At 51.6% G+C, this 57,671-nt stretch carries 56 protein-coding genes (2 of these 56 cut by a window edge); 22 read left to right on the top strand and 34 right to left on the bottom strand.

Annotated elements, in window-relative coordinates; translation table 11 throughout:
• The 5 genes from ybdG to D9742_RS17240 form a co-directional block, all read right to left on the bottom strand.
• Positions 1-175: the 5' portion of a mechanosensitive ion channel YbdG gene (ybdG, locus tag D9742_RS17260; protein WP_130237687.1), read on the bottom strand. It extends 1,073 nt beyond the left edge of the window; only the first 175 of its 1,248 coding nucleotides appear in the window; it begins with the start codon at positions 173-175; its stop codon lies beyond the left edge, outside the window.
• Between the two features lie 107 nt (positions 176-282).
• Positions 283-936: an oxygen-insensitive NAD(P)H nitroreductase gene (gene nfsB, locus D9742_RS17255; protein WP_130223095.1), complete on the bottom strand. Its 654-nt coding sequence runs from the start codon at positions 934-936 to the stop codon at positions 283-285.
• Between the two features lie 93 nt (positions 937-1,029).
• Positions 1,030-1,398, bottom strand: coding sequence for an MmcQ/YjbR family DNA-binding protein (locus D9742_RS17250; protein ID WP_096959959.1), 369 nt, complete (start codon positions 1,396-1,398; stop codon positions 1,030-1,032).
• Positions 1,399-1,462: 64 nt separating this feature from the next.
• Positions 1,463-1,711 carry a DUF1158 domain-containing protein gene (locus D9742_RS17245; RefSeq protein ID WP_032280459.1) on the bottom strand — a complete coding sequence of 83 codons (249 nt, stop codon included), beginning with the start codon at positions 1,709-1,711 and terminating at the stop codon, positions 1,463-1,465.
• A 65-nt stretch (positions 1,712-1,776) separates the two neighbouring features.
• Entirely contained in the window at positions 1,777-2,895 is a 1,119-nt protein-coding gene (locus D9742_RS17240) for a YbdK family carboxylate-amine ligase (protein WP_085453563.1), read from the bottom strand.
• A 449-nt stretch (positions 2,896-3,344) separates the two neighbouring features.
• On the opposite strand from D9742_RS17240, the gene hokE reads away from it, so the two are divergent.
• Entirely contained in the window at positions 3,345-3,497 is a 153-nt protein-coding gene (gene hokE, locus D9742_RS17230) for a type I toxin-antitoxin system toxin HokE (RefSeq protein ID WP_000956465.1), read from the top strand.
• Between the two features lie 121 nt (positions 3,498-3,618).
• Here hokE and entD read toward each other — a convergent pair whose 3' ends face one another.
• Positions 3,619-4,239: an enterobactin synthase subunit EntD gene (gene entD, locus D9742_RS17225; RefSeq protein WP_130237686.1), complete on the bottom strand. Its 621-nt coding sequence runs from the start codon at positions 4,237-4,239 to the stop codon at positions 3,619-3,621.
• A 173-nt stretch (positions 4,240-4,412) separates the two neighbouring features.
• Entirely contained in the window at positions 4,413-6,653 is a 2,241-nt protein-coding gene (gene fepA / locus D9742_RS17220; protein WP_130237685.1) for a siderophore enterobactin receptor FepA, read from the bottom strand.
• A gap of 242 nt (positions 6,654-6,895) precedes the next feature.
• Between fepA and fes the strand changes: the two genes are divergently transcribed.
• From fes to wzz(fepE), 4 genes are all read left to right on the top strand, one after another.
• On the top strand, positions 6,896-8,098 hold the full coding sequence (gene fes / locus D9742_RS17215) for an enterochelin esterase (protein ID WP_112844366.1): 1,203 nt from the start codon (positions 6,896-6,898) through the stop codon (positions 8,096-8,098).
• 2 nt (positions 8,099-8,100) lie between these two features.
• On the top strand, positions 8,101-8,319 hold the full coding sequence (gene ybdZ, locus D9742_RS17210) for an enterobactin biosynthesis protein YbdZ (RefSeq protein ID WP_130237684.1): 219 nt from the start codon (positions 8,101-8,103) through the stop codon (positions 8,317-8,319).
• A complete protein-coding gene (entF, locus tag D9742_RS17205) occupies positions 8,316-12,197 on the top strand; it encodes an enterobactin non-ribosomal peptide synthetase EntF (protein WP_130237683.1) in 3,882 nt (1,293 codons plus the stop codon). Before ybdZ ends, entF begins: the two co-directional genes overlap by 4 nt.
• A gap of 216 nt (positions 12,198-12,413) precedes the next feature.
• A complete protein-coding gene (gene wzz(fepE) / locus D9742_RS17200; RefSeq protein ID WP_130237682.1) occupies positions 12,414-13,553 on the top strand; it encodes an LPS O-antigen length regulator Wzz(fepE) in 1,140 nt (379 codons plus the stop codon).
• On the opposite strand, the gene fepC is transcribed toward wzz(fepE), so the two are convergent.
• Genes fepC through fepD form a run of 3 tightly spaced genes read right to left on the bottom strand, consistent with a single transcriptional unit; the run spans position 13,550 to position 16,355 of the window.
• Positions 13,550-14,365 (bottom strand): iron-enterobactin ABC transporter ATP-binding protein, encoded by an 816-nt coding sequence (gene fepC / locus D9742_RS17195; protein WP_130237681.1) that lies wholly within the window; start codon positions 14,363-14,365, stop codon positions 13,550-13,552. The two genes, wzz(fepE) and fepC, sit on opposite strands and share 4 nt — an antisense overlap.
• Entirely contained in the window at positions 14,362-15,354 is a 993-nt protein-coding gene (gene fepG / locus D9742_RS17190; protein ID WP_000640988.1) for an iron-enterobactin ABC transporter permease, read from the bottom strand. Before fepG ends, fepC begins: the two co-directional genes overlap by 4 nt.
• Positions 15,351-16,355: a Fe(3+)-siderophore ABC transporter permease gene (gene fepD, locus D9742_RS17185; protein ID WP_001298899.1), complete on the bottom strand. Its 1,005-nt coding sequence runs from the start codon at positions 16,353-16,355 to the stop codon at positions 15,351-15,353. Before fepD ends, fepG begins: the two co-directional genes overlap by 4 nt.
• 110 nt (positions 16,356-16,465) lie before the next feature.
• Here fepD and entS point away from each other — a divergent pair, with 110 nt between their 5' ends.
• A complete protein-coding gene (gene entS / locus D9742_RS17180) occupies positions 16,466-17,716 on the top strand; it encodes an enterobactin transporter EntS (RefSeq protein WP_130237680.1) in 1,251 nt (416 codons plus the stop codon).
• A 3-nt stretch (positions 17,717-17,719) separates the two neighbouring features.
• Here the strand turns inward: entS and fepB are convergent, their stop codons facing one another.
• Positions 17,720-18,676 carry a Fe2+-enterobactin ABC transporter substrate-binding protein gene (gene fepB / locus D9742_RS17175; protein ID WP_130237679.1) on the bottom strand — a complete coding sequence of 319 codons (957 nt, stop codon included), beginning with the start codon at positions 18,674-18,676 and terminating at the stop codon, positions 17,720-17,722.
• Positions 18,677-18,975: 299 nt separating this feature from the next.
• On the opposite strand from fepB, the gene entC reads away from it, so the two are divergent.
• From entC to D9742_RS17140, 7 genes are all read left to right on the top strand, one after another.
• A complete protein-coding gene (gene entC / locus D9742_RS17170) occupies positions 18,976-20,151 on the top strand; it encodes an isochorismate synthase EntC (protein ID WP_001382923.1) in 1,176 nt (391 codons plus the stop codon).
• Between the two features lie 9 nt (positions 20,152-20,160).
• A complete protein-coding gene (entE, locus tag D9742_RS17165; protein ID WP_130237678.1) occupies positions 20,161-21,771 on the top strand; it encodes a (2,3-dihydroxybenzoyl)adenylate synthase EntE in 1,611 nt (536 codons plus the stop codon).
• 13 nt (positions 21,772-21,784) lie between these two features.
• Positions 21,785-22,642: an enterobactin biosynthesis bifunctional isochorismatase/aryl carrier protein EntB gene (gene entB / locus D9742_RS17160; RefSeq protein WP_130237677.1), complete on the top strand. Its 858-nt coding sequence runs from the start codon at positions 21,785-21,787 to the stop codon at positions 22,640-22,642.
• On the top strand, positions 22,642-23,388 hold the full coding sequence (gene entA / locus D9742_RS17155) for a 2,3-dihydro-2,3-dihydroxybenzoate dehydrogenase EntA (RefSeq protein WP_130237676.1): 747 nt from the start codon (positions 22,642-22,644) through the stop codon (positions 23,386-23,388). The genes entB and entA overlap by 1 nt, the downstream gene beginning before the upstream one ends.
• Positions 23,389-23,390: 2 nt before the next feature.
• Positions 23,391-23,804 (top strand): proofreading thioesterase EntH, encoded by a 414-nt coding sequence (gene entH / locus D9742_RS17150; protein WP_000637953.1) that lies wholly within the window; start codon positions 23,391-23,393, stop codon positions 23,802-23,804.
• Positions 23,805-23,984: 180 nt separating this feature from the next.
• A complete protein-coding gene (cstA, locus tag D9742_RS17145; RefSeq protein ID WP_130237675.1) occupies positions 23,985-26,090 on the top strand; it encodes a pyruvate/proton symporter CstA in 2,106 nt (701 codons plus the stop codon).
• A 176-nt stretch (positions 26,091-26,266) separates the two neighbouring features.
• Complete coding sequence (locus D9742_RS17140; RefSeq protein WP_000460431.1) at positions 26,267-26,464, top strand: YbdD/YjiX family protein; 198 nt, start codon at positions 26,267-26,269, stop codon at positions 26,462-26,464.
• A 9-nt stretch (positions 26,465-26,473) separates the two neighbouring features.
• On the opposite strand, the gene hcxA is transcribed toward D9742_RS17140, so the two are convergent.
• Positions 26,474-27,562: a hydroxycarboxylate dehydrogenase HcxA gene (hcxA, locus tag D9742_RS17135; RefSeq protein ID WP_130237674.1), complete on the bottom strand. Its 1,089-nt coding sequence runs from the start codon at positions 27,560-27,562 to the stop codon at positions 26,474-26,476.
• 108 nt (positions 27,563-27,670) lie between these two features.
• Here hcxA and ybdL point away from each other — a divergent pair, with 108 nt between their 5' ends.
• A complete protein-coding gene (gene ybdL, locus D9742_RS17130; RefSeq protein WP_130237673.1) occupies positions 27,671-28,831 on the top strand; it encodes a methionine-oxo-acid transaminase in 1,161 nt (386 codons plus the stop codon).
• Here the strand turns inward: ybdL and D9742_RS17125 are convergent, their stop codons facing one another.
• The 4 genes from D9742_RS17125 to dsbG all read right to left on the bottom strand — a co-directional run bounded on the left by D9742_RS17125 (position 28,832) and on the right by dsbG (position 32,659).
• A complete protein-coding gene (locus tag D9742_RS17125) occupies positions 28,832-29,461 on the bottom strand; it encodes a ParB/RepB/Spo0J family partition protein (protein ID WP_130237672.1) in 630 nt (209 codons plus the stop codon).
• Positions 29,434-30,654 carry a phosphoadenosine phosphosulfate reductase gene (locus D9742_RS17120; RefSeq protein WP_130237671.1) on the bottom strand — a complete coding sequence of 407 codons (1,221 nt, stop codon included), beginning with the start codon at positions 30,652-30,654 and terminating at the stop codon, positions 29,434-29,436. The genes D9742_RS17125 and D9742_RS17120 overlap by 28 nt, the downstream gene beginning before the upstream one ends.
• Before the next feature lie 146 nt (positions 30,655-30,800).
• Positions 30,801-31,703, bottom strand: coding sequence for a LysR family transcriptional regulator (locus D9742_RS17115; RefSeq protein ID WP_130237670.1), 903 nt, complete (start codon positions 31,701-31,703; stop codon positions 30,801-30,803).
• A gap of 209 nt (positions 31,704-31,912) precedes the next feature.
• Positions 31,913-32,659: a thiol:disulfide interchange protein DsbG gene (dsbG, locus tag D9742_RS17110; RefSeq protein ID WP_130237669.1), complete on the bottom strand. Its 747-nt coding sequence runs from the start codon at positions 32,657-32,659 to the stop codon at positions 31,913-31,915.
• A 373-nt stretch (positions 32,660-33,032) separates the two neighbouring features.
• Here dsbG and ahpC point away from each other — a divergent pair, with 373 nt between their 5' ends.
• Positions 33,033-33,596 (top strand): alkyl hydroperoxide reductase subunit C, encoded by a 564-nt coding sequence (gene ahpC, locus D9742_RS17105; RefSeq protein WP_130222584.1) that lies wholly within the window; start codon positions 33,033-33,035, stop codon positions 33,594-33,596.
• Positions 33,597-33,766: 170 nt separating this feature from the next.
• Positions 33,767-35,332 (top strand): alkyl hydroperoxide reductase subunit F, encoded by a 1,566-nt coding sequence (gene ahpF, locus D9742_RS17100; RefSeq protein WP_110924490.1) that lies wholly within the window; start codon positions 33,767-33,769, stop codon positions 35,330-35,332.
• A 120-nt stretch (positions 35,333-35,452) separates the two neighbouring features.
• Here the strand turns inward: ahpF and uspG are convergent, their stop codons facing one another.
• The 10 genes from uspG to citC form a co-directional block, all read right to left on the bottom strand.
• Positions 35,453-35,881: a universal stress protein UspG gene (gene uspG / locus D9742_RS17095; RefSeq protein WP_130206453.1), complete on the bottom strand. Its 429-nt coding sequence runs from the start codon at positions 35,879-35,881 to the stop codon at positions 35,453-35,455.
• Positions 35,882-36,235: 354 nt separating this feature from the next.
• A complete protein-coding gene (rnk, locus tag D9742_RS17090; protein WP_064528985.1) occupies positions 36,236-36,646 on the bottom strand; it encodes a nucleoside diphosphate kinase regulator in 411 nt (136 codons plus the stop codon).
• 229 nt (positions 36,647-36,875) lie between these two features.
• Positions 36,876-37,682, bottom strand: coding sequence for a ribonuclease I (rna, locus tag D9742_RS17085; RefSeq protein ID WP_130237781.1), 807 nt, complete (start codon positions 37,680-37,682; stop codon positions 36,876-36,878).
• 112 nt (positions 37,683-37,794) lie between these two features.
• On the bottom strand, positions 37,795-39,258 hold the full coding sequence (gene citT / locus D9742_RS17080; RefSeq protein WP_130237668.1) for a citrate/succinate antiporter CitT: 1,464 nt from the start codon (positions 39,256-39,258) through the stop codon (positions 37,795-37,797).
• A gap of 49 nt (positions 39,259-39,307) precedes the next feature.
• The gene (citG, locus tag D9742_RS17075; protein WP_130237667.1) at positions 39,308-40,186 is read right to left on the bottom strand and encodes a triphosphoribosyl-dephospho-CoA synthase CitG; all 879 of its coding nucleotides are present in this window, start codon (positions 40,184-40,186) and stop codon (positions 39,308-39,310) included.
• Positions 40,161-40,712 carry a citrate lyase holo-[acyl-carrier protein] synthase gene (citX, locus tag D9742_RS17070; protein ID WP_130237666.1) on the bottom strand — a complete coding sequence of 184 codons (552 nt, stop codon included), beginning with the start codon at positions 40,710-40,712 and terminating at the stop codon, positions 40,161-40,163. Before citX ends, citG begins: the two co-directional genes overlap by 26 nt.
• 3 nt (positions 40,713-40,715) lie before the next feature.
• Complete coding sequence (gene citF / locus D9742_RS17065) at positions 40,716-42,248, bottom strand: citrate lyase subunit alpha (protein WP_000192245.1); 1,533 nt, start codon at positions 42,246-42,248, stop codon at positions 40,716-40,718.
• Between the two features lie 10 nt (positions 42,249-42,258).
• Complete coding sequence (citE, locus tag D9742_RS17060) at positions 42,259-43,167, bottom strand: citrate (pro-3S)-lyase subunit beta (RefSeq protein WP_000622357.1); 909 nt, start codon at positions 43,165-43,167, stop codon at positions 42,259-42,261.
• Complete coding sequence (gene citD / locus D9742_RS17055) at positions 43,164-43,460, bottom strand: citrate lyase acyl carrier protein (protein ID WP_130237665.1); 297 nt, start codon at positions 43,458-43,460, stop codon at positions 43,164-43,166. The genes citE and citD overlap by 4 nt, the downstream gene beginning before the upstream one ends.
• Positions 43,461-43,474: 14 nt before the next feature.
• Positions 43,475-44,533 carry a [citrate (pro-3S)-lyase] ligase gene (citC, locus tag D9742_RS17050; RefSeq protein ID WP_130237664.1) on the bottom strand — a complete coding sequence of 353 codons (1,059 nt, stop codon included), beginning with the start codon at positions 44,531-44,533 and terminating at the stop codon, positions 43,475-43,477.
• A 378-nt stretch (positions 44,534-44,911) separates the two neighbouring features.
• Between citC and dpiB the strand changes: the two genes are divergently transcribed.
• Together dpiB and dpiA are read left to right on the top strand one after the other, a co-directional pair.
• A complete protein-coding gene (gene dpiB, locus D9742_RS17045) occupies positions 44,912-46,570 on the top strand; it encodes a sensor histidine kinase DpiB (RefSeq protein ID WP_130237663.1) in 1,659 nt (552 codons plus the stop codon).
• Positions 46,539-47,219: a two-component response regulator DpiA gene (dpiA, locus tag D9742_RS17040; protein WP_064528978.1), complete on the top strand. Its 681-nt coding sequence runs from the start codon at positions 46,539-46,541 to the stop codon at positions 47,217-47,219. Before dpiB ends, dpiA begins: the two co-directional genes overlap by 32 nt.
• A gap of 38 nt (positions 47,220-47,257) precedes the next feature.
• On the opposite strand, the gene dcuC is transcribed toward dpiA, so the two are convergent.
• Positions 47,258-48,643, bottom strand: coding sequence for an anaerobic C4-dicarboxylate transporter DcuC (dcuC, locus tag D9742_RS17035; RefSeq protein WP_130237662.1), 1,386 nt, complete (start codon positions 48,641-48,643; stop codon positions 47,258-47,260).
• 574 nt (positions 48,644-49,217) lie between these two features.
• Here dcuC and pagP point away from each other — a divergent pair.
• Both pagP and cspE read left to right on the top strand, forming a co-directional pair.
• On the top strand, positions 49,218-49,778 hold the full coding sequence (gene pagP / locus D9742_RS17030; RefSeq protein WP_130237661.1) for a lipid IV(A) palmitoyltransferase PagP: 561 nt from the start codon (positions 49,218-49,220) through the stop codon (positions 49,776-49,778).
• Positions 49,779-49,952: 174 nt separating this feature from the next.
• A complete protein-coding gene (gene cspE, locus D9742_RS17025) occupies positions 49,953-50,162 on the top strand; it encodes a transcription antiterminator/RNA stability regulator CspE (protein ID WP_000034825.1) in 210 nt (69 codons plus the stop codon).
• Between the two features lie 53 nt (positions 50,163-50,215).
• On the opposite strand, the gene crcB is transcribed toward cspE, so the two are convergent.
• Entirely contained in the window at positions 50,216-50,599 is a 384-nt protein-coding gene (gene crcB / locus D9742_RS17020; protein WP_130206475.1) for a fluoride efflux transporter CrcB, read from the bottom strand.
• Positions 50,600-50,691: 92 nt separating this feature from the next.
• Between crcB and D9742_RS17015 the strand changes: the two genes are divergently transcribed.
• Together D9742_RS17015 and tatE are read left to right on the top strand one after the other, a co-directional pair.
• On the top strand, positions 50,692-51,480 hold the full coding sequence (locus tag D9742_RS17015) for a deaminated glutathione amidase (RefSeq protein WP_130237660.1): 789 nt from the start codon (positions 50,692-50,694) through the stop codon (positions 51,478-51,480).
• A gap of 128 nt (positions 51,481-51,608) precedes the next feature.
• Positions 51,609-51,812, top strand: a complete 204-nt coding sequence (tatE, locus tag D9742_RS17010; protein ID WP_064528973.1) for a twin-arginine translocase subunit TatE — start codon at positions 51,609-51,611, stop codon at positions 51,810-51,812.
• A 99-nt stretch (positions 51,813-51,911) separates the two neighbouring features.
• On the opposite strand, the gene lipA is transcribed toward tatE, so the two are convergent.
• The 6 genes from lipA to mrdB form a co-directional block, all read right to left on the bottom strand.
• Positions 51,912-52,877 (bottom strand): lipoyl synthase, encoded by a 966-nt coding sequence (lipA, locus tag D9742_RS17005; protein WP_000042625.1) that lies wholly within the window; start codon positions 52,875-52,877, stop codon positions 51,912-51,914.
• Positions 52,878-53,170: 293 nt separating this feature from the next.
• Positions 53,171-53,812, bottom strand: a complete 642-nt coding sequence (gene lipB / locus D9742_RS17000; RefSeq protein ID WP_130237659.1) for a lipoyl(octanoyl) transferase LipB — start codon at positions 53,810-53,812, stop codon at positions 53,171-53,173.
• A gap of 99 nt (positions 53,813-53,911) precedes the next feature.
• Positions 53,912-54,175, bottom strand: a complete 264-nt coding sequence (ybeD, locus tag D9742_RS16995) for a DUF493 family protein YbeD (protein ID WP_000850550.1) — start codon at positions 54,173-54,175, stop codon at positions 53,912-53,914.
• A gap of 109 nt (positions 54,176-54,284) precedes the next feature.
• On the bottom strand, positions 54,285-55,496 hold the full coding sequence (gene dacA, locus D9742_RS16990) for a D-alanyl-D-alanine carboxypeptidase DacA (RefSeq protein WP_064528971.1): 1,212 nt from the start codon (positions 55,494-55,496) through the stop codon (positions 54,285-54,287).
• Between the two features lie 140 nt (positions 55,497-55,636).
• The gene (rlpA, locus tag D9742_RS16985) at positions 55,637-56,713 is read right to left on the bottom strand and encodes an endolytic peptidoglycan transglycosylase RlpA (protein WP_130237658.1); all 1,077 of its coding nucleotides are present in this window, start codon (positions 56,711-56,713) and stop codon (positions 55,637-55,639) included.
• Positions 56,714-56,723: 10 nt separating this feature from the next.
• On the bottom strand, positions 56,724-57,671 hold the 3' portion of the coding sequence (mrdB, locus tag D9742_RS16980) for a peptidoglycan glycosyltransferase MrdB (protein WP_130237657.1). The gene runs 165 nt beyond the window's last position; 948 of the gene's 1,113 nt are visible here — the last part of the coding sequence; its start codon lies off the right edge, out of view — the gene reads right to left on this strand; it ends in the stop codon at positions 56,724-56,726.

The raw sequence follows: 57,671 nt of genomic DNA, 5'->3' as shown, positions 1-57,671 counted from the left end.
ATAGCCGTGAACTGGCGATGGCGCGTTTTTCGAAGGTACGTAGTACTACCCAGTGCAAAATAATATGCACTACAACGGCGGTCAGAAAAATAATACCGAAAATCATCACCATCGAGGTGGTGTGATCAAACTCAATACCCGCTAAATCTTCAACCTGGGATATTAAATCCTGCATAACATCTCCTATATACAACAGCGGCCTATGATGACGGCTGAAAGGGGGTTATGCAAATAAGTAAAATCTGATGAGAAATAGCCGGGCGGATGCCCGGCAAGGGGGAATTACACTTCTGTTAAAGTGATACTTTGTGGCAGACGCGATTTTGGCAGAGTCGCGTTAAAATCTTCGACGCTGTGATGACCTACCGGCACAACCACCAGACTGGTGTAGCCTTTCTCTTTAAGACCAAATTCAGCATCGAGGATTGCGGCATCAAAACCTTCGATTGGCACTGCGTCCAGACCCAGCGCCGCAACGCCCAGCAGGAAGTTACCGACGTTGAGATAAACCTGTTTTGCCATCCACTCTGCATCATCATGCAGATCTTTACGGTGCATATCGGCGAAGAACTTGCGACCTTTATCGTTCGCGGCTTTCGCTTCCGGCGTGGCAAAGCGGCCATCGGCATCTTCCTGGTCAACAACCAGCTTCAGCCAGGCATCGTCCATCGCGGTTTTTGCACAGAACACCACGACGTGCGAGGCATCAAGCATTTTGCGCTCGTTGAACACGTAATTACCGGCGGCGGATTTGGCAACACGCGCTTTGCCTTCTTCAGTGCTGGCAACAATAAAGTGCCACGGCTGGGAGTTGGTGCTGGACGGGCTGTACTGCAGCAGAGTTTTGATCTGCTCTGCCTGTTCTGGGGTAAGTTTTTTGCTGGCATCAAATGCTTTAGTGGAATGACGCTTTAAGGCGACAGAAATGATATCCATAAAGACTCCATGTGAAAGTAATTTTGCGTGCCAGCAGATTACAAGGTTCAACGAGAAATGGTAAGCGAGAAAAATGCGCTATAGATTTCCACTTTAGCCCGGACGCACTCTTTTTTGATCGCGTTTAGCCAGACCATCAACCACCAGATTCCACGAATCGTTGATCAGATCGCAAAGTAACGCTTCGGAGATTTCCTCGCCGGGATAAACCGAAATCCAGTGCTTTTTATTCATGTGATACCCTGGCTTAATGCTCGGGTATATCTGCTGATTTAACAGGGATTTTTGTGGATCGGACTTCAAATTGATAAACGGAATACCGCGCATCTCCGACGACAACATAAAAATCTTGCCGCCAATTTTAAAAACATCGAACTCCGGGCCAAACGGCCAGCAAAGCTCAACAAAAGGTAGCTCAAGGGCCAGGCGTTTCGCCGTTTCGTGCAGTGATTGCTTATCCATAAACTTTCCTTTAGGCGAAGGAGAATAAGCAAAGTATGCCGCGAAGTTCGGCGATAATCGACGTTTAATCCGCCAGCGAGAACCAGCGTCGCCATATAAAGCGCAGAATAAAATACTCGATAGCGCCCAGCGCTAAAAACCACAGGCAAAACAATAAAGTGTAAAGCTGGCTAAGATCCATCAGATGGAACGTGGTCACCAGTTTTTGTGCCAGCGTCAGCCCCAATGCGGGGGCGGGAAGCAGCAGGCAAGAGAGGAAAGCCATCAGCAAAATGCCTGCTGCGGTGGTCAAGGTTTCTAAAGGGTGTTTCATAACATTGTTAAATGTAAGTTAAAACACCATTGTCAGGGATATTCTTCTGTAAGGCAATTCCCGACTTAGTCACCGGCCCAGATCTCACAATGCTTTTTCACCAGCCCAATCAGCGAGCCGCCATCGGCGACGAAATCGCGCATCAGCTGCGCTTCATTCAGACCGCTGACGACCTGGCGATGCAGTGCTTCAATTGCGCTCGATGCACCAATTTTATGTGCGGAAGGGGCGATTTTTTCCAGCAATCGCAAGGTGTCTTCCGTTAGCGGTCGACGATCGCCAGTATGCGGATCGGTAATGACGCCTTCCAGCCCATAGCGGCAGGCCTGGAAACGGTTGAATTTATACAGCAGGTAATCTTTCTCCTGATGTTTAAACGGGCGTTCCGTCAGTAACCAGTGGGCGGTGGCCTGAATTAATCCCGCCATATTTACCGCGTGGCTAAGGGTTAACGGGGTATCCATCACCCGAACCTCCACCGTGCCAAAATGAGGACTGGGGCGAATATCCCAGTGCAGATCTTTAATGCTGTCGATCATCGTGGTGTAACTCAGACAGCGAAACAGGGCTTCAAATTGTTGCCAGTTACTGACCCATGGCATCGGGCCATTATCAGGAAAGGCGGAAAAAATATTCGGTCGTGAGGAGGCAAAACGCGTATCCGTTCCCTGCATATATGGCGACGCGGCGGAAAGGGCGATAAAGTGCGGCACAAACCGTGACAAGCCGTGCAGCAAATAAATGGCGTCATCGCCACTGGCACAGCCAACATGGACATGCTGACCAAAAACGGTCGCCTGCTGGATGAGATAGCCAAAGTTTTCCAGCGTTCGTTGATAGCGTTCGTTGTCGCATACCTCCTGACGCTGCCATTTCTGAAACGGGTGCGTGCCACCGCCGCAAATTTCCAGATGATAGTCTGCGGCTGCCTGCAATACGACTTTCTGCATTGCTGAAAATTGCCCGGCAGCCTGGTTGATATCACGGCAAACATCCGTCGCCAGCTCCAGCATACTTTCGGTGATATCGTGCTTTACCTCTCCGGCCGTGATCTTATTTTTAACCGCGTCAATCAGCATTGAAGAGTCCTGGCTTAAGTCATAGCCCGGCGGATTAACCACCTGCATTTCCAGTTCAATACCGAGGGTAAAAGGTTCAGAAACATGAAAATCGGGTAATGGCATAGGTTTCTCTTATGTTGGTGTTTTCTATTCAGTATAGAAGTGGGAGCTGCCAGGCGAGATGCGGAAGTTCTGGAATGTTTCTTTTTTGGTGATGGTGAACTGATTGTGACTGAAGCAATTTGGCTACTTTTTCAATGTGACAAGTTATGGCAGAGCTGGCTGGTGGCGAAGAATTTTGATGATTGAGGCATGCAGAAAAAACGGGTTCAGCTTCAGTTGATCAAATGAGGAGTGAGAAGTCCGAAACAGGATTCGCTGTATAAATAAACAGCTATTTTGCTAAGGAAGGGTAAGATAACTGCGGGTGCCTGAAGCTTTCCGGTTTCAGGTTAACTCTGAGGTCTGGAAAGATGAAGCCCCAGGAGATATTTCTATCAATCCTGGGGCTGCCACTCCGAACCTCAACAACTCGGATGGTAGTCCCTTCTTCGCATGGAGGCAATATAAACATGCTGACGAAATATGCCCTTGTGGCAGTCATAGTACTGTGTTTAACGGTGCTGGGATTTACGCTTCTGGTCGGAGACTCGCTGTGTGAGTTCACCGTAAAGGAACGTAATATTGAGTTTAAGGCTGTTCTCGCTTACGAACCGAAGAAGTAGCCGTTGTGCGGGGAGCAATCCCCGCATATCCGGTTGTCAGGTCAGAGTGGTAAGGCACCTGCTTTACACTTTCGCCCGCAGTCAGTGATGGCTGCGGGCGAATCGTACCAGATGTTGTCAATTAATCGTGTTGGCACAGAGTTATGACTATTTTTTCTTTTATCTGCCAGTGCACAGCAAACATCTCATTCTCACGATGAATGATGACCTGCTGTTTATTCCAGCTAATTATCTGATAGTCCAGAAAACCTGCATCAGTTTGGATCTCACTTGCCTTAAATGCGCTCTCTTTGGCGGAAAATGCCAGTGTCAGCGCCAGAGAAAAGGCTAAACCGCAGTCTGCGAGTCGCTCGTGTTCTGCTGGTGTAATAATGTTGTCTGTCAATTCGGTCGCTGTTTGCGCAGAAAAAATTTCTTCGATATCAACGCCAATCGGTTGACGGGAAACCACGGCCAATGCCGTAGCCCCGCAGTGGCTAATACTGCCGTATACCTCCGCAGGCCACACCGGTTGGCGTAGCTCGCCGATTGCGGGCACACATTTATAGCCATATTCCCGCAAGGCATAAACAGCAGCGATCCGTCCGGCTAGATGCTCGGTTTTACGTTTACGTCCAGCATGTTGCAGTTGTGCGTAGTGCGGCAGCCAGAGTAAATCCTGCTCGTGAAAACTCGCCGGATCAAACTCAACAAAATGCAGCGTATGTCCGGCAAAGGGGAGGGCGGTATGCGTAGTTTTCATATCGACCATATTAGAGACTGATGACAAACGCAAAACTGCCTGATGCGCTACGCTTATCAGGCCTACGTGGCCCTGCAATATATTGAATTGGCAAGATTTTGTAGGCCGGATAAGGCGTTCACGCCGCATCCGGCATGAACGACGCGCACTTTGTCAACAATCTGACGTTAGCATCAGAAGTGAGTATTAATGCTCATATACCACGTACGTCCCGGCTCGTTATAGGTATACGCCCCGGCACCCGCGATATAGTTGGCTCCTGCCAGATCGCCCGTGGTCTGGGCATTACCCGCACGCCACAAACGTTTGTCGAACAGGTTGTCCACGCCGCCAGTCAGACTTACGTTCCTGGTCACATCCCAGGTCGCGCTCAGACCCACAATGCTGTACGGACTGATTTCTTTGGTTTCCGGGCCAACCGCTGGCTGACCTTTATAGTTGTATTTCTTCGGCTGCTGTTTGCCGTACCAGGTGAAGGTCGTTTGCATCGACAAATCTTCCCGTGCCTGCCAGCTCAGCGTTGAGTTCAACGTATACTCCGGGATGATCGACAAACGGTCTCCCGTGGTTTTGTTTTCACTCTTCAGCATATAAGTGATGTTATTGGTCCACATCACCGTTTCACTAACCGGTACGTTTAACGATCCTTCCAGACCTTCAACCACCGCTTTCGGCACGTTATCCCACTGATAGAGATCGGTGCCGGCTGCGTTTTGTCCTACAGCCACATAGCCCGCTTCAATCTTATTGCGATAATCGTTGCGGAACCAGGTCACACCCGCCAGCCAGCCATCGCGTTTGAACTCCAGACCAATTTCTTTGTTGATGCTGGTTTCCGCTTTCAGGTCATCATTACCCTGCAGATAGCAGCCGCCCGCGCTGGCATAGCAGCCCTGACCTTTACTGTAGAGAATGTAGTTCGGGTTAGTCTGGTACAGGCTCGGCGCTTTATAGGCGCGGGCAATGCCCATTTTCAGCGTGAAGTCATCGCCTAAACCTTGCGATATGTTCAGCGCCGGGCTCCAGTTATTGCCGACAATACTGTGATGATCGAAACGCAGCCCCGGCGTTACGATGGTGCTGTCAGTCAGCTCCATATTGTTTTCGGCAAACAGCGAGAAAATTTCTGCTTTTGAATACGGGCTACGGTCGGTGGCACTCACACCATCAATAGCACCGCCAGTGTTCGTCCCGGTCAGCGCCTGGGTGTTGGAACTTAAGTCCTTCATCCGCTGCTGATTCCACTCAGTCCCCAGCGTCAGCGTTTGGTTAACGAGGAAATCAATCGGCAGGTTAACTTCGCTGTGCAGCATCACGTCATCAAGATCGATATCGACGAAATCCTGTGTCGCTTTTTCGTTAAATTTCCCTTCGGTACCGCCCGCCAGACCTTCCGGAATACGCGAGTTACGGGTGTGTTCGTACTGCACCCAGTTGCTGGTGGTCACGCCGTTATCCCAGCCACCGTTCCAGGTCAGCGAGTAGTTCTGGCGATACAGGCGGTTGGTTTCATCGCCATATTTCGAGCGAGTATAGGAGTCAGAGTTGGTGTTCTGGGTATCGCCCGCATACAGGTTACCCTGGCGGCTGTAGCCCGCTTCCAGTTCAAGTGATTGCAGAGGAGCGAAATCCCAGCGAACTACGCCATTAATATCCTTGTTGATTACCCCCTCGCGCCCGGCTGGCAGCGTATCCGCATATGTACCGGCACGTGCAGACTGATGCCCCTGGTTAATATCCCACGCGTCAGCCTGGGTTTTGTCGAGGTTGCCATACAAGCGGAAGCTGAATTCGTCGCCCAGCGGACCGGTCAGGCTGAAGTTGGTGCGTTTGGTAGCACCTTCCTCTTTATGTTCTGGCGCATTGAAATAAGCGTCCCAGGAGCCGTGCCATTCGCCGCTGCCTTTTTTGGTGATGATGTTAACCACGCCGCCCGCCGCGCCATTGCCATAACGCGCAGCTGCCGGACCTCGCAGAACTTCAATACGTTCAATCATTTCAGGTGGCACCCAAGAAGTATCACCACGGGTATCGCGCTCGCCACGCCAGCCCTGACGCACCGAGTTACGGCTGCTGACCGGCTTGCCGTCAATTAAAATCAGCGTGTTTTCCGGCCCCATGCCGCGAATATCAATCTGGCGGTTATTCCCTCGCTGACCACTGGTGGAGTTGCCGGTCAGGTTAACGCCTGGCATGGTACGGATAATCTCCGACACATCGCGGGCAACGGGGTTTTTGCGGATTTCATCTGCGGTGATGGTCGAAACGCCAGGCGCCTGCAAGTTCTGCTCGGCGGCGGTAACGACAATAGTATCGTCATGTGAAACAGGAGTATCGGTCGGCTCTTGTGCCTGCGCTACCCCATAAATCCCCAGATTGACCAACAAGGCCAGGGAATGAATCTTCTTGTTCATTGTTTTATTCCTGCATTTTTGCCACGAATTGCAACTGTCGGGCGTAGTCGTCATCAGCATGACGTTGCCCGCTACCGCGAAAGCCTTTGATCCTGAAAGACACGCAGTGCAGTTGGTTAATAAATGTCCGCGCTTCCCACGGCGCGCCATTACGCTATTGCAAATGCAAATAGTTATCAATAATATTATCAATATATTTCTGCAATCAATGAAAAATTGCACAGTAAACATGGGGTTATGGTGTGACGGCGTTAAAAGTAGGAAGTGAGAGCTGGTGGCAGTCGAAACATGGCCCGGAATGGCAGCGTCTGAATGACAAAATGTTTGAGGTCACTTTCTGGTGGCGTGATCCACAAGGTTCTGAAGAATACTCGACGATAAAGCGCGTATGGGTCTACATCACTGGCGTGACCGATCACCATCAGAACAGCCAGCCCCAGTCGATGCAGCGAATTGCAGGTACCAACGTCTGGCAGTGGACGACACAACTCAATGCCAACTGGCGCGGCAGCTACTGTTTTATTCCCACCGAACGCGATGACATTTTTTCTGCACCATCCCCCGATCGCCTCGAATTACGTGAAGGCTGGCGAAAACTATTACCCCAGGCAATAGCCGATCCGCTGAATCCACAAAGCTGGAAAGGCGGGCGAGGGCACGCTGTTTCTGCACTCGAAATGCCGCAAGCGCCTCTGCAACCGGGATGGGATTGTCCGCAAGCGCCAGAAATACCAGCCAAAGAAATTATCTGGAAAAGTGAACGGTTGAAAAATTCACGTCGTGTATGGATTTTTACCACCGGCGATGTAACAGCAGAAGAACGCCCGCTGGCAGTTTTGCTCGATGGCGAATTTTGGGCGCAAAGTATGCCCGTCTGGCCTGTGCTGACTTCGCTGACCCATCGTCAGCAACTTCCTCCCGCCGTGTATGTGTTGATCGACGCTATCGACACCACGCACCGCGCCCACGAACTGCCGTGTAATGCGGATTTCTGGCTGGCCGTACAGCAAGAGTTATTACCCCTGGTAAAAGCTATTGCCCCTTTTAGCGATCGCGCCGATCGCACCGTGGTTGCCGGGCAGAGTTTTGGTGGGCTTTCCGCGCTGTATGCCGGACTGCACTGGCCTGAACGCTTTGGCTGTGTATTAAGCCAGTCAGGGTCGTATTGGTGGCCGCATCGGGGCGGGCAGCAAGAGGGCGTGTTACTTGAAAAGCTAAAAGCTGGTGAAGTTAGCGCCGAAGGTCTGCGCATTGTGCTGGAAGCGGGTATTCGCGAGCCGATGATCATGCGGGCCAATCAGGCGCTGTATGCGCAATTACACCCCATAAAAGAATCCATTTTCTGGCGTCAGGTTGACGGCGGACATGATGCGCTTTGTTGGCGCGGTGGCTTGATGCAGGGGCTAATCGACCTCTGGCAACCACTTTTCCATGACAGGAGTTGAATATGGCATTCAGTAATCCCTTCGATGATCCACAGGGAGCGTTTTACATTTTGCGCAATGCGCAGGGGCAATTCAGTCTGTGGCCGCAACAATGCCTCTTACCGGCAGGCTGGGACATTGTATGTCAGCCGCAGTCACAAGAGTCCTGCCAGCAGTGGCTGGAAGCCCACTGGCGTACTCTGACACCGACGAATTTCACCCAGTTGCAGGAGGTGCAATGAGCCAGCATTTACCTTTGGTCGCTGCACAGCCCGGCATCTGGATGGCAGAAAAACTGTCAGATTTGCCCTCCGCCTGGAGCGTGGCGCATTACGTTGAGTTAACTGGAGAGGTTGATGCGCCATTACTGGCCCGCGCGGTGGTTGCCGGATTAGCGCAAGCAGATACGCTGCGGATGCGTTTTACGGAAGATAACGGCGAAGTCTGGCAGTGGGTCGATGATGCGCTGACGTTCGAACTGCCAGAAATTATCGACCTGCGAACCAACATTGATCCGCACGGTACTGCGCGGGCATTAATGCAGGCGGATTTGCAACAAGATCTGCGCGTCGATAGTGGTAAACCACTGGTCTTTCACCAGCTGATACAGGTGGCAGATAACCGCTGGTACTGGTATCAGCGTTATCACCATTTGCTGGTCGATGGCTTCAGTTTCCCGGCCATTACCCGCCAGATCGCCAACATTTACTGCGCATTGCTGCGTGGTGAGCCAACGCCTGCTTCGCCGTTTACTCCTTTCGCTGATGTGGTAGAAGAGTACCAGCAATACCGCGAAAGCGAAGCCCGGCAGCGTGATGCAGCATTCTGGGCGGAACAGCGTCGTCAACTGCCACCGCCCGTGTCACTTTCTCCGGCACCTTTACCGGGGCGCAGCGCTTCGGCAGATATTCTGCGCCTGAAACTGGAATTTACCGACGGGGAATTCCGCCAGCTGGCTACGCAACTTTCAGGTATGCAGCGTACCGATTTAGCCCTTGCGCTGGCAGCCTTGTGGCTGGGGCGATTGTGCAATCGCATGGACTACGCCGCCGGATTTATCTTTATGCGTCGACTGGGCTCGGCGGCGCTGACGGCTACCGGACCCGTGCTCAACGTTTTGCCGTTGGGTATTCACATTGCGGCACAGGAAACGCTGCCGGAACTGGCAACCCGACTGGCAGCACAACTGAAAAAAATTCGTCGTCATCAACGTTACGATGCCGAACAAATTGTCCGTGACAGCGGGCGAGCGGCAGGTGATGAACCGCTGTTTGGTCCGGTACTCAATATCAAGGTATTTGATTACCAACTGGATATTCCTGGTGTTCAGGCGCAAACCCATACCCTGGCAACCGGTCCGGTTAATGACCTTGAACTGGCCCTGTTCCCGGATGAACATGGTGATTTGAGTATTGAGATCCTCGCCAATAAACAGCGTTACGATGAGCCAACGTTAATCCAGCATGCTGAACGCCTGAAAATGCTGATCGCCCAATTCGCCACGGATCCGGCGCTGTTGTGTGGCGATGTCGATATTATGCTGCCAGGTGAATATGCGCAGCTGGCGCAGATCAACGCCACTCAGGTTGAGATTCCAGAAACCACGCTTAGCGCGCTGGTGGTAGAACAAGCGGCAAAAACACCGGATGCTCCGGCGCTGGCAGATGCGCGTTACCAGTTCAGCTATCGGGAAATGCGCGAGCAGGTGGTGGCGCTGGCGAATCTGCTGCGTGAGCGCGGCGTTAAACCTGGCGACAGCGTGGCGGTGGCGCTACCGCGCTCGGTCTTTTTGACTCTGGCGCTACATGCGATAGTTGAAGCTGGTGCGGCCTGGTTACCGCTGGATACCGGCTATCCGGACGATCGCCTGAAAATGATGCTGGAAGATGCGCGTCCGTCGCTGTTAATCACCACCGACGATCAACTGCCGCGCTTTGCCGATGTTCCAGATTTAACCAGCCTTTGCTATAACACCCCGCTTACACCGCAGGGCAGTGCGCCGCTGCAACTTTCACAACCGCACCACACGGCTTATATCATCTTTACCTCCGGTTCCACCGGCAGGCCGAAAGGGGTAATGGTCGGGCAGACGGCTATCGTCAACCGCCTGTTATGGATGCAAAATCACTACCCGCTTACAGGCGAAGATGTCGTTGCCCAAAAAACGCCGTGCAGTTTTGACGTCTCGGTGTGGGAGTTTTTCTGGCCGTTTATCGCAGGGGCAAAACTGGTGATGGCTGAACCGGAAGCGCACCGTGACCCGCTCGCTATGCAGCAATTCTTTGCCGAATATGGCGTAACGACCACGCACTTTGTGCCGTCGATGCTGGCGGCATTTGTTGCATCGCTGACTCCGGAAACCGCTCGCCAGAGTTGCGCGACCTTGAAACAGGTTTTCTGTAGTGGTGAAGCCTTACCGGCTGATTTATGCCGCGAATGGCAACAGTTAACCGGCGCGCCGTTACATAATCTGTATGGCCCAACGGAAGCGGCGGTGGATGTGAGCTGGTATCCGGCTTTTGGCGAGGAACTGTCAGAGGTGCGCGGCAGCAGCGTGCCGATTGGTTATCCGGTGTGGAATACGGGCCTGCGTATTCTTGATGCGATGATGCATCCGGTGCCGCCGGGTGTGGCGGGAGATCTCTATCTCACTGGCATTCAACTGGCACAGGGCTATCTTGGACGCCCCGATCTGACCGCCAGCCGCTTTATTGCCGATCCTTTTGTCCCAGGTGAACGGATGTACCGTACCGGAGACGTTGCCCGCTGGCTGGATAACGGCGCGGTGGAGTACCTCGGGCGCAGTGACGATCAGCTAAAAATTCGCGGGCAGCGTATCGAACTGGGCGAAATCGATCGCGTGATGCAGGCGCTGCCGGATGTCGAACAAGCCGTTACCCACGCCTGTGTGATTAACCAGGCGGCAGCCACCGGTGGTGATGCGCGTCAGTTGGTGGGCTATCTGGTGTCGCAATCAGGTCTGCCGTTGGATACCAGCGCATTACAGGCACAGCTTCGCGAAACATTGCCGCCGCATATGGTGCCGGTCGTTCTGCTGCAACTTCCACAGTTACCTCTTAGCGCCAACGGCAAGCTGGATCGCAAAGCCTTACCGTTGCCTGAACTTAAGGCACAAACGCCGGGGCGTGCGCCGAAAGCGGGCAGTGAAACGATTATCGCTGCGGCATTCGCGTCGTTGCTGGGTTGTGACGTGCAGGATGCCGATGCTGATTTCTTCGCGCTTGGCGGTCATTCGCTACTGGCAATGAAACTGGCAGCGCAGTTAAGTCGGCAGTTTGCCCGTCAGGTGACGCCGGGGCAGGTGATGGTCGCGTCAACCGTCGCCAAACTGGCAACGATTATTGATGGTGAAGAGGACAGCTCCCGGCGCATGGGATTCGAAACCCTTCTGCCGTTGCGTGAAGGTAATGGCCCGACGCTGTTTTGTTTCCATCCGGCATCCGGTTTTGCCTGGCAGTTTAGCGTGCTCTCGCGTTATCTCGATCCACAATGGTCGATTATCGGCATTCAGTCGCCGCGCCCTCATGGCCCCATGCAGACAGCGACGAACCTGGATGAAGTCTGCGAAGCGCATCTGGCAACGTTACTTGAGCAACAACCGCACGGCCCTTATTACCTGCTGGGTTATTCGCTGGGCGGTACGCTGGCGCAGGGCATTGCGGCGCGGCTGCGTGCCCGTGGCGAACAGGTGGCATTTCTTGGCTTGCTGGATACCTGGCCGCCAGAAACGCAAAACTGGCAGGAGATAGAGGCCAATGGCCTGGATCCGGAAGTGCTGGCGGAGATTAACCGCGAGCGCGAAGCCTTCCTGGCGGCCCAGCAGGGAAGTACTTCAACGGAGCTATTTACCACCATTGAAGGCAATTATGCCGATGCAGTGCGGCTATTGACCACCGCCCATAGTGAAACGTTTGATGGTAAAGCCACGCTGTTTGTTGCAGAACGTACACTTCAGGAAGGTATGAGTCCCGAACGCGCCTGGTCGCCGTGGATTGCCGAGCTGGATATTTATCGTCAGGATTGTGCGCATGTGGATATTATTTCTCCAATAGCATTTGAAAAAATTGGACCAATTATTCAAGCAGCACTAAATAAATAACTTTATCTTAAATACAAATCCATAATTACTATAAATAATTATGGATTTTGTTATTTACCGTATTAATATTTCCTGAGAGGTTTGTCTGAAAATGTGCCAAACATTGCGTTTGCTGCGTGGAATTTACAAAGTTCAGCTTCGGATAATTCTCACCAACTGGTAAAGTGTGCGTCGTGGAGATTTACCCTCATTGGACTCATTTTCAGGTTATACCGTATGTCAACACTGAATATTAAGCAGGAAAGCGACTCGCATTTTCCCGATTATCATCTGCCGCCAGTTGGTAATAATGAAATTGATTTACTTAATCTTATCGAGGTTTTATGGCACGCAAAAAAACAGATTATGGCTGTTGTTTTTGCCTTTGCCTGCATCGGGTTGCTGGCGTCATTCCTCTTACCGCAAAAATGGACCAGCGCGGCGGTTGTCACGCCGGCAGAACCAGTGCAATGGCAAGACCTGGAGAAAACATTCACTAACCTTCGTATACTCGATCTGGATATCAAAATTGATCGTACAGAAGCATTTAACCTGTTTATCAAGAAGTTTCAGTCCATCAGTTTGTTGGAAGATTATCTTCGTTCAACACCGTATGTCATGGACCAATTAAAAGAGGCGAAAATTGATGAACAGGAGTTGCATCGGGCTATTGTCACATTGAGCGAGAAGATGAAAGCGGTTGATGACAACGCCAGTAAGAAAAATGAGCAGTCCGCGTTATATACATCCTGGACGTTAAGTTTCACCGCACCAACCCGTGAAGAGGCGCAGACAGTATTGGCAGGATATATCAATTACATCTCTGCTCTGGTGGTGAACGAGTTGATAGAAAATGTGCGCAATAAACTGGAACTTAAAACCCAGTTTGAAAAAGAAAAACTGGCTCAGGACCGCATTAAAATGAAAAATCAACTTGATGCAAACATTCAGCGCCTCAATTATTCACTCGACATTGCCAACGCGGCAGGAATTAAAAAGCCCGTTTACAGTAATGGTCAGGCCGTTAAAGATGACCCTGATTTTTCTATTTCGCTCGGTGCTGACGGTATAGCACGTAAGCTGGAGATTGAAAAGTCAGTCACGGATGTTGCGGAATTGAATGGTGAGTTACGTAATCGTCAATATCTTGTTGAGCAATTAACAAAAGCAAATATCGATGACATTAAATTTACTCCGTTTAAATATCAATTAAGCCCGTCATTACCGGTTAAAAAGGATGGTCCGGGTAAGGCGATTATCGTGATTCTTTCAGCCTTAATGGGTGGCATAGTTGCTTGCGGTGGCGTGCTTTTACATTATGCGATGGCATCCAGAAAACGGGATGCCATGATCGAGATGGACGGTCGATTAGTTTAAATTTTCGCGGTTGAAGGTGCCGTTCGTCCGAGCGGCACCACGAGCGGCGTTCCGGCCACCGGATCGTCAATAATCATGCAGCGCAGACCATAAATGCGCTCGATCAGTTCAGCCGTGACAATCTCTTTCGGCGCTCCCTGAGCAACAATTTTCCCTTCCCGCAAAGCAATCAAATGGCTGGCGTAACGGCAGGCCTGGTTAAGATCGTGCAGCACCGCCGCCAGGGTATAGCCTTTCTCTCGGTTCAGCTCGCTTAACAACTCCAGTAAATCAATCTGATAACTGATATCCAGCCAGGTCGTTGGTTCGTCGAGCAGCATAATTGCCGTTTCCTGGGCCAGCACCATCGCGATCCACGCTCGCTGGCGTTGCCCACCGGAAAGGGTATCCACGCTTTGATCTGCCAGATGAGTTATTCCCGTGGCCTGCATCGCTTTCGTTACCGCTTCTTCATCCTCTTTGCGCCAGCGGGTAAACAGCGGTTGATGCGGGTAACGTCCACGCGCCACCAGCTCCTGCACGGTGATATCTCCCGGCGTGGTGGCATTTTGCGCCAACAGACCAATCCGCCGGGCAACTTCTTTACTGGCGTAATGTTGAATGTGCTCGCCATCCAGCCAGACATGCCCATGAGCAGGCGTCATCAGGCGGCTTAAGGTACGCAGTAACGTGGATTTACCGCAGCCATTTGGCCCGATAATTGCCGTGAAGTGACCATCAGGTATTTCTACAGTCAGATTTTCCGCAACGGTATATTTGCCATATCCCAGGGTTAACTGTTCGCCGCGCAAACGGGCTACTGATTCGGTCATTTTTTGCGAGACTCCTGAATTAACAAGACGATAAGGTAAATACCGCCGAGGCTGACGGTAACGACGCCAACCGGAAGTTGATACGGCATAAACAGTTGTTGGGCGCAGAGATCGGCCGCCAGCAGTAACAGCGCCCCGCACAGCGCCGCCTGGGTCAGCCCCCAGCGAGCGGTGCCGCTAATGCGTCGGGCAATGTGCGGCGCGACTAAAGCAATAAAGGAAATCGGCCCGGCAAGCGCCGTTGCCGCAGCGGTAAGCACCACTGCAACCAGCATCATTAACAGACGCGAACGTTCGACGCTGACGCCCAGCGCACACGCGGTATCATCGCCCATTTCCAGCAAGCGCATTCGCCGCACCAGCAAGGCGGCGGCAATGAGCATCAATATAATGATGGGTGCGGAGGGCGAGGTTTTTGCCCACGTCAGGCCATTGAGCGATCCGGCATTCCACAAACCTGCTGTTAGCGCCGTTTCTAAAGACGCTTTCAGCAGCAGCCAGGTATTAAAGGCCACCAGCATGGCGCGAACGCCGATGCCGATAATAATCAACCGAAAGGTGTCGATACCGTTACGCCAGGCGAGCAGCCAGACCAACAGCGAAGTGACAATGCCGCCCACCATTGCTGACAGCGCGATAGCCGTCAGGTCCTGACCAAACAGCACCATCGCCACCAGCACGCCGCTCCACGCCCCGGTGTTAAAGCCCATTACGTCAGGGCTGCCGAGCGGGTTACGCATCAGCGACTGAAAAATCGCGCCACTGACGCCCAGTGCTGCGCCAATCAACAGCGCCATCAGCACGCGTGGTAAACGCCATTCGGTGACCACCATCGTCATACTGCGCGGCGCATCGCCCATCAGCGCGGCGAATACCTGCGAGGTTTCCAGCGTGACGGCACCGCTGCGTAATCCCCAGATACCTGCAACCACACAGGCGGAAACCAGCAGCAAACAGGTGATGAGTAATCGGCGAGAGACGTAAATCATGCACCACCTCGCGTTTTACGTCGCACGAGGAAGATCAGCACCGGTGCACCAATAAACGCACTGACCACAGAAACGCGCAGTTCGCCGGGCACAATCACCCGCCCGATGATATCGGCAAACAGCAGCAGGGCAGGGGTAGCAAGTAGCGTGACGGGCAGTGACCAGCGATGATCGGCACCCACCAGCCAGCGCGCCATATGCGGCATCATCAGGCCAATAAAGGCAATCGGGCCAACTACCGCCGTCGCACTACCACAAAGCACGGTAATCGCCAGCAGGCCAATTAACTGCGTCCGTGCCACGCGACTACCCAGCGCCGTCGCGGTGTCACTGCCGAGGCTCAAACTGTTCAGCGCGCGACTCAGTAATAGCGCAGTTGCTCCGGCGATCAGCACCGGGATCAGCACCACCTTTAAGGTATGTAGATTGCGAATATCCAGCGAACCGGCTTGCCAGAAACGCAGTTGATCATAGACGTCAGGGTTGAGCAGGGCTATGCCGCTGGTCAGCCCTTCAAGCACCGCCGCCAGCGCTACGCCCGCCAGGGTTAAACGCACCGGACTTAACTGCCCGCCGCCCTGGCTGCCGGTAAAGGCAACAATCAACGAGGCCACCAGCGCCCCGGCGAAGGCCATCGCCAGTTGTTCCTGTGCGGAAGAGTAACCAAACAGCGCCGCACCCAGCACAATGGCAAAGCTGGCTCCGGCGTTCACGCCAAGCAAGCCGGGGTCGGCAAGTGGGTTACGGGTGAGGGTTTGCATTAACGCCCCGGCAAGGCCAAGCGCGCCGCCTGCCAGTAAACCGGCAAGGGTACGCGGCAGCCGCGCGTCGAGCACGATGGTGCAGTCGGCGCTCTGGCAGGTGCCGGAGAAGGCCTCCAGCACTACGGAAGCGGGGAGTGATTTTGCCCCAATGAGCAGACTTAATGCCGTCGCGATAATCAGTAATAACAGCAATCCGGGCACGGCAATGGCGCGTGTCACGGCAACAGAACCAGACATACGAACTTCCATGATAATGAAATTAATTATCGTTATCGATCTTATTTGGATATGTTAGCATGTGCAGCCTAAGAATAGGTATTTAAAATATTTGATGGCAAGGCATTGTAATGAATAAACAATCCTGGCTGCTTAACCTCAGCCTGTTGAAAACGCACCCGGCGTTTCGCGCAGTATTCCTCGCTCGTTTTATCTCAATTGTGTCTCTGGGGTTGCTCGGCGTCGCGGTGCCCGTGCAGATCCAGATGATGACACATTCCACCTGGCAGGTGGGGCTTTCGGTGACGCTGACCGGCGGCGCGATGTTTGTTGGCCTGATGGTCGGCGGTGTGCTGGCGGATCGCTATGAGCGCAAAAAAGTGATTTTGCTGGCGCGCGGCACCTGTGGCATTGGCTTCATTGGACTGTGCCTGAACGCGCTGCTGCCGGAGCCGTCATTGCTGGCAATCTATTTACTTGGTTCATGGGATGGTTTTTTCGCATCACTTGGCGTTACGGCGCTACTGGCGGCGACACCTGCACTGGTAGGGCGTGAAAACTTAATGCAGGCCGGGGCGATCACCATGTTGACCGTGCGTCTGGGGTCGGTGATTTCGCCCATGATTGGCGGTTTACTGCTGGCGACTGGCGGTGTGGCCTGGAACTACGGACTGGCGGCGGCGGGCACGTTTATTACCTTGCTACCGTTGTTAAGCCTTCCGGCACTGCCACCGCCACCGCAGCCGCGTGAGCATCCGTTGAAATCATTACTGGCAGGATTTCGTTTTCTACTCGCCAGCCCGCTGGTGGGAGGGATTGCGCTGCTGGGGGGGTTATTGACGATGGCGAGCGCGGTGCGGGTACTGTATCCGGCGCTGGCTGACAACTGGCAGATGTCGGCGGCACAGATTGGTTTTCTCTATGCGGCGATCCCGCTCGGCGCGGCTATTGGCGCGTTAACCAGCGGGAAGCTGGCACATAGCGCGCGACCAGGGTTATTGATGCTGCTCTCCACGCTAGGATCGTTCCTCGCCATTGGTCTGTTTGGCCTGATGCCGATGTGGATTTTAGGCGTGGTTTGTCTGGCGCTGTTCGGCTGGCTGAGCGCGGTCAGTTCGTTGCTGCAATACACAATGCTGCAAACGCAAACGCCTGAAGCGATGTTAGGGCGGATTAACGGTTTGTGGACGGCGCAAAACGTGACGGGCGATGCCATAGGCGCGGCGCTGCTGGGCGGTTTGGGAGCGATGATGACACCGGTGGCTTCCGCAAGCGCGAGCGGTTTTGGTTTGTTGATTATCGGCGTGTTGTTATTGCTGGTGCTGGTGGAGTTGCGACGTTTTCGCCAGACGCCGCCGCAGGTGACAGCGTCCGATAGTTAATGCTTAAAACAGCGCCTTAAGCCGTTCCAGCACTTGCATGGCGCTGTAGTAATCCAGACGGAACGTCTCGGTTCCCAGCGCATAAACCTGCTTGTTTTGTACTGCAGGCAGGTGCGCGAGCAGTGGATTGGCATAAATAGCATTGGCGTCTTTCTGATCACCGGCGAACAGGAATAGCGACTCGCCATTTAACCCTGCAGCCAGATTTTCCCCACCAAGCTGAATGATGTCATGGCGTTTACCCTGGCTTTGGCTGGCATTTAACCCTGCGGGTAACTTCGCCAGCGTAAAGCCGAGTTGTTCCAGCATCTGCCCTTGTGCTGATTCCGGCGTCCAGAGATTGGCACTGTGTGCAGCGGCGGTATAGACAATGGCAGTGACCGGCTGCGGCGGTAATTTGATTTGCTCTTTCGCCGCCGCCAGTTGCTTATCAAACTGTGCAATCCGTTCTGCCGCTTGTTTCTCATGCCCGGTAATTTCGCCAAGCTGCGTTAACAGCGACTGCCAGCTTTTGTCGTCGTAATTGATGATTAATGTCGGGGCGATGGTGGAAAGCTGATCGTACAGCGCCAGCGCCGAATCCCCGCCGGTTGCGCTAATTAAAATCAGATCCGGCATTTGCGCGGCAACGGCTTCGGCGCTCGGTTCGCCGATATAGAGCCGTTGTAGTTTGCGTTCTTTCGCCACCTTGCTCCACTGGCGTAAAAAGCCCTGGTCATCCGCTACGCGGTTATTCGGCGTGGTCGCGCCGCTGGCGATCACCGGAGCATCAATCGCCAGCAGTGAGCCGGTCAGGGTGACGCTGGTGGAAACAATACGCTGCGGCTGGCTTTCCAGGGTATGAGTGCCACGGCTGTCAGTAATCTGACGCGGCCAGTCGGCAGCCTGAACTGCGGCTATTCCTGAAAGCAAAAGTCCTGCCAATAGAAGGGCGTTACGGTAGAGCGGGGCGAGTCTCACAAATCAGCTTCCTGTTATTCATAAGGTTAAGGGAGTAATGACAAATTCGACAAAGCGCACCATCCGTCCCCTCGCCCCTTTGGGGAGAGGGGGCAGAGCGGCGCAGGACATCACATTGCGCTTATCCAAATTCATCAATAATGCTTCTCATTTTCATTGTAACGACAACCAGATGCAACCCCGAGTTGCAGATTGCGTTACCTCAAGAGTTGACATAGTGCGCGTTTGCTTTTAGGTTAGCGACCGAAAATATAAATGATAATCATTATTAAAGCCTTTATCATTTTGTGGAGGATGATATGGATACGTCACTGGCTGAGGAAGTACAGCAGACCATGGCAACACTTGCGCCCAATCGCTTTTTCTTTATGTCGCCGTACCGCAGTTTTACGACGTCAGGATGTTTCGCCCGCTTCGATGAACCGGCTGTGAATGGGGATTCGCCCGACAGTCCCTTCCAGCAAAAACTCGCCGCGCTGTTTGCCGATGCCAAAGCGCAGGGCATCAAAAATCCGGTGATGGTCGGGGCGATTCCCTTCGATCCACGTCAGCCTTCGTCGCTGTATATTCCTGAATCCTGGCAGTCGTTCTCCCGTCAGGAAAAACAAGCTTCCGCACGCCGTTTCACCCGCAGCCAGTTGCTGAATGTGGTGGAACGCCAGGCAATTCCGGAACAAACCACGTTTGAACAGATGGTTGCTCGCGCTGCCGCACTTACCGCCACGCCGCAGGTCGACAAAGTGGTGTTGTCACGGTTGATTGATATCACCACTGACGCCGCCATTGATAGTGGCGTATTGCTGGAACGGTTGATTGCGCAAAACCCGGTTAGTTACAACTTCCATGTCCCGCTGGCTGATGGTGGCGTCCTGCTGGGGGCCAGCCCGGAACTGCTGCTACGTAAAGACGGCGAGCGTTTTAGCTCCATTCCGTTAGCCGGTTCCGCGCGTCGTCAGCCGGATGAAGTGCTCGATCGCGAAGCGGGTAATCGTCTGCTGGCGTCAGAAAAAGATCGCCATGAACATGAACTGGTGACTCAGGCGATGAAAGAGGTACTGCGCGAACGCAGTAGTGAGTTACACGTTCCCTCCTCCCCACAACTGATCACCACGCCGACGCTGTGGCATCTCGCAACTCCCTTTGAAGGTAAAGCGAATTCGCAAGAAAACGCACTGACTCTGGCTTGTCTGCTGCATCCGACCCCCGCGCTGAGCGGTTTCCCGCATCAGGCCGCGACTCAGGTTATTGCTGAACTGGAGCCGTTCGACCGCGAACTGTTTGGCGGCATTGTGGGTTGGTGTGACAGCGAAGGTAACGGCGAATGGGTGGTGACCATCCGCTGCGCGAAGCTGCGGGAAAATCAGGTGCGCCTGTTTGCCGGAGCGGGGATTGTGCCTGCGTCGTCACCGTTGGGTGAGTGGCGCGAAACAGGCGTCAAACTTTCTACCATGTTGAACGTTTTTGGATTGCATTAAGGAGCGAGGATGAGCATTCCATTCACCCGCTGGCCGGAAGAGTTTGCCCGTCGCTATCGGGAAAAAGGCTACTGGCAGGATTTGCCGCTGACCGACATTCTGACTCGCCACGCTGCGAGTGACAGCATCGCGGTTATCGACGGCGAGCGACAGTTGAGTTACCGGGAGCTGAATCAGGCGGCGGATAACCTCGCGTGTAGTTTACGCCGTCAGGGCATTAAACCTGGTGAAACCGCGCTGGTACAACTGGGTAACGTCGCTGAATTGTATATTACCTTTTTCGCACTGCTGAAACTGGGCGTTGCGCCGGTGCTGGCGTTGTTCAGCCATCAGCGTAGTGAACTGAACGCCTATGCCAGCCAGATTGAACCCGCATTGCTGATTGCCGATCGCCAACATGCGCTGTTTAGCGGGGATGATTTCCTCAATACTTTCGTCACAGAACATTCCTCCATTCGCGTGGTGCAACTGCACAACGACAGCGGTGAGCATAACTTGCAGGATGCGATTAACCATCCGGCTGAGGATTTTACTGCCACGCCATCACCTGCTGATGAAGTGGCCTATTTCCAGCTTTCCGGCGGCACCACCGGCACACCGAAACTCATCCCGCGCACTCATAACGACTATTACTACAGCGTGCGTCGTAGCGTTGAGATTTGTCAGTTCACACAACAGACGCGCTACCTGTGCGCGATCCCGGCGGCTCATAACTACGCCATGAGTTCGCCGGGATCGCTGGGGGTATTTCTCGCTGGCGGCACTGTCGTTCTGGCGGCCGATCCCAGCGCCACGCTCTGCTTTCCATTGATTACAAAACATCAGGTTAACGTTACCGCGCTGGTGCCGCCGGCAGTCAGCCTGTGGTTGCAAGCGCTGACCGAAGGCGAAAGCCGGGCGCAGCTTGCCTCGCTGAAACTGTTACAGGTCGGCGGCGCACGCCTTTCTGCCACGCTTGCGGCGCGTATTCCCGCTGAGATTGGCTGCCAGTTGCAGCAGGTGTTTGGCATGGCGGAAGGGCTGGTGAACTACACCCGACTTGATGATAGCGCGGAGAAAATTATCCATACCCAGGGTTACCCAATGTGTCCGGACGATGAAGTGTGGGTTGCCGATGCCGAAGGAAATCCACTGCCGCAAGGGGAAGTTGGACGCCTGATGACGCGCGGGCCGTACACCTTCCGCGGTTATTACAAAAGCCCGCAGCACAATGCCAGTGCCTTTGATGCCAACGGTTTTTACTGTTCCGGCGATCTGATCTCTATTGATCCAGAGGGTTACATCACCGTGCAGGGGCGCGAGAAAGATCAGATCAACCGTGGCGGCGAGAAGATCGCTGCCGAAGAGATCGAAAACCTGCTGCTGCGCCATCCGGCGGTGATCTATGCCGCACTGGTGAGCATGGAAGATGAGCTGATGGGCGAAAAAAGCTGTGCTTATCTGGTGGTAAAAGAGCCGCTGCGCGCGGTGCAGGTGCGTCGTTTCCTGCGTGAACAGGGTATTGCCGAATTTAAATTACCGGATCGCGTGGAGTGTGTGGATTCACTTCCGCTGACGGCGGTCGGGAAAGTCGATAAAAAACAATTACGTCAGTGGCTGGCGTCACGCGCATCAGCCTGAAGGAGAGAACACGATGGCTATTCCAAAATTACAGGCTTACGCACTGCCGGAGTCTCACGATATCCCTAAGAATAAAGTCGACTGGACCTTTGAACCGCAACGTGCCGCGTTGTTAATCCATGATATGCAGGACTATTTTGTCAGCTTCTGGGGTGAGAACTGCCCGATGATGGCGCAGGTGATCGCCAATATTGCTGCGCTGCGCGACTACTGCAAACAGCACAATATCCCGGTTTATTACACCGCCCAGCCGAAAGAGCAAAGCGATGAAGATAGGGCGCTGTTGAATGATATGTGGGGGCCGGGCCTGACCCGCTCGCCGGAACAGCAAAAGGTGGTGGATCGCCTGACGCCAGATGCCGACGACACGGTGCTGGTGAAGTGGCGCTACAGCGCGTTTCATCGTTCTCCGCTGGAGCAAATGCTCAAAGAGAGTGGACGTAACCAGCTGATTATTACTGGGGTATATGCCCACATTGGCTGTATGACCACCGCAACCGACGCATTTATGCGCGATATTAAACCGTTTATGGTGGCGGATGCGCTGGCCGATTTCAGCCGTGACGAGCATTTGATGTCGCTGAAATATGTGGCCGGACGTTCTGGCCGGGTGGTGATGACCGAAGAATTACTGCCAGCACCTATCCCCGCCAGCAAAGCGGCGCTGCGTGAGGTGATCCTGCCGTTGCTGGACGAGTCCGATGAACCGTTCGATGACGACAACCTGATCGACTACGGTCTGGATTCGGTGCGCATGATGGCGCTGGCGGCGCGCTGGCGCAAAGTGCATGGCGATATCGACTTTGTCATGCTGGCGAAAAACCCGACCATCGACGCCTGGTGGAAGCTACTCTCCCGCGAGGTGAAATAATGGATTTCAGCGGTAAAAATGTCTGGGTAACCGGCGCAGGTAAAGGTATCGGCTACGCCACGGCGCTGGCGTTTGTTGAAGCGGGAGCGAAAGTCACAGGTTTTGATCAAGTGTTCGCTCAGGAGCAATATCCCTTTGCGACCGAAGTGATGGATGTTGCCGATGCTGCGCAGGTGGCGCAGGTATGTCAGCGACTGTTAGCTGAAACGGAGCGACTGGACGTGCTGGTCAATGCGGCGGGAATTTTGCGCATGGGCGCGACCGATCAGCTCAGCAAGGAGGACTGGCTGCAGACTTTTGCGGTCAACGTCGGCGGTGCGTTTAACCTGTTCCAGCAGACCATGAATCAGTTTCGCCGTCAGCGGGGTGGGGCGATTGTTACGGTAGCGTCCGACGCCGCACACACGCCGCGTATTGGCATGAGTGCCTATGGCGCATCGAAAGCGGCGCTGAAAAGCCTGGTGTTGAGCGTCGGGCTGGAACTGGCGGGTAGCGGCGTGCGCTGTAATGTGGTTTCGCCGGGCTCCACCGACACCGATATGCAACGCACGCTGTGGGTGAGCGATGACGCCGAAGAGCAGCGTATTCGCGGCTTTGGCGAGCAGTTTAAACTCGGCATTCCGCTGGGGAAAATCGCCCGTCCACAAGAGATCGCCAACACGATTTTGTTCCTCGCCTCTGACTTCGCCAGCCATATCACACTACAGGATATCGTTGTAGATGGCGGCTCAACGCTGGGGGCATAAGCATGATCTGGAAACGCCATTTAACGCTCGACGAGCTGAACGCCACCAGCGATAACACAATGGTGGCGCATCTGGGAATTGTGTATACCCGTCTGGGCGATGATGTGCTGGAAGCCGAAATGCCGGTTGATACCCGTACTCATCAGCCGTTTGGCCTGCTGCATGGCGGCGCGTCGGCGGCACTGGCGGAAACGCTGGGATCGATGGCCGGATTTATGATGACCCGCGACGGACAGTGTGTGGTGGGCACGGAACTTAACGCCACACATCATCGCCCGGTGTCTGAAGGCAAGGTGCGCGGCGTCTGCCAGCCGCTGCATCTTGGGCGGCAAAATCAGAGTTGGGAAATCGTCGTTTTCGATGAACAGGGGCGGCGTTGCTGCACTTGTCGGCTGGGTACGGCAGTTTTGGGATGAACCCGACAGAATTAAATGAGATTGCAGGAAAACTCGGTTAACGGAGTGATCGAGTTAACATTGTTAAGTTAAATATTGGTTTCAACTCCGATTTACATGGTTGCCGTGTTGTTAAATTGTACAAAGATGTTATAGAAACAAAATGTAACATCTCTATGGACACGCACACGGATAACAACTATGAACAAATCAGGGAAATACCTCGTCTGGACAGTGCTCTCTGTAATGGGAGCATTTGCTCTGGGATACATTGCTTTAAATCGTGGGGAGCAGATCAACGCGCTGTGGATTGTGGTGGCGTCGGTCTGTATCTATCTGATCGCTTACCGTTTTTATGGTCTGTATATCGCCAAAAATGTGCTGGCGGTTGACCCGACGCGTATGACGCCAGCGGTGCGCCATAACGACGGGCTGGACTATGTGCCGACGGACAAGAAAGTGCTGTTCGGTCACCATTTTGCGGCCATTGCCGGAGCAGGTCCGTTGGTTGGGCCGGTACTGGCGGCGCAAATGGGTTACCTGCCGGGGATGATCTGGCTGCTCGCCGGGGTGGTTCTCGCCGGTGCGGTGCAGGATTTCATGGTGCTGTTTGTTTCTACGCGCCGTGACGGTCGCTCGCTGGGTGAGCTGGTCAAAGAAGAGATGGGGCCAACCGCCGGGGTGATTGCGCTGGTTGCCTGCTTTATGATCATGGTCATTATCCTTGCAGTACTGGCGATGATCGTGGTGAAAGCCCTGACTCATAGTCCGTGGGGAACGTATACCGTTGCGTTCACCATTCCGCTGGCGCTGTTTATGGGGATCTACCTGCGCTATCTGCGTCCAGGGCGTATTGGCGAAGTGTCGGTGATTGGTCTGGTGTTCCTGATTTTCGCCATTATTTCTGGCGGCTGGGTGGCAGAAAGTCCGACCTGGGCACCGTACTTTGACTTTACCGGCGTGCAGCTGACCTGGATGCTGGTGGGTTACGGTTTTGTAGCGGCGGTGCTGCCGGTGTGGTTGCTGCTGGCTCCGCGCGACTACCTCTCTACCTTCCTGAAAATCGGGACTATCGTCGGTCTGGCGGTAGGGATTCTGATCATGCGTCCGACGCTGACCATGCCTGCGTTGACCAAATTTGTTGATGGCACTGGCCCGGTGTGGACCGGTAACCTGTTTCCGTTCCTGTTTATCACCATTGCCTGTGGCGCGGTGTCTGGCTTCCATGCGCTGATCTCTTCCGGCACCACGCCGAAGATGCTGGCGAACGAAGGACAGGCGTGCTTTATCGGCTACGGTGGGATGTTAATGGAATCCTTCGTGGCGATTATGGCGCTGGTTTCCGCCTGTATCATCGATCCAGGCGTTTACTTCGCCATGAACAGCCCAATGGCGGTGCTGGCTCCGGCAGGGACGGCGGATGTTGTCGCTTCTGCTGCGCAAGTGGTGAGTAGCTGGGGCTTTGCGATTACCCCGGATACGCTAAACCAGATTGCCAGCGAAGTGGGTGAACAGTCGATCATTTCCCGTGCGGGCGGTGCGCCAACGCTGGCGGTGGGGATGGCCTACATTCTGCACGGCGCGCTGGGCGGCATGATGGATGTGGCGTTCTGGTATCACTTCGCCATTTTGTTTGAAGCACTGTTTATTCTGACCGCAGTAGATGCAGGTACGCGTGCTGCGCGCTTTATGTTGCAGGATCTGCTGGGCGTGGTTTCTCCGGGCCTGAAACGGACCGATTCACTGCCTGCTAACCTGCTGGCAACGGCGCTGTGCGTGCTGGCGTGGGGCTACTTCCTCCATCAGGGTGTGGTCGATCCGCTGGGCGGTATTAACACTCTGTGGCCGCTGTTTGGTATTGCCAACCAGATGCTGGCAGGGATGGCGCTGATGCTCTGTGCCGTGGTGCTGTTCAAGATGAAACGTCAACGTTACGCCTGGGTGGCGCTGGTACCAACGGCCTGGCTGCTGATTTGTACCCTGACCGCTGGCTGGCAGAAAGCGTTTAGCCCGAATGCGAAAGTCGGCTTCCTGGCCATTGCTAACAAGTTCCAGGCAATGATCGACAGCGGCAATATTCCGTCGCAGTATACTGAGTCACAGCTGGCGCAACTGGTGTTCAACAACCGTCTGGATGCCGGGTTAACCATCTTCTTTATGGTGGTCGTAGTGGTTCTGGCGCTGTTCTCGATTAAAACGGCACTGGCGGCATTGAAAGATCCGAAGCCAACGGCGAAAGAAACGCCGTATGAGCCGATGCCGGAAAATGTCGAGGAGATCGTGGCGCAGGCGAAAGGCGCGCACTAAAGTCAGAGTGAGGGGGGATGTTGGCGAATGTTGGCATAGTGCCGAGGGTTCCCCCTCACCCTAACCCTCTCCCCGATGGGGCGAGGGGACTGACCGAGCGCGTTGATAGCTATTCAGCATTTGTAGGCCGGATAAGGCGTTCACGCCGCATCCGGCACTGATTACCGGAGGTAAAGATGTTTGATTCACTGGCAAAAGCCGGAAAATATTTAGGTCAGGCGGCGAAACTGATGATTGGTATGCCTGATTACGACAACTATGTCGAACATATGCGGGTCAATCATCCCGATCAAACGCCGATGACCTACGAGGAGTTTTTCCGTGAGCGGCAGGACGCTCGCTACGGTGGAAAAGGCGGCGCGCGCTGCTGCTAAATATGTACGTCAGGCTTTAAATGATTCCACTTTTTCGAACGCTGCACGCAACGTATCTGGTGTCAGCGTGACCGGCAGGTAATGAATGGATTCCACCGGACGTAAGGTGTGGGCAATCACTTTGTCGATCTCCGCCTGATTATTAATATCCACTTCCAGCTCCGCCAGCGTAGTCGGCAGATGAAAACGCTGATACGCCCCGGTTAATTGCGCCAGCACATCATCCTGACCCAGCAAGGCGCTTTGCACCAGAATTCCGTAGGCGACTTTGGTGCCGTGGAGAAACTTCTCGGTTTGTGGCAGGACAGTCAGACCGTTATGCACGGCATGGGCCGCAGCCACACGCGTAAAACGATCGCCCAGACCACCGACCATTCCACCCCCGGCGATAATCGCATCCACCACATCGCAAAATGATTGCGTTAACTGCTGATTTTGCTGATCGGCAAGCGCCTGTTCGCTATTGTTTAACAAGACGTCGCGAATGGCCTGCGCATTATTGATCCCCAGCCGCACGGTTAGCGGCAACGTTTCTGGCTGTGGAGCCAGCACCACCGCTTCATACCATTTCGCCAGCGTGTCACCGATCCCCGCCAGTAGATACTCTTGCGGTGCATTGAGGATAATCTCCGGTTCCACCAGCACCATAAAATTGGCGTCGTCGAAAATCTCATAATGCAGCGCCTGTCCGGCATCGTTATACCAGACGGAGAGCGGTGTCCAGGCGGCGCAGGTGGCGGCGATCGTCGGAACGGCAACAAATGGCAGACCGAGACGGCGGGCGAGGGCTTTCGCGGTGTCGAGTAGTGCGCCGCCGCCGACGCCAATCACCACGCTGCGATCGTCACCGGACTCAGCCGCCAGTTGCTGTACATCGCTTTCGCTGCAATGACCGCGAAACAAAATATGCTTTGCCCCCGGCAGTTCAAACGCTGGCGGAAGTTTGGTTTGCGCCGCAGTAATGGCGCGTTCGCCGTAGATCCACACCGCGCGAGAAAGCTGTTCATTAGTGAAAAAATCATGCAGGTGATTGAAACTTCCTGGATGTGAATAGTAGTTAGCCGGGCCGACGACCACGCGGATAGGATTGTGAGGCATGTTGTGTTGTCCTTATTGTTTTATTTAGACATCTAAACGTCTTGATTGCCAAATACTAGCATCGTGTTATAGTGCCTTCAACACGCAACTTCGTCAGGTACAATAAAAATGACAAATAACCCTCTGATTCCACAAAGCAAACTTCCACAACTTGGCACCACTATTTTCACCCAGATGAGCGCGCTGGCGCAGCAACACCAGGCGATTAACCTGTCGCAAGGCTTTCCTGATTTTGATGGTCCGCGCTATTTACAGGAGCGGCTGGCGTACCACGTTGCCCAGGGGGCAAACCAATACGCGCCCATGACCGGCGTGCAGGCCTTGCGCGAGGCGATTGCTCTGAAAACGGAACGTTTGTATGGCTATCAACCAGATGCCGATAGCGATATCACCGTAACGGCAGGGGCGACGGAAGCGTTATACGCGGCGATTACCGCACTGGTGCGCAATGGCGATGAAGTGATTTGTTTTGATCCCAGCTATGACAGTTACGCCCCCGCCATCGCGCTTTCTGGGGGAATAGTGAAGCGTATGGCACTGCAACCACCGCATTTTCGCGTTGACTGGCAGGAATTTGCCGCATTGTTAAGCGAGCGCACCCGACTGGTGATCCTCAACACACCACATAACCCCAGCGCTACTGTCTGGCAGCAGGCTGATTTCGCCGCTTTGTGGCAGGCGATTGCCGGGCACGAGATTTTTGTCATTAGCGATGAAGTCTACGAGCACATCAACTTTTCACAGCAGGGCCATGCCAGCGTGCTGGCACATCCGCAGCTGCGTGAGCGGGCGGTGGCGGTGTCATCGTTTGGCAAGACCTATCATATGACCGGCTGGAAAGTGGGTTATTGCGTTGCGCCAGCGCCCATCAGTGCCGAAATTCGCAAAGTACATCAGTATCTGACCTTTTCGGTGAATACCCCGGCGCAGCTGGCGCTTGCGGATATGCTACGTGCAGAACCTGAGCATTATCTTGCGTTACCGGACTTTTATCGCCAGAAGCGCGATATTCTGGTGAACGCCTTAAATGCAAGCCGACTGGAGATTTTACCGTGCGAAGGCACATACTTTTTACTGGTGGATTACAGCGCGGTATCTACGCTGGATGATGTTGAGTTTTGCCAGTGGCTGACGCGGGAGCACGGCGTGGCGGCGATTCCGCTGTCGGTGTTTTGTGCCGATCCCTTCCCACATAAACTGATTCGTCTCTGTTTTGCCAAGAAGGAATCGACGTTGCTGGCAGCAGCTGAACGCCTGCGCCAGCTGTAGTTATTTGACAGTCCAGGCGCGGGAATATTGACGGTCGGCAAACAACTCTTGCAGGCCGTTAATTTGCTTCAGGCGCAACACTTCATCGCTGTCCATTCCCAACTCTTTGCCGATTTTATTATCGTCCCACCCCAACAGGCTGAGTTCACGGACGATTTCCGACATTGCAGTGATTTGATGGCGACCACGAGCGCGGTTGTGACGAATAGTCGCGGCAATCCGTTGATTACGCGTACCTTCCAGACAGGTCACCGGTAAATAACCTTTTAAGCGCAATTTTAACGATGATAAGCCTTTACCTATTTCATGGCGGTGAAAACCATCAACAATTTCCAGGGCATTTTTATCCGTATGCGTGACCACAATAGGCTGCGTAAAGCCATCCATTTCAATAGATTTTTGCAGCAGTTTCTTCTCTGGCGGTGCCACATTATTGGGATTGTAATCATTTGGCACGATCTGGCTATTTTTCACCCACAGAACGCAATCCACTGGCTCTTCACGAAAGGGGCTAACCTGATGGATCGCCATGCGGATTTCATTAATCGCTTTGATGCGATCGTCTTCTGGCAAGCTGGCGAGAAATTGGGTTAAATCCTGCGTTAATCGTTGTTGCATAGTATCCCCCATTCCTGACGTTTTCCTTTTATCCGTTCGTTATAACGCTGATAGTTCTTCGCTTTCGTAGGGCTAAATGATAATGCCCGGCACCAGTAATCGTTATTGAGTAAAACTTTGCATATCCGCCGCCAGGAGGGGATATCTTTCGCGCCAATGTCCCCTTGCTGGGATTGTGGAACCTCGATGCCTTTTTTCTGATACCAGTGCAAATAAATGGCGATTTTATTACGGTAATGCTCCGCAGTTTTCTCCGGCATGCTATTGAGCAGCAATAATGCATATTCTTGCCAGTCTAAATGTTCTGGCTTGAGGATTTTCCGATGCCCATAGAAATGATTGTCATGTCCGGCGTAAATGCCGCCACTTTTTACCCCGCTGACTCGTGCGCACATAGCAGCCCAGCGATCCGGTTCGATAACGTGATAGAGCCATAATCCTTGTCGTTGCTCCGGGCCAAATGGTTCGCAAATTCGCATGTGACGCAGAGGGACGCCTGCCTGATACATTAGGTTATACAGTGGGTTACAGAGACTTTGATGATTTGCATACCAGGTCCAGATATCGGCCACTTTCCAGTCGTAGATGGGGTAAATGTACCAGCTGTGACCGCCCGGTGCGGCTGTGGTCCAGGGTTTATCATCGGCAAAACGCTGCTTATTTGAACTGGCAATAGCAACGAAACGGTTATAGGACTCGTCAGCTCGGATGCCAATCATCATCGCCGCCGGACGTTTTTGCGAAAACCATTCGGCAAATTCACGCACGAAATGTTCAAAAGTCATGCCTGGCTGGTAAAACGGAAAATAAGTGGGATCGGTTATCGCATCTTCCGGGGGCTGGCGTACCCATTCAACATCAGGTTCCCAGCATTGCCATTCGGGTTGATACTGAGAAAGAGAGTTTTGCGTTGTAAGAGGTAGCGCTACCCAATAAAACTCTTCAATGACATCTGCATACTGCTCCCGTAGTGACTGAATATAGTGAATAGTTAAAGAAAACTGTGCTTCCCAGTCGATAAACAGAACGTATATTTTTTTGCCCATTTTTCTGGCCAGATTCGCGGTTAGATGGAGCATTAAGCCTGAATCTTTACCGCCAGAAAAAGAGACGCATACGCGGGGCAGGGTGTTGAGTGTCCAGGTAATACGGCCTTGAGCAGCTTCCAAAATATTAAGAGGAAGCGGGATTTTATAAATGGACATCTAAAGATGCTCTCTGAACCTGACAGGTAGATAATGCGATAGTTTTTTAATTATAAAGTAAATGAATTCAAATAATATATATTATTTTATGCATTCACATTGTGAATTTTTCATTGAAAAGCATTTTGCTGGCGGATAGATGTTTATTATAAATTGTCATTCAACCGATCAATGAATCGTGAGAAGGCAAGATTATTTAATGAAGATTTATTATAGGACATATAAAGCGTGTTTGATGGCAACGCATGTTCAAGTTTTATTTGTTTTAGTTGAAGTGTTTTATGATAACTGCGGTATAATTCGTAAGGCACAATGCCAATTAAATCGGTAACTGCAATTGTATTAATAATGGTAAATAGAGAGGAGCTACGAAAAGATATTTTACGGTTTGCCATGAGTGCCTCTATTTCCATCTGGAAATCTTCTAATCCAGGGATTTTAGATATCAGAAAGGTAAATTCTTCATCAAGAATTTGTGCATGGGTACTCCGTTCATTTATTCTCGGGTGAGAACTGCTACAAATGAGGGTATTACGAATTGACTGAAAAGGGACACAGCTCACAGAACGGCTGATAACCGGTGTCAACGTCACCACGAGATCCGCTTTGCGGTAAGCCAGTAAATCTTCGGCGCTTTCTGCAGCCATCATAATGTCATGATGTTCAATGTCGATAACCGCATCCTGGCGCAGGCTATTGATTAAAAGACTGCTGTTTGTTGCCGAGATGAACTGTGGACCATAGATTATAAATTTTTTCTTTAATTCAGATTTATTGACGATATTTATTGTTTGTTCCAGGTTTCTAAGGTTTTTCTCAAGATGATGATGAAGATTTAACCCAGTAGTCGTTGGCGTAATACCTTTTCCGGCACGAATAAACAAAGGATCATTGAATTGCGTACGTAAGCGCTGTAGGGACTGACTAACTGCAGAGGGCGTTATGTATAGCGATTCTGCGGCCTTACTAATGCTGAGATGTTGGTAAATGCACTCGAAAATTACCAGTAAATTCAAATCAAATTTTTTTAAGTCGTAAAGATTGGCCATGATGCACTCCATTTATATCATTGCACTCATCATAATATTCATTAAATCTATAATATGAATTCATGTATTTATATTTATTATGTTTTTTTACTTAACTCATGATTAAGTTTTTCTAAAATAGCATAGTCGATTTATTGTTTGTGATCAATTATTGCGGTTTTCAGGATAACTGAAAAACTGTATGTATTTCAGTTATCCATGATTTGATGTTATTTATTTCCCATGATGATATTTAAGGTCTTTTGATCCGGTAATCCGACCGCCTGTTGCAATGTATTCTCTGGGCTCATGTAATAGATAGCAGGCGTGACGTTTGCGCCAAGTTCATCCATCAGTTTTTCATTGGCGCTTAAGATTTTCATCTGCTCTGCACCAACAGTGGCAGGAATGTTTAGGTTTAGCTTCTTGTCTGATGCTTCATACTCTTGCCATGCTTTAGCCGGATCTTTAGCCGCGAGGATTGCCGCAGCAGTAGCCGGGCTTTCCGGTTTGATTACGCCAACCAGTAGTGTGCGAAGCTGAACTTTGCCAGTCTCAACCCACGGGCGCGTCTGCTGCCAGAACTGTTTACAATACGGACAAAATGGATCGGCAAAGACATAGACCACAACAGGCGCATCTTTTTTGCCGTCGAGGAGCCAGTGGGATTGCTCCATCCGTTGCCACATTTCACGACCGGCAGGCGCATAAATCTCTTTTTCGATAAGCGTATTACTGAGGTTTTCACCTTTTTCGTTGTACATATAACCGGAGATAGCGTGTTTGCCGTCTGGCGTCAGGTAGATAGTAACCCCCATATCCTGATACTTTCCGAGATAACCTTTCATTCCGCCGGGGGCATCAAAAGATTTGAGGATAGTAATACCCTGTTTTTCAATGGCTTTTACTGGGGCAGGCAGTTCCTCTGCGAAGGCGACTGCAGGAAGCAGAGTCAGTAAAAGTATCTTTTTTAACATTAATTTGTCCTTTTCAGTCAGTGCAAAATTTGAGTAAAAGGCATAACCTATCACTGTCATAGGTAAGAGCTTAGAACAGGTGATTGCCCTTTGTTTATGAGGGTGTTGTAATCCCTCTCGTTGTTGCGGAAGTCATCGCAACACCGCAGCCTGCTGAACAGGCGCTGAAGATACCAAAGGGTAGTTCAGGTTACGCGGCCACCTGGAAAGGGAGCCCATTTTACTTTTTATCGCCGCTGGCGGTGCAAAGTTCACAAAGTTGTCTTACGAAAGTTGTAAGGTAAAACTTATCGATTTGATAATGGAAACGCATTAGCCGAATCGGCAAAAATTGGTTACCTTACATCTCATCGAAAACACGGAGGAAGTATAGATGTCCTTGATTAACACCAAAATTAAACCTTTTAAAAACCAGGCATTCAAAAACGGCGAATTCATCGAAGTAACCGAGAAAGACACTGAAGGCCGCTGGAGCGTCTTCTTCTTCTACCCGGCTGACTTTACTTTCGTATGCCCGACCGAACTGGGTGACGTTGCTGACCACTACGAAGAACTGCAGAAACTGGGCGTAGACGTATACGCAGTATCTACCGATACTCACTTCACCCACAAAGCATGGCACAGCAGCTCTGAAACCATCGCTAAAATCAAATATGCGATGATCGGCGACCCGACTGGCGCCCTGACCCGTAACTTCGACAACATGCGTGAAGACGAAGGTCTGGCTGACCGTGCTACCTTCGTAGTTGACCCGCAGGGTATCATCCAGGCAATCGAAGTTACCGCTGAAGGCATTGGCCGTGACGCGTCTGACCTGCTGCGTAAAATCAAAGCTGCTCAGTATGTAGCTTCTCACCCAGGTGAAGTTTGCCCGGCTAAATGGAAAGAAGGTGAAGCAACTCTGGCTCCATCCCTGGACCTGGTTGGTAAAATCTAAATTTCCTTCGTCTTTCGCGCTACCAACTCCGGCGCGAAATACTTCGGAAATTCACCTAATTAATCGGGTGCTGCGGCACCCGATTTTCTTCCCCGCACCATGATGCAAGCTGCATCCAGGTAGCCGATGAGGCCGCTTGCATGATGATGTTTAAAGCCCAGGAGATAAACATGCTCGACACAAATATGAAAACTCAACTCAAGGCTTACCTTGAGAAATTGACCAAGCCTGTTGAGTTAATTGCCACGCTGGATGACAGCGCTAAATCGGCAGAAATCAAGGAACTGTTGGCTGAAATCGCAGAACTGTCAGACAAAGTCACCTTTAAAGAAGATAACAGCTTGCCGGTGCGTAAGCCGTCTTTCCTGATCACCAACCCAGGTTACAACCAGGGGCCACGTTTTGCAGGCTCCCCGCTGGGCCACGAGTTCACCTCGCTGGTACTGGCGTTGCTGTGGACCGGTGGTCATCCGTCGAAAGAAGCGCAGTCTCTGCTGGAGCAGATTCGCCATATTGACGGTGATTTTGAATTCGAAACCTATTACTCGCTCTCTTGCCACAACTGCCCGGACGTGGTGCAGGCGCTGAACCTGATGAGCGTACTGAACCCGCGCATCAAGCACACTGCAATTGACGGCGGCACCTTCCAGAACGAGATCACCGATCGCAACGTGATGGGTGTTCCGGCAGTGTTCGTAAATGGGAAAGAGTTTGGTCAGGGCCGTATGACGTTGACTGAAATCGTCGCCAAAATTGATACTGGCGCGGAAAAACGTGCGGCAGAAGAGCTGAACAAGCGTGATGCTTATGACGTATTAATCGTCGGTTCCGGTCCGGCAGGGGCTGCGGCAGCAATTTACTCCGCACGTAAAGGCATCCGTACTGGTCTGATGGGTGAACGTTTCGGCGGTCAGATCCTCGATACTGTTGATATCGAAAACTACATCTCTGTACCGAAAACCGAAGGTCAGAAACTGGCAGGCGCGCTGAAGGTTCACGTTGATGAATACGATGTTGATGTGATCGACAGCCAGAGCGCGAGCAAACTGATTCCGGCAGCAGTTGAAGGCGGCTTGCATCAGATTGAAACGGCTTCCGGCGCGGTACTGAAAGCACGCAGCATTATCGTGGCGACCGGTGCAAAATGGCGCAACATGAACGTTCCGGGCGAAGATCAGTATCGCACCAAAGGCGTGACCTACTGCCCGCACTGCGACGGCCCGCTGTTTAAAGGCAAACGCGTAGCGGTCATCGGCGGCGGTAACTCCGGTGTCGAAGCGGCAATCGACCTGGCGGGTATCGTTGAGCATGTAACCCTGCTGGAATTTGCGCCAGAAATGAAAGCTGACCAGGTTCTGCAGGATAAACTGCGCAGCCTGAAAAACGTTGACATCATTCTGAACGCGCAAACCACCGAAGTGAAAGGCGACGGCAGCAAAGTCGTAGGTCTGGAGTACCGTGATCGCGTGAGTGGTGATATTCACAACATCGAATTGGCTGGTATTTTCGTCCAGATTGGTCTGCTGCCGAACACCAACTGGCTGGAAGGCGCAGTAGAACGTAATCGCATGGGTGAGATTATCATCGATGCGAAATGCGAAACCAACGTCAAAGGCGTATTCGCAGCAGGTGACTGTACGACGGTTCCGTACAAACAGATCATCATCGCTACTGGCGAAGGTGCTAAAGCCTCTCTGAGTGCTTTTGACTACCTGATTCGCACCAAAACTGCATAAGAAGAAGTAAGATTCACCTGCAATTGCTTAGCCGCCGGGGTCAAACCTGGCGGCTTTTTTTTACAAAAAAACGCCCTGCCGGGATTACTCAGGGCAGGGCGTCATAAATGCGTTAATTTGTTAACGAACGACTAATACCGGCAGATTGGCGTGGCGAATCACGTTGGAAGCGTTGGAACCTAACAGATGGGTTGAAATCGATGGATTTCGCGAACCGATAACCACAACGTCCGCATCCAGTTCTTTAGCTAACTCGTTCACTTCATCTCGCACATTACCAAAGCGGACATGGGGTTTGATACGGGATGGATCAATATTGAAATGGCCGACCATAGTCTGTAAGCGCTCTTCGGCTTCATGTTGCAAATGTTCTTCGAAACGACGCACATCAGCAGCAAAACGGTGCAGACTAAGGCTTGCGGCGCCCGGTAATACATGGAGTAAATGAATTACGCCATCATCCTGGGCGAGAAATTCAGCGTGACGAACAGCTTTGTCGCTCAATTCCATTTCAAATACGTCTACTGGCATAATGATTGTTTTGTACATAAGCATTCCCTCCTTGCTATTGCATGAATATATAACATCACATTATTGATTATGATTCTATGATTTGCGAAGTTGATTTGATCTGGAATAGTAATTGATATGGAAAATGAATTAAGTCAGCCACTACCAGCGTTGTTCAAGATATAGCACTGCCACAACAAGAATTGCTGCAATGAATATATAAAACGCAGTAATGCCAAGAGCTTCGCTCATAGGGGGATCCGCTGGTGAATAACTTGTTCAGATTAGAATGCAGCGATGAAGAGCAAAATGATAAATCTGGTTGATATTTGAGCGGAAAGAGGATGCAGAAGCATCCTCTGGGCAAAGCGAATAACGCTTGTGCAGATGAGATTAAAGCAGGTAGTCGCCAGCAGCTTCTGGCTGGTATTCGAGTTCCAGCACTTCAAGGTGAGTTGCACTACCGCCTGGTAGTTCCCAGTGGATGGTATCGCCAACGCGCAGTCCCAACAGTGCGGCACCAACTGGAGCCATAACTGAAAGTTGAGTATTGCTGTCGGTCATTTTTGCAGGATAAACCAGTGTACGCACACGGACTTCGCCATCGCTAAGATTGCGGAATTTAACTCGGCTGTTCATCGTCACCACATCGTGTGGCATCTCTTCTGGCGAACACATTTGGGCGCGATCCAACTCTGCGTTCAACGCGTCGGCGATTGGCAAACCGGCATAGGCAGGTTGCTCCAGCAGAATATCGATGCGTTCGGCATCCAGGTCGTTAATGATGATTGTTGGTCTGGACATTTTTACTCCATGTCGTCGGTACTGCGAGTGTCGCAGATAAACATACCCAAAAGAAAACCCTCACCGTCAGGCGGCGAGGGTTTAACTCATATGATGATACTGACTGTTGCTCACTCTTTGAAGTGATTTACATCACATTCAGGGAATTCCTCAATGCAGCGCATTATGTATAAATCTTAATCGTCATGGTTTATGGAAGACGAAGTGCCGCATTTTGTAGAGCAGATGATTAATAACCTGCTTTATCAATCACAAAGGCTTTACCACAGTTGCCTGGGTGAGGTTGTGGCAAGAATGAGCTTGCCGAGAGCGGCGCATTGATGGCATCAGCTTTGATTGAAATCTGGATTTCAGTCAAATACGCCGGATTACCCTGGCACGTTAACTTGACCGCTTTGACGTTCTCTTTCCCCCAGCTTTTGGCAAAGGCGTGGTCAAAGTCACTGCGGCTCACGGTTTTACCATAGTTATCAGCGAGGAATTTTCCGGCTTCGCTCTCTTTGATCTCTTGATTCAGACGTACCATCGTCCCGAAGTAAGCGTCTGGATCAAAACCAAAGCAGGCGCCGTGTTTCGCGTATTCATAACGTTCCAGACAGGAACGTCCGCCAGCTCCTGGCATGACTTCACTTAGTTTAGCTGCCGTTTCCAGCGATAACCCGGTTTCCGGCGATGAACACATCCGGCTGGCACGCGCTTCTGGTAGATTCGGGATTGGGCGAGTGGCGCAGCCGAAGCGCATCCAGCGGCGTTCATCAACGCCACGTGCTGCGACTGATTTTGGCAATCCCGGCCACAGACCATGTACGGTCAGAAAATCAGTTTTGTTGGTCGTTTCGGTTTGCAGACGGCATTCATCCCGTTCGTTACGATTTCGATCGTGCTGACTCTGGCAAAACCCGGTTTGCCAGGAAAGAGCTAAAACGTAACGATCAAAATCGCCATACTGTTTTGCCTGCAATGCAGCGGCGTTAGCAGAAGAGAAGGGAAGCAGAGAAACCGCGAGCAACGCGGCGTTACGCCAGAATGCTTTCATAATGGGTGTGGAACTCATACATACACTGAATACTATCTATTAAATCATAAAAAGCCCGCCAGGTGGGCTTACCTGGCGGGCGTGATGATTTATTCAGCGTTTGGCGAACGTATTAGTTCCACATGGCGAGAATCGGCCAGCCGACCAGAAGCAGCATGGCAATATAAATCACCCCGAAGATAGCGCCAAGACGCCAGTAATCTTTTGATTTCACATAGCCGCAGCCGTAAATAATCACACCAGGGCCAGTAGCATATGGGGTCAGACAACCCATGATACCGATAGACAGCACCAGCAGGATACACAGTTGTTCCATTGGTACGCCGGGAATACCTTTACCGACCGCCAGAATGACCGGCAGCATGGTTGCAGTGTGCGCAGACAGGCTGGCAAACAAGTAGTGCGCAAAGTAGAACACCAGAACCAGTACAATTACCGTTGCGTTTGGTGAGAATCCTTCAAGGTGCGTACTCATGGTGCTGGCGAACCAGTCAATAAACCCGGAACGGGTCAGGCCATTAGCCATCACAACCAGTGTTGCCAGGTTGACCAGCGTGTTCCATGCGCTGTTATAACGGGTAATGTCTTTCCACGGTACAACGTGCAGCGCCAGCATCAGCGAAACTGCCAGCAGGCCAACCGCCGTGGCGTCAATCATTTCGCCGCCGAATACCCATAAACCTAAGCTCAGCAGCACCAGGCCAATCAGCGTCCATTCTTTACGGCTCAGTGCACCCATGGTTTTCAGTTCGTCACCGGCCCATGCTGCCACTTCCGCACTGTGCGTTACTTCAGGTTTATACAGAACATAAGAAAGCCATGGAGCAACGATCAGCAAAATAATGCCGACGGGCAGGAAGCTTAAGAACCATTGTAGCCAGCTAATCTGAATGCCCGCAATTTTGCTAACAAACTCCAGACCCAGCACGTTCGGCGCCGCACCGGTGACAAACATGGAAGAACTCAGGCTGGTACTGATGACCATCATCCACATTAGATAACCGCCAATGCGTCGGGAAGACGGATCGTTGGGGAATGATTTAAACAGCGGCGGCAGGTTTTTAATGACCGGAAAAACTGTACCCCCGGTACGTGCGGTGTTGGATGGTGTAAACGGTGCCAGCAGTATGTCGATAATGACAATTGCATAACCCAACGTCAGGGTACGTTTACCCATGAATTTCACCAGGAAAAGGGCAATACGGCGGCCCAGCCCGGTGACTTCATAGCCCAGCGCAAAAATAAATGCGCCAAAAACCAGCCAGACAGTAGTACTTGAGAAGCCTGCCAGACCCCATTTCAGCGCCTGTTTTTCGGCGTTAAATGCAGGGTCTGCCAGTTCTTTGGCATCAAATAATAGATAATGACTGCCAATTACGCAGATGGTTACAGCAATAAAACTGATCGCCGTTGCCGGGATGGGCTCGAGGATCATGCCGACAATCATTGCCACAAACACTGCGAAGTAATGCCATGCCTGCGGCGGCATGCCGTCGGGGACAGGGATAAGAAACATGACGCCCATAACCACCAGTGGGGCCAATAGTTTCCATATATTATCTTTTGCTAAAGACATACGGGTTCTCCGAAAATTAATATTTCCAAATTTGTTAATCAGGTACTTTTTAAATCTGTGCTAAAAACCAGGTAAGGATCAGCAGGTCGGCGCTGCCGCCTGGACTGAGGTTTCGTTCGATACACTCCCTGTCGAACTGCCGGAGATAATCGAGATCGGCGGGGGTTCGAATGCCCCCTTTTTGCAATAATGTTTGCGCCTCGCGTTGTAGCCAGCGCAGGCCCCCCTCGCCACCGCGCGACGCAACGTTGGTATCGCCGTTGATCGCCATCAGTAGGAGCAAGGTATCGAGCAATGCCAGTTCAGGATCTAACCCCTGATCCAGCAGAGTGAGGTAATGCGGCAGAGCGTGGTTGATCACCAGTGGATAACCCGCTTCGGCTTCACCGCGCGCGCCGGTAAGGCCAAGTTGCTGGTACAACCGTTGACCTGCGGTCAGTTGTTGGTTATTGGTACGCAGTTCGCGATCGGTCAGACCACGGCAGAAACTTGCCGCCGTCGAACAAACGGTTGTGGGCGTTACCGGCTGGTTGAGCTGAAGTAAACGGCCAATCGCCGCGCACAGTAGCCCTAAAGAAAAAATACTGCCTTTATGGGTGTTTACGCCCGCAGTGGCGCGGAACATATCACCTTCGCAAGCCATACCAATTGGGCGTAATCCGTGGAGTACCGCTTCCGGTGCCATTTCTGCACTACAGGCACCAAATTCAATGAAACGGGGTAACCAGCCCTGAATCGCCAGCGCGCTGCGGTGGAAATCTTCCAGCGCCATATCTTTGTGCGCACCGCAGTTAATGCGATCCACGAGGCCTGGTTTCGGTGACAGATTGACTTCAGTCAGCATGGCGCGCCAGCCCAGCAGGGCGTATTCATTGATTAATGACGCAGCAAGCTTTGTGGTTTTAGTTGACGTTGCAGGCATCGACATCGTTCAGCAGCGCCTCCATGCGGTTGAGTAAATCGGTCAGTTGGTGGGTTTTCCCGCGCGCGCAGACGGCTGCGCTTTGCTCGCACAGCAGGCAGCGGCGAGGCGGCAGCGAATAATCGCGGCGGGAGAGAATTTCGCCTTCGGGCGTCAGGACATCGATATCCCATAAACGCCCGAGAGGATGGCTATGTTCAAGTTCAATGGTGGCGAGCTTGAGATCGCGAGCTGGAGCGGCAATGCTCAACATACCCTCCGGCCCGCTGGCGGAAACCAATGCATCCTGCTCCTGAATTTGCCAGCCCTGTTTTGTGGCTAAAGCTCGCAGGGCAGTTACGCCATGATTAAAAATTCGGCGTGTGACCTCGCTGTCTTTAATCGGACCAGGCGCAACCACAGTAAAGGAAACCAGTGGAACATGATGGCGCTTGAGCCAGGCGTGTTGCCGCGCTTGCCTTTCATCCCGGCTGACGAGCAGCTCGGGAATTGAAACCGCATGGAGGCTGGCGAGTTCAGGAAGCAGGTGCATGGCTTATTCCTTCACCTGATGCACAACATCGATCACCGAGCCATCGCGGTAACGCACAACGGCAACGACGCGGTCGGTGAATTCAATCGGCTGTGGTTCACCGGTCAGCAGACGCGCACGTTCGCGCAGCCACTCAATGGAAACCACTTTAATGCCCGCTTCCTGCAGACGTTCTGCCAGTTCCGGACGTGCTGGGTTAACTGCGATACCGTGGTCTGTGACCAGAATATCGACACTGGAGCCTGGGGTGATGCAGGTCAGCACGTTATCCACCAGAGTCGGGATACGACCGCGCACCAGTGGCGCAACAATGATGGAAAGCGCAGAGGCAATTGCGGTATCGCAGTGACCGCCGGAAGCGCCACGCAGCACGCCATCAGAACCAGTCAGCACGTTGACGTTGAACTGCGTGTCAATTTCCAGCGCGCTCAGAACCACCACGTCGAGACGATCAACCGATGCGCCTTTCGAACCCCAGTTAGCGTACTGGTTGGCGCTGATTTCGATGTGATTCGGGTTACGGGCCAGTGATTGCGCAGCGTGGCTGTCAAAGCTCTGAACATCCAGCAGTTTGCGGATCAGCCCTTTTTCATGCAGATCAACCATCGTGGCGGTAATGCCGCCGAGGGCGAAGTCAGCGCGAATATCGCGACTGCGCATTTTGTCTTCCAGGAAACGGGTTACCGCAAGCGAAGCGCCGCCGGTGCCGGTCTGCATGGAGAAACCTTCTTTGAAGTAGCCAGAGTTGACAATCACATCCGCAGCGCTACGGGCAATAAGCAGTTCGCGCGGGTTAGTGGTCATACGGGTCGCGCCAGCGCCGATTTTTGCAGCATCGCCAACGCGGTCAACTTTGACGATCAGATCAACCTGATCCTGTTCAATGCTCGCCGGATTATGCGGATAAGGCAGCAGTTCTTCGGTGAGCATTACGACCTGTTTTGCGTTGTCGGCATCAACCATTGCATAGCCGAGGGAGCCGCAGCAGGCTTTACCGGTGTAGCCGTTGGCATTACCGAATTCATCGCAGGACGGGACGCCGAGGAAAGCCACGTCGATATTCAGTTCGCCGCTCTGTACCAGATGCACACGTCCGCCGTGAGAGTGGATTTGCACCGGTTCCGCCAGCAGACCACGGGAGATTTCTTCCGCCAGTGGACCGCGCAGGCCGGAGGTATAAATGCGGGTAACCACGCCCTGGCGAATGTGTTCTACCAGTGGCGCATGGCAATCACTCAGGGAGCTGGACGCCAGGGTCAGATTTTTAAAGCCCATCTTCGCGATGACGTCCATCACCATATTGACGGTCAGGTCACCGCCACGGAAAGCGTGATGGAAGGAAACCGTCATGCCGTCCTGTAAACCAGAGCGACGAATCGCTTCTTCCAGGTTGGCGCACAGTTTGCGATCGCGCGCTTTTTCAGCCTGGTAGGTTTGTTTCGGCGAGTTCTGGAAAGCGGCAAGATCGCATTCAGCGCGACGATTCCAGGCCGCTACCCGTTCTTGTCGTTGAGATTGTTCAATTTTCTGCGTCATTTTGATTGCCTTATTCTTCGCGGATGCCGGAAAGTTCTGCACGAGAGAGCACCAGACGGGCGCGATCGATAACCGGACCGTCCACCATCTTGCCGTTCAGGGAAACGACGCCGAGGCCTTCGCGAGCGGCAGCTTCAGCGGCTTCTACAACGCGGCGTGCGTGATCCACTTCTTTCTGGGTCGGTGCGTAGAGGTTGTGCAGCAGATCAATCTGACGCGGGTTGATCAGCGATTTGCCGTCAAAGCCCAGCTGTTTGATGTGGGCGGCTTCTTGCAGGAATCCGGCTTCGTTGTTGGCGTCGGAATAGACGGTATCGAACGCCTGAATACCCGCAGAGCGCGCGGCCTGCAAAATGGAGCAGCGAGCGAACAGCAGTTCAGTTCCTTCCGGAGAGCGTTCTGTACGCAGGTTGCGCACGTAGTCTTCTGCGCCAAGGGCGATACCGATCAAACGCTCGGAAGCGTGAGCGATTTCCACTGCGCGGGTAATGCCCAGCGGAGATTCAATCGCCGCCAGCAGGCCGGTGCTGCCGGGTTCACGACCGCAGGCTTTTTCAATACGCAGGATCTCTTTTTCGATATCCAGAACGTCCTGAGCGGTATCGGTTTTCGGCAGACGCACAACGTCTGCGCCGCCGCGAACAACGGCTTCCAGGTCGTTCACGCCCCATTCAGAATCCAGTGCATTAACACGTACGATGGTTTCAATATCTCGATACAGCGGATGTTGCAGCGCGTGGTAGACCATGCGACGTGCGGTGTCTTTTTCACGCAGCGCCACTGAGTCTTCGAGGTCAAACATCAGGGCATCAGCCGGGTAGATGAAGGAGTTGCTGACCATCGCGGCATTGGCACCAGGCACAAACAGCATGCTGCGGCGGGTGCGTGTTTTTCGTTGTTGCAGCGAAGCGGAAATCATTGGCAATCCTCCCATGGCAGTGCCGGGATACCGCTGGCGCGCGCCAGCAAGGCTTCCAGTCGTGCACGTAAAATGCAGTCCAGTGCGCCTTTGTCATCGACATTCAGCTGTACGCCGCGCACGTTGTAGCGGGCGAGAACGTCCAGAATGGTGGTACGAATTGCATCGCCAAACTGTTTCTCAACGCTGCTATTGATCTGCAGGTCGATATTCTGCGTATCGAGTGGGGCGATGCGTATCATCACATCCCCAGACTCAAGGGTGCCTGCAACGGCGGGCTGGTTTATTTTCATTTTTCACCTGTTTCTTATGCGGGGGTCTTTTGACGAACTGCCGCGTCCTGGCGGGCGTGTTCAAGCAGATTCTGCAAGTAATGCAGCGTGGTTGCCGGGACCAGTGGCGCGATAGCCGTGAGATCGTTTTTCGCCAGCAGTTGACGTACCCGGGAAGCGGATATCGGCATCTCCTGGTAACGCAGCCGCTCAATTTCAACCAGTTCTATGGGCGGTGCGGAGATAGTCGGTGTTTCCAGCCAGTAGCGCATATCCTGGTTGTACTGGGCGGTCACGCGACAAATGGGTTCAGTACCGACAAAGCGGTGAGTTACACCCAGCGCGGGAGCGAGGTACTGACGGAAAATCTTCAGATCAATTTCGGTGTAACAATGGTTAATGACGCTCTGTTCTTTAATGAAGTAGCAAGGGAACGTAGCGCGGGAGATGATGTATTCGGAGCCGCGATGCACAGTCAGGCGTGGAATATCGGCGCTGCCTTTTAACACCAGATCCAGCCGGTCTTCATAGGGGAAGCGTGAAGAATCTTCTTTGACTAAAAACAGATGCAACCAGTCGCACTGTGCCGCAGCTTGTTGAATCAGATAACGGTGGCCGTTAGTAAAGGGATTGGCGTTCATGACGATACAGCCAATCTTCTTCCCTTCATGACGGAATTTCTTCAGCGATTCGGCATAGCGTTTCAGACGTGTGGCGCTGTTTTCCATCAGTACCATCACGCCTGGTACGCTGGTTAACGTATAGAAACCGCACTGACGGAACAGCGCCTCGTATTCGGTTTTGGTATAAATAAACAGATGCGTGCTATGCCGTTCATAGGCGAGGTTTATCAGTTCGGTGGCTAATGTCAGCGCCAGTCCTTCACCGCGAACCGATTCACTGATCGCGACGCACTTAATGATATTTCCGGCAATTCCGCCGCAGGCAATAAGGCGGTCGTTACGGGTTACGGTAATAAATACTTCGACCGTGGTGTCAACACTCAAATCATTTTCATGCAGAAAGTGGGTAATTTCCGCCATCTTTTTATTTTCTGAACGTTTTACCCGGGTGAAAATATCATTGCCGAACATAATAAATAGTATCCTGAAGGTGCATGTTGTTATCGGTTTGCAACAAATGTTGTTTGGTGTAGCAAGTTGATAACTTTTTATTTTCAGTTGAGAGAAAGGGTTGTGAGTGAGGTATTTCTGTTTCTCCTTTCGCCATACATCCTAAGGAGTATTGCATCGTGAAATTTTGATTTATTTCACATAGCGTTAGTGGTTTTTTATTTATTTAATGGTTTTAAGTTTTTTAATTAATGTAATTACGAATTGACCCGTAGGTTTAATTGATTTAATTGATTTAATGAATGAAATTTGTCACGATCATATTTGATATTTATAAATCGAGATTCAACATTTTAATTACATCCGCCAAAAAACAGGGCTTACCCCGCAAGGAAAACAATGTTGCAGCTTAATGAGAATAAACAGTTTGCTTTTTTCCAACGACTGGCGTTCCCGCTGCGTATTTTTTTGCTGATTTTGGTGTTCTCGATATTTGTCATCGCTGCGCTGGCGCAATATTTTACGGCCAGTTTTGAGGACTATTTAACGCTTCATGTTCGTGACATGGCAATGAATCAGGCGAAAATTATTGCCTCCAATGACAGTATCATCACCGCAGTGAAAACGCGTGACTACAAACGACTGGCTACTATCGCCAACAAATTGCAAAGAGATACCGACTTCGATTATGTGGTAATTGGTGACCGGGATTCGATCCGCCTTTACCATCCGAATCCGGAAAAAATTGGCTACCCCATGCAGTTTACTAAACCGGGAGCGCTGGAAAGAGGAGAGAGTTACTTCATCACCGGCAAAGGGTCGATAGGTATGGCAATGCGCGCCAAAACGCCGATCTTTGATGACGATGGCATAGTCATCGGCGTGGTGTCGGTGGGGTACCTGGTGAGTAAAATCGATAGCTGGCGAGCTGAGTTTTTATTACCGATGGTGGGCGTTTTTGTCGTGCTGTTAGGCATTCTGATGCTGCTGTCGTGGTTCTTAGCTGCGCATATTCGCCGCCAGATGATGGGAATGGAACCAAAGCAGATTGCGCGCGTGGTTCGCCAGCAAGAGGCGCTTTTTAGTTCCGTTTATGAAGGGCTGATTGCGGTGGACCCGTATGGGCATATTACTGCCATCAACCGCAACGCAAGAAAAATGTTAGGGCTGAGTTCCCCCGGACGGCAGTGGCTGGGCAGACCTATTGCAGAGGTTGTCAGACCGGCTGATTTCTTTACCGAACAAATTGATGAAAAACGTCAGGATGTAGTGGCAAATTTTAATGGTTTGAGCGTGATTGCTAACCGTGAAGCTATTCGTTCTGGTGATGATTTGCTAGGTGCAATTATTAGTTTTCGTAGTAAAGACGAAATATCTACCCTTAATGCGCAACTGACGCAAATTAAACAATATGTCGAAAGCCTGCGCACACTACGTCATGAACATCTCAATTGGATGTCTACGCTCAATGGTCTGTTGCAGATGAAAGAGTATGATCGTGTGCTGGCGATGGTTCAGGGTGAGTCACAGGCTCAGCAGCAACTTATTGATAGTCTGCGTGAAGCATTTGCCGATCGCCAGGTGGCGGGGCTTCTTTTTGGTAAAGTACAGCGTGCCCGGGAACTTGGGCTAAAAATGACGATTGTTCCCGGCAGCCAACTTTCACAACTGCCGCAAGGGCTCGACAGCACTGAATTTGCGGCGATTGTGGGCAACTTACTCGATAATGCCTTCGAAGCCAGTTTGCATAGTGATGAAGGGAATAAGATAGTCGAGTTATACCTGAGCGATGAAGGCGACGACGTAATAATCGAAGTGACCGATCAGGGCTGCGGCATTCCAGAGTCTCTTCGCGACAAAATATTTGAGCAGGGCGTCAGTACGCGTGCTGATGAACCCGGTGAGCATGGCATTGGGTTGTATCTTATTGCCAGCTATGTAACGCGCTGCGGTGGAGTTATCACTCTCGAAGAGAATGATCCCTGCGGTACTTTATTTTCAATCTATATTCCGAAAGTGAAACCTGATGACAGCTCCATTAACCCTATTGATCGTTGAGGACGAAACACCGTTGGCAGAAATGCATGCGGAATATATTCGTCATATTCCCGGTTTCAGTCAGATATTGCTGGCGGGAAACCTGGCGCAGGCCCGAATGATGATCGAGCGTTTTAAGCCGGGGCTTATCTTGCTGGATAACTATCTCCCTGATGGTAGGGGCATTAATTTGTTGCATGAGTTGGTGCAGACGCATTACCCCGGCGACGTGGTGTTTACCACTGCCGCCAGCGATATGGAAACGGTATCTGAGGCTGTGCGCTGCGGTGTGTTTGATTATTTGATCAAACCAATCGCTTATGAGCGTCTGGGGCAGACATTAACTCGTTATCGCCAGCGTAAACACATGCTGGAAAGTATTGATAGCGCCAGTCAGAAGCAAATTGATGAGATGTTCAACGCTTACGCTCGTGGTGAACCAAAGGATGAACTGCCAACTGGCATTGACGCGTTGACGCTAAACGCAGTGAGAAAACTATTCAAAGAGCCTGGTGTGCAACATACGGCTGAGACAGTGGCGCAGGCTTTGACCATAAGCCGCACCACCGCGAGACGTTATCTTGAATATTGCGCCAGCCGTCATCTGATCATCGCCGAGATTGTTCACGGCAAAGTTGGCCGGCCGCAGCGCATTTACCACAGTGGATGAAGAGAGTGCCGGAGGACGCGCTCCTCCGGCCGGGGAAATTACTTACCAGTAACCGCGGCGGTAGTACCGGGTACCATCAACTCTGTTGCCACAATGACAATCACCAGCCCAACGAGCACCGGTACCGAGGTGCGTTTAACCACTTCAAATGGTGATATTTTAGCCATCCCGGCAACGGCAACTACCACACCAGAGACTGGCGAAAGCGTGCGCCCCAGGTTTGACGCCTGTAGCATCGGGATTGTCAGGTATGCCGGGTTAATGCCGGAAGAGTGCGCCAGTTTCGGGATCATCTCAACAAAGGCATAGAAAGGCGCATTGCCGGAACCCGTGGTGACTGCTGCCAGCATTGTCAGGATAACCAATACCAGCATCAGGATAATGCTCGCCGAACCGAACGAGGTGGCGATTGAGATCAGGCTCTGGATAAAGCCGATAGTGCTAAGTCCCTGAGCGAAAACTCCAGCGGCAACTAATAACATGACTACGTTAGCGAAGGCATCAGCCATGCCGCGATAAGCCACCTCGAGGCCCGAAAAGACTTTTTGCGTATTAAAGCCGCGAAGAAATTCCAGAACAGAGGCAATCAGCATACAGATCACCAGAATGGTGATGATGTGCAATTGCGGACCCCATTTGCCGTCAAAAAATAGCACGCCAATGATCGGTGTAAACGGCAGAATGGCGTAAAACGCGGGCGCGGTGGTTGTGATTTCGCTGACATCTAACATTTCATGAGAGATGTGCTCTTTCTTATCCAGATAACGCTGCCAGAAAAAGTGGGCAATCGCCATGCAGATAATGGCGGCAATTGAGATAGGTAGTGTTGTTTTGAAGGCGAAGTCAATCAGCGGCATTTCAGAAGCCTGCGCCGCCAGCACCACATCTCCAGATGTTGGTGCGAGAATAATTGCTGCAGGTGAGGCGCAAATGGCAGCTGCCGCGCCGCGACTGATACCAACGTTCACCATCACCGGGAACAACGTTGCCATCAGTAAAACGCCAAGACCGGTTGCGGAAGAGACTGCCAGCGACATCAGACAGGCAACGAAGTAGGCGGCAATCATCAGCAGGTAAGGGGAGTTAATGTACTGCAGCGGTTTTGATGCCAGCTTGACAACCATATCGTTCGCGCCGATGTGGGTCATGTAAGCGGCAAAGCCACACAGCATCATAATCATCATACCGAGATCGCCGCCACGGCTCATCAGTAATGTTTTAATGTATTCAACGATATCTGTGGCGCTGTAACCAGTAGAAGTCTGGCTGGAGGGTAAAACTTTGTGTCCCATTATCGCGCTGATGATCAGCAGTAGCAGACCGCCAACAAATAGCACCCCGGTGGCGGAATACCCTTTAATGATGTAGCGAGCTACACCCACAATAACGACAACCCCAATAAGGAGTTCAATAAATGTCTGCATATTCTTTCCAGTCTCCAGAATCTACAATAAATAATAAAAAAGTCCTAAAATAAGAAAAAAATATGCCGAATAAATTGACATCAGATGCTGATTGAAATCAAGAAAGCCTGTCATTAAGGCATTGATGTTGCTGTTTTTATACCTGGATAACAAAATTTATTTTAGGGGGAGTAATTACAATATAATGATGTTTATGAATTGATGAATAATTGATGCAAGTTTGTTAATTATTTTGTGGTATTTTGTCCGCCAAAAAAATAATCTTGTATGCGTATCATATGGCAATGCTAACAATTATTTTATTGATGGTGTCGTTGTATCTGATTGAAAAATAAATGGATGATAAGTTTTTTTTGGGGCTTTGCATGGATATGCATTTTATTTGAATGAGCTATTCTTTAGCAGAAAAATACCACTTAATTCTCCGGAATAATCCGATGGTTTTATTAGTAATTTTCATGAAATAAATTTTTCAGGAACTCGGAATATTCTTTATTTTGGTCTTGTTAAGGTTGTATTTATTTTTCTTTGGCTATGCTGGCAATATATTTTTGATAATTTTCTGTGGTCGCTAATGGGCGCTAGTAAATGTATTACCGTATTTTCCTTTGCTTTTATTCAGTTAATCAGCGTTGAAGAAGTTTCTGCTAGTGCAGAGCAATGGGTTGCGACATTTAGAGAGAATGTTGCAGAAACCTGGCAGCGACCAGAACATTATGATCTGTATATTCCCGCCATTACCTGGCATGCGCGTTTCGCTTATGACAAAGAAAAAACCGATCGCTATAACGAAAGACCGTGGGGTGGTGGTTTTGGTCAGTCACGTTGGGATGAGAAAGGCAACTGGCACGGTTTGTACGTGATGGCGTTTAAGGATTCATGGAATAAATGGGAGCCCATTGCCGGATATGGTTGGGAAAGTACCTGGCGACCGCTGGCCGATGAAAACTTTCATGTTGGTCTGGGGTTCACCGCTGGATTGACCGCGCGTGATAACTGGAACTACATACCTGTTCCGCTGTTACTGCCATTGGCTTCTGTGGGCTATGGCCCTGCGACTTTTCAGATGACTTACATCCCTGGCACCTACAACAATGGCAATGTTTACTTTGCCTGGATGCGGTTTCAGTTTTAGACAAGTCACAATTTAATAAAATCCTTAAAAATCAGTGCGTAATGGAATTAACATCAAAAATAACGCGACTTTTATCACTTTTTAGTAAAGTTGCACTGGACAAAGCGTACCACAATTGGTGTACTGGTAACCGACACAGCATTTGTGTCTATTTTTCATGTAAAGGTAATTTTGATGTCTAAGATTAAAGGTAACGTTAAGTGGTTTAATGAGTCCAAAGGATTCGGTTTCATTACTCCGGAAGACGGCAGCAAAGATGTGTTCGTACACTTCTCTGCAATCCAGACTAATGGTTTTAAAACTCTTGCTGAAGGTCAGCGCGTAGAGTTCGAAATCACTAACGGTGCCAAAGGCCCTTCTGCTGCAAACGTAATCGCTCTGTAAGATACGTCAGCAAGAATTCAAAACCCGCTTATTCAGCGGGTTTTTTTTGGTCTTCAGTGTGCGGTTGATGCTGAAAATAGCCAAAAAGCTAGTGCGGTCATAGCAAAGGAACCTAACAGGTTAACGAAGACGTTCAGTAGCGCCCAGCCAAAACGCCCTTCCTGCAATAAGAAAACCACTTCTGCCGAAAATGTTGAGAAGGTCGTTAGCCCGCCACAAAAACCAGTGGTGATTAATACTTTCCACACCGGATCGATATTAGTCATACGGCTAAACCAGGCAAACCCCATTCCTATGATAAATGCCCCAATCAGGTTTGCTGCCAGTGTCCCGAGTGGAATGGCCTGATGCAGCGGGTTAAACCGCATACTTAGCATCCATCTCGCCACGCTTCCCGTACCACCACCAATAAAAACTGCTAAAAGGAGTTGTAACACAGCTAAATCCTGCTATTTGATTTGTATGAGTGATAAGTTTAACGCCGAATAATCGTCGTTGGCGAATTTTACAACTCTGACAGGAGGGGGCAATGCTTGTTGCCGCAGGACAATTTGCTGTTACATCAATATGGGAAAAGAACGCTGAGATTTGTGCCTCGTTGATGGCACAGGCGGCGGAAAACGACGTATCGCTGTTTGTCCTGCCGGAAGCGCTTCTGGCGCGTGACGATCTTGACCCGAATTTGTCAGTTAAATCGGCACAGTTGCTGGAAGGCGGATTCCTCGAACGTTTACTGCGGGAAAGTAAACGTAACATGATGACGACGATTCTGACGATTCACGTACCCTCAACGCCTGGGCGCGCCTGGAATATGCTGGTGGCGCTACAGGCGGGGAAAATTGTCGCCCATTATGCCAAATTGCATCTCTATGATGCGTTTGCCATTCAGGAATCGCGCCATGTGGATGCTGGTGATGATATAGCCCCTTTACTGGAGGTTGAGGGCATGAATGTGGGGCTGATGACCTGCTATGACTTACGCTTTCCTGAGTTGGCATTGGCCCTGGCATTACAAGGCGCGGAAATCCTGATCCTGCCAGCGGCCTGGGTTCGCGGGCCACTCAAAGAACACCACTGGTCAACATTGCTCGCCGCTCGTGCTCTGGATACCACCTGTTATATGGTGGCAGCGGGGGAGTGTGGCAACAAAAACATTGGGCAAAGTCGAATTATCGATCCTTTTGGCGTTACTATTGCTGCGGCAGCGGAAATGCCCGCGTTAATCATGGCGGAAGTGACGCCTGAACGTGTGCGTCAGGTGCGCGCGCAGTTGCCTGTTTTAAACAACCGCCGGTTTGTGCCGCCGCAATTATTATGATGTTTTTTTACTCGGCGCTTGATTCACCTTGTTACAGATTGCTATTGTGTGCGCGCGTCGAATGACCGTTAATATTCTCTGGTTTTTAAGGCGCGTACTGTTGCCAGTTTTATGTCAAGAAGGTATCTATGGGTGAGATTAGTATTACCAAACTGCTGGTAGTTGCGGCGCTGGTCGTTCTGCTGTTTGGGACTAAGAAGTTACGTACGCTGGGCGGCGACCTGGGCGCGGCCATTAAAGGGTTCAAGAAAGCGATGAATGACGACGACGCTGCGGCTAAAAAAGGCGCAGACGTTGATATTCAGGCTGAAAAGCTCTCTCATAAAGAGTGACGTGGCGAGCAGGACGCTCTCTCAATATCTTGTTCGATAAAAAAACCCGCTTCAGATAGCGGGTTTTTTATCAGACAGATGTAAGTAATTATTACACGATTACTTAACTTCCATCCCTTTCGCCTGCAAGTCGGCGTGATACGAAGAGCGGACAAACGGACCGCACGCAGCATGGGTAAAGCCCATCGCCAGCGCTTCGGCCTTCATTTCATCAAACTCATCCGGGCTAACGTAGCGTTGCACCGGCAGGTGATGGCGGCTTGGCTGCAGATATTGCCCCAGCGTCAACATGGTTACACCATGACGACGCAGATCGCGCATGACTTCAATAATCTCTTCATTGGTTTCACCCAGTCCCACCATCAAACCGGATTTGGTCGGGATCTCCGGATGCGCTTCTTTAAAGCGTTCTAATAGCTTTAGAGACCAGTTGTAATCTGCGCCCGGGCGTACCTGACGGTAAATACGCGGTACGTTTTCCAGGTTGTGGTTGAACACGTCTGGCGGTGTGGCGGTCAGAATATCCAGTGCGCGATCCATACGACCACGGAAATCCGGCACCAGAGTTTCAATTTTGATTTCCGGGCTTTTTTCCCGGATGGCAGTAATGCAATCCGCAAAGTGCTGGGCTCCGCCATCTCGCAGGTCATCGCGGTCAACGGAGGTGATAACCACATAACGCAGCGCCATATCAGCAATGGTCTGCGCCAGTTTTACCGGCTCGTTAGCATCCGGGGCGACCGGGCGACCGTGGGCAACGTCACAGAACGGACAACGGCGGGTACAAATGGCGCCGAGGATCATAAATGTTGCTGTGCCGTGGTTGAAGCACTCTGCCAGGTTAGGGCAGGAGGCTTCCTCACAGACAGAATGCAGGCCATTTTTGCGCATTGCGGCTTTGATGCCCTGGATACGTGTAGAGTCCGCGGGAAGCTTGATTTTCATCCATTCCGGCTTGCGCAGCAGGGCTTCGCGCTCTGTTGCCACGTTTTTAACCGGGATAAGGGCCATCTTATCGGCATCGCGGTATTTAACACCGCGTTCCATCACAATGGGTTTACTCATAGCGTGCGTGTTCCAGTTGCGAATTACGAAGGAAAGCGTTTCAATTCAATGGATTGTTGTAATTATCAACTATTTTTGAATTAACGACTGGCAGTATATCATTGAAACGGCCCAGAAAGCAGCCAAAGCGGTCGCGAAAATGTAAAATTGTTGTTGGTTTGTGCCATTTTATCGTTCTGCGCTGTGAACTCTATGTAACGATAGTTTTTCAAAACACATTTCGTTCGCCGCGAAGCACTGGAGCACGCTGAGTGCAATGACCCAATATGGTTTGGGTCATTTATGAGAGGGAATTAAGCAGGGATATATTCTACGGCAGGATTTTTGAGTAGCGCTAAAATATTTGCCAGCAAGCGCGGTGCAATATTATCGGTGGTCGCATCAGGTTTCCATTGCGATATTTTTGCCATTTCCATCCCGGCATAACCACAAGGGTTGATACGTAAAAATGGCGAAAGATCCATATTGACGTTTAATGCCAGACCGTGGAATGAACAACCGCGGCGAATACGTAAGCCAAGTGAACAAATTTTCTTTTCCCCAACGTAGACACCTGGAGCATCAGCCCGAGGGTGCGCTTCAATATCCAGTTCGGCCAGGGTATTCACTACCGTTTGTTCGAGCAAGGTCACCAGTTCACGCACGCCCAGCTTCCTACGCTTGAGGTTAAGCAACACATACATTACCTGTTGCCCCGGCCCATGATAAGTTACCTGGCCGCCGCGATCGCTCTGGATCACCGGAATATCGCCCGGCATTAAAATATGTTCCGCTTTACCTGCTTGCCCCTGGGTGAATACAGGATGGTGTTCAACGAGCCAGATTTCATCAAGGGTATTTTCATCACGGGTATCGGTGAATTCATGCATAGCCTGAGAAATAGGCTCGTATGGCTGAAGGCCGAGCTGGCGGACAAGAATTTTATCCTGATACAAAACGGCATCTCCGTGGAGAATGAGTAAAAGTGGGGAAAATTATATCACAGCGAGGGGAGGGGAGTTACCCGACCAGAGGCCGGGTAACGGAGAAGCGAATTACAGAACCATACGGACAATATCGATTTTGCCCAGTTCTTCGTACAGAGTTTCAACCTGCTCGATATGAGTGGCGTTGATAGTGATAGATACCGAGTGGTAGTTGCCTTTGCTGCTTGGTTTTACCGTTGGGGTGTAGTCACCTGGCGCATGGCGCTGTACCACTTCAACCACCTGATCAACCAGCTCAGGTAACGCCTGCCCCATTACTTTGTAGGTAAAAGGAGTAGGGAATTCAAGCAGTTCGTTAAGTTTGGTTTTCATGTCAGCTCCGGCGTAACGTAATTAAATAGCAACTCCCGCCAGAGGGCGGGAGTTTTTTACTGATGCTTAGTATATGGGGGCGGAAATTACACTTTCAAGTGTTCAATTTTTAGCCAAACCAGTGATGGAACATTAATTTAATGTAATCAATGATTTTGCCGAAGAAGTTACCTTCCGGAATTTCCTGTAACACCACCAGCGGGCGTTGTTCAATAGTTTTGCCATCAAGCTGGAAGTTGATGGTGCCAACGACCTGGTTCTTTTGCAGCGGCGCATGCAGTTCACTGCTATTCAGCACGTAGCTGGCTTTCAGGTCTTTCATGCGGCCACGCGGAATGGTCAGATAAACGTCTTTATCAACGCCTAACGAAGCGCGGTCAGTATTACCAAACCATACTGGTTCAGAGGCGAACTCCTTGCCAACTTTCAGCGGGTTAACCGTTTCGAAGAAACGGAAGCCCCAGGTCAGCAGTTTTTTGCTTTCGGTTTCACGGCCTTTGAACGTGCGTCCGCCCATGACTGCGGAGATCAGACGCATCTGACCTTCCGTTGCAGAGGCGACAAGGTTGTAGCCCGCCTTGTCAGTATGGCCAGTTTTGATACCGTCGACATTCAGGCTGTTATCCCATAGCAGGCCGTTACGGTTGAGCTGGCGAATACCGTTAAAGGTAAACTCTTTCTCTTTATAGATAGCGTATTCGTTGGGTACATCACGAATCAGGGCCTGACCGATCAGCGCCATATCACGCGCGGAGCTGTACTGACCGTCAGCGTCCAGACCGTGTACAGTCTGGAAGTGGGTATTTTTCAGGCCCAGTGCGTTAACGTAACTGTTCATCAGGCCAACGAAAGCATCCTGGCTACCGGCGGCGAAGTCAGCCATGGCAACACAAGCATCGTTACCCGATTGCAGGTTGATACCACGGATAAGCTGAGAAACCGGCACCTGCATGCCAGGTTTGAGGAACATCAGCGAAGAACCTCTGAACACCGGGTTACCGGTGGCCCAGGCGTCATTACCAATGGTCACTAAATCAGATTCTTTGAATTTACCGGCTTTCATTGCCTGACCGATAACGTAGCTGGTCATCATTTTGGTCAGACTTGCAGGGTCGCGACGGACATCCGCATTTTGCTCGGCGAGCACTTTGCCGGAGTTATAGTCGATCAGGATGTAAGACTCCGCGTCGATCTGCGGTACACCCGGGATCATAGTTTTGATATTCAGGTCATCGGCATGTGCAGCAGAGATAAAGGCTGTGCAAAGAGCCGTGGTGAGCGCCAGGCGCTTCATGATACGAGCGGAAAAAATGGTATTCATGGTCTGAACTACGACATCCGTGATGGAATTTAAAATAAGTGCCCTACTATAGCAAATGCACTACCGCCAGGCATCTGACTTTCCGCGTGACTTTGTTAACGTCATTTACAGAAATTGACATTTCAGATGCCTGCTTTACGTTATTGCGCGGTGGTAATAAATGACTGTAATTGGGCTTCGGTTTGTAAACGTTGCTGTAAGGCACTGGCTTCAGCTTTGTTGGCGAATGGACCAAGCTGAATACGCCAGACCGCGCCGTTTTGGGTCACGCGACCGGGTACGCCGAACTTTTGTCCCAGTTGCTGTTGATACTGTTGCGCGCGTGCCTGATCGCTAACGGCACCCACTTGCACCATAAAGTTACCACTGGCGCTTTGCGAAGCGGCTTGCGGTGTCACCATTGCAGGTGTTGTTGCAGGTGCGGTGACAACTGGCTGTGGTGCAGGCGTCGGTTCGCTGCCTTCCAGTACGCCGGGCGCCAGGGTGGTAGGTGCGCCGAGGAAGCCACTGCTGGTTACCGGCGCGCCGGTCGGATCTTCGCTTTTCAGCGTCGAGTTGCTGACCGGGAGAATATCACCCTGCGGGATAGACATAGAGTTTGTTCCGCTGCCGCCGGTTAAATCGGGCGGAGCAGGCAGGGCGTAAGTCTGTTTGGCAATGGTAGTACAAGCCATGCCAGGGCCAGAAAATGAACCGTCCTGGGCGACGATAATAGGATCGATACGAACTTTTGTATTGTTCGAGGTGTTAAGACGGTCAGCTGCCGCGCGTGAAAGTGAAATCACACGGTCGTTGCCGTAGGGACCACGATCGTTAATGCGCACCACGATCATCCGCCCGTTAGCCAGGTTGGTGATTCTGGCGTAGCTGGGGATGGGGAGCGTTGGATGCGCCGCTGTCAGTTGCGTCGGATCAAATGCTTCGCCAGATGCCGTCAGATTGCTGCCAGGTTCGGCATCATAAATGGCAGCAAGGCCCGCCTGGCTAAAGCGTGAAGGGTCCTGCACGATTTTGTAGCTTTTGCCGTCGCGCTGATAATCCTGATTTGCCGTCGCGTTCAGTGGTTCGAAACGTGGTTCCGCCCCGCTAATTTCAACTATTGGGCCGTTACATACCGCAGGCTGCGGCACACTTACCGTCTGTTGCTGACCATCATCGCTAGTACATGCCGCGAGCATTCCTGCCGCGATGCAGATCCCGAGCCACTGCTTACGCATTGCGCACCTCTTACACGCTTTTCGACAACATTTTCCTGTGGGTGTGGATTGACATCACAATTCCAAACCCAGCCATCAGCACTATGAGCGCCGATCCTCCATAACTGACCAGCGGGAGTGGAACCCCTACAACCGGCAGAATACCGCTTACCATACCAATATTTACGAAGACATAAACGAATAATATCAGCATTAAGCCGCCAGCCATGACGCGACCAAAGGTAGTTTGCGCTCTGGCTGCAATCCACAGTCCACGCATGATTAGCAGAATATAGAGAGCAAGCAGAATCAAAATACCCACTAATCCCAACTCTTCCGCCAGTACTGCGAAGATAAAATCGGTATGGCGTTCAGGCAGAAATTCAAGCTGTGACTGAGTACCGTGCAGCCAGCCTTTGCCGCGTAATCCACCAGAGCCAATAGCAATTTTAGACTGAATAATGTGATAGCCCGCGCCGAGTGGGTCTGATTCCGGGTCGAGTAGCATCATTACGCGCTGGCGCTGGTAGTCATGCATCAGGAAGAACCACAAAATTGGGATAAATGCTGCTACCAGTACCACCGCAACGCCAATCAAGCGCCAGCTAAGTCCGGAGAGAAACAGTACAAACAGCCCGGAAAGCGCAACGAGGATGGATGTCCCCAGGTCAGGCTGCGCTGCCACCAGCAACGTGGGCATAAAAATCAGTACCAGCGCGATGGCGGTATTTTTTAACGACGGCGGGCAAACGTCACGGTTGATAAAGCGTGCCACCATGAGCGGCACGGCTATTTTGGCGATTTCCGAGGGCTGGAAACGAACAATACCGAGATCCAGCCAACGTTGAGCACCTTTGGAGATGGCGCCAAAGGCATCTACCGCTACCAGCAAAATAATACAGATGATATAGAGATAGGGCGCCCAGCCTTCATAAACGCGCGGCGGAATTTGGGCCATCACCACCATAATGACCAGCCC

Source organism: Escherichia sp. E1V33 (genome assembly GCF_004211955.1).
GTDB lineage: Bacteria > Pseudomonadota > Gammaproteobacteria > Enterobacterales > Enterobacteriaceae > Escherichia.
The sequence above is the reverse complement of the archived record's forward strand: the minus strand, read 5'-3'. Positions and strand labels throughout refer to the sequence as shown.

What these genes read in the sequence shown, in the direction of transcription:
- nfsB (WP_130223095.1), bottom strand. Translation starts at nt 936, where the DNA reads ATGGATATCATTTCTGTCGCCTTAAAGCGTCATTCCACTAAAGCATTT.
- D9742_RS17250 (WP_096959959.1), bottom strand. Translation starts at nt 1,398, where the DNA reads ATGGATAAGCAATCACTGCACGAAACGGCGAAACGCCTGGCCCTTGAG.
- D9742_RS17245 (WP_032280459.1), bottom strand. Translation starts at nt 1,711, where the DNA reads ATGAAACACCCTTTAGAAACCTTGACCACCGCAGCAGGCATTTTGCTG.
- D9742_RS17240 (WP_085453563.1), bottom strand. Translation starts at nt 2,895, where the DNA reads ATGCCATTACCCGATTTTCATGTTTCTGAACCTTTTACCCTCGGTATT.
- hokE (WP_000956465.1), top strand. Translation starts at nt 3,345, where the DNA reads ATGCTGACGAAATATGCCCTTGTGGCAGTCATAGTACTGTGTTTAACG.
- entD (WP_130237686.1), bottom strand. Translation starts at nt 4,239, where the DNA reads ATGAAAACTACGCATACCGCCCTCCCCTTTGCCGGACATACGCTGCAT.
- fepA (WP_130237685.1), bottom strand. Translation starts at nt 6,653, where the DNA reads ATGAACAAGAAGATTCATTCCCTGGCCTTGTTGGTCAATCTGGGGATT.
- ybdZ (WP_130237684.1), top strand. Translation starts at nt 8,101, where the DNA reads ATGGCATTCAGTAATCCCTTCGATGATCCACAGGGAGCGTTTTACATT.
- entF (WP_130237683.1), top strand. Translation starts at nt 8,316, where the DNA reads ATGAGCCAGCATTTACCTTTGGTCGCTGCACAGCCCGGCATCTGGATG.
- fepC (WP_130237681.1), bottom strand. Translation starts at nt 14,365, where the DNA reads ATGACCGAATCAGTAGCCCGTTTGCGCGGCGAACAGTTAACCCTGGGA.
- fepG (WP_000640988.1), bottom strand. Translation starts at nt 15,354, where the DNA reads ATGATTTACGTCTCTCGCCGATTACTCATCACCTGTTTGCTGCTGGTT.
- fepD (WP_001298899.1), bottom strand. Translation starts at nt 16,355, where the DNA reads ATGTCTGGTTCTGTTGCCGTGACACGCGCCATTGCCGTGCCCGGATTG.
- entS (WP_130237680.1), top strand. Translation starts at nt 16,466, where the DNA reads ATGAATAAACAATCCTGGCTGCTTAACCTCAGCCTGTTGAAAACGCAC.
- entC (WP_001382923.1), top strand. Translation starts at nt 18,976, where the DNA reads ATGGATACGTCACTGGCTGAGGAAGTACAGCAGACCATGGCAACACTT.
- entE (WP_130237678.1), top strand. Translation starts at nt 20,161, where the DNA reads ATGAGCATTCCATTCACCCGCTGGCCGGAAGAGTTTGCCCGTCGCTAT.
- entB (WP_130237677.1), top strand. Translation starts at nt 21,785, where the DNA reads ATGGCTATTCCAAAATTACAGGCTTACGCACTGCCGGAGTCTCACGAT.
- entA (WP_130237676.1), top strand. Translation starts at nt 22,642, where the DNA reads ATGGATTTCAGCGGTAAAAATGTCTGGGTAACCGGCGCAGGTAAAGGT.
- entH (WP_000637953.1), top strand. Translation starts at nt 23,391, where the DNA reads ATGATCTGGAAACGCCATTTAACGCTCGACGAGCTGAACGCCACCAGC.
- cstA (WP_130237675.1), top strand. Translation starts at nt 23,985, where the DNA reads ATGAACAAATCAGGGAAATACCTCGTCTGGACAGTGCTCTCTGTAATG.
- D9742_RS17140 (WP_000460431.1), top strand. Translation starts at nt 26,267, where the DNA reads ATGTTTGATTCACTGGCAAAAGCCGGAAAATATTTAGGTCAGGCGGCG.
- hcxA (WP_130237674.1), bottom strand. Translation starts at nt 27,562, where the DNA reads ATGCCTCACAATCCTATCCGCGTGGTCGTCGGCCCGGCTAACTACTAT.
- ybdL (WP_130237673.1), top strand. Translation starts at nt 27,671, where the DNA reads ATGACAAATAACCCTCTGATTCCACAAAGCAAACTTCCACAACTTGGC.
- D9742_RS17125 (WP_130237672.1), bottom strand. Translation starts at nt 29,461, where the DNA reads ATGGGGGATACTATGCAACAACGATTAACGCAGGATTTAACCCAATTT.
- D9742_RS17120 (WP_130237671.1), bottom strand. Translation starts at nt 30,654, where the DNA reads ATGTCCATTTATAAAATCCCGCTTCCTCTTAATATTTTGGAAGCTGCT.
- D9742_RS17115 (WP_130237670.1), bottom strand. Translation starts at nt 31,703, where the DNA reads ATGGCCAATCTTTACGACTTAAAAAAATTTGATTTGAATTTACTGGTA.
- dsbG (WP_130237669.1), bottom strand. Translation starts at nt 32,659, where the DNA reads ATGTTAAAAAAGATACTTTTACTGACTCTGCTTCCTGCAGTCGCCTTC.
- ahpC (WP_130222584.1), top strand. Translation starts at nt 33,033, where the DNA reads ATGTCCTTGATTAACACCAAAATTAAACCTTTTAAAAACCAGGCATTC.
- ahpF (WP_110924490.1), top strand. Translation starts at nt 33,767, where the DNA reads ATGCTCGACACAAATATGAAAACTCAACTCAAGGCTTACCTTGAGAAA.
- uspG (WP_130206453.1), bottom strand. Translation starts at nt 35,881, where the DNA reads ATGTACAAAACAATCATTATGCCAGTAGACGTATTTGAAATGGAATTG.
- rnk (WP_064528985.1), bottom strand. Translation starts at nt 36,646, where the DNA reads ATGTCCAGACCAACAATCATCATTAACGACCTGGATGCCGAACGCATC.
- rna (WP_130237781.1), bottom strand. Translation starts at nt 37,682, where the DNA reads ATGAAAGCATTCTGGCGTAACGCCGCGTTGCTCGCGGTTTCTCTGCTT.
- citT (WP_130237668.1), bottom strand. Translation starts at nt 39,258, where the DNA reads ATGTCTTTAGCAAAAGATAATATATGGAAACTATTGGCCCCACTGGTG.
- citG (WP_130237667.1), bottom strand. Translation starts at nt 40,186, where the DNA reads ATGTCGATGCCTGCAACGTCAACTAAAACCACAAAGCTTGCTGCGTCA.
- citX (WP_130237666.1), bottom strand. Translation starts at nt 40,712, where the DNA reads ATGCACCTGCTTCCTGAACTCGCCAGCCTCCATGCGGTTTCAATTCCC.
- citF (WP_000192245.1), bottom strand. Translation starts at nt 42,248, where the DNA reads ATGACGCAGAAAATTGAACAATCTCAACGACAAGAACGGGTAGCGGCC.
- citE (WP_000622357.1), bottom strand. Translation starts at nt 43,167, where the DNA reads ATGATTTCCGCTTCGCTGCAACAACGAAAAACACGCACCCGCCGCAGC.
- citD (WP_130237665.1), bottom strand. Translation starts at nt 43,460, where the DNA reads ATGAAAATAAACCAGCCCGCCGTTGCAGGCACCCTTGAGTCTGGGGAT.
- citC (WP_130237664.1), bottom strand. Translation starts at nt 44,533, where the DNA reads ATGTTCGGCAATGATATTTTCACCCGGGTAAAACGTTCAGAAAATAAA.
- dpiB (WP_130237663.1), top strand. Translation starts at nt 44,912, where the DNA reads ATGTTGCAGCTTAATGAGAATAAACAGTTTGCTTTTTTCCAACGACTG.
- dpiA (WP_064528978.1), top strand. Translation starts at nt 46,539, where the DNA reads ATGACAGCTCCATTAACCCTATTGATCGTTGAGGACGAAACACCGTTG.
- dcuC (WP_130237662.1), bottom strand. Translation starts at nt 48,643, where the DNA reads ATGCAGACATTTATTGAACTCCTTATTGGGGTTGTCGTTATTGTGGGT.
- pagP (WP_130237661.1), top strand. Translation starts at nt 49,218, where the DNA reads ATGGGCGCTAGTAAATGTATTACCGTATTTTCCTTTGCTTTTATTCAG.
- cspE (WP_000034825.1), top strand. Translation starts at nt 49,953, where the DNA reads ATGTCTAAGATTAAAGGTAACGTTAAGTGGTTTAATGAGTCCAAAGGA.
- D9742_RS17015 (WP_130237660.1), top strand. Translation starts at nt 50,692, where the DNA reads ATGCTTGTTGCCGCAGGACAATTTGCTGTTACATCAATATGGGAAAAG.
- tatE (WP_064528973.1), top strand. Translation starts at nt 51,609, where the DNA reads ATGGGTGAGATTAGTATTACCAAACTGCTGGTAGTTGCGGCGCTGGTC.
- lipA (WP_000042625.1), bottom strand. Translation starts at nt 52,877, where the DNA reads ATGAGTAAACCCATTGTGATGGAACGCGGTGTTAAATACCGCGATGCC.
- ybeD (WP_000850550.1), bottom strand. Translation starts at nt 54,175, where the DNA reads ATGAAAACCAAACTTAACGAACTGCTTGAATTCCCTACTCCTTTTACC.
- dacA (WP_064528971.1), bottom strand. Translation starts at nt 55,496, where the DNA reads ATGAATACCATTTTTTCCGCTCGTATCATGAAGCGCCTGGCGCTCACC.
- rlpA (WP_130237658.1), bottom strand. Translation starts at nt 56,713, where the DNA reads ATGCGTAAGCAGTGGCTCGGGATCTGCATCGCGGCAGGAATGCTCGCG.